The organism is Lentimicrobiaceae bacterium (assembly GCA_028697555.1).
Classification (GTDB): domain Bacteria; phylum Bacteroidota; class Bacteroidia; order Bacteroidales; family UBA4417; genus UBA4417.
This window is the reverse complement of record JAQVEX010000018.1, coordinates 1-43363: the sequence shown is the minus strand read 5'-3', so window position 1 is coordinate 43363 and position 43363 is coordinate 1. Positions and strand designations below refer to the sequence as shown.

36 protein-coding genes and 1 other RNA gene are annotated in these 43363 nt (G+C 36.5%); 16 read left to right on the top strand and 21 right to left on the bottom strand.

Annotated elements, in window-relative coordinates:
• From PHP31_04215 to PHP31_04205, 3 genes are all read right to left on the bottom strand, one after another.
• Nucleotides 1–309: secretion protein (locus tag PHP31_04215; protein MDD3738478.1), on the bottom strand; the 309-nt coding region annotated here is incomplete at its 3' end.
• A 333-nt stretch (nucleotides 310–642) separates the two neighbouring features.
• Nucleotides 643–1284 carry a response regulator transcription factor gene (locus PHP31_04210; protein ID MDD3738477.1) on the bottom strand — a complete coding sequence of 214 codons (642 nt, stop codon included), beginning with the start codon at nucleotides 1282–1284 and terminating at the stop codon, nucleotides 643–645.
• 129 nt (nucleotides 1285–1413) lie between these two features.
• A complete protein-coding gene (locus PHP31_04205) occupies nucleotides 1414–4578 on the bottom strand; it encodes a triple tyrosine motif-containing protein (GenBank protein ID MDD3738476.1) in 3165 nt (1054 codons plus the stop codon).
• Between the two features lie 218 nt (nucleotides 4579–4796).
• Here PHP31_04205 and PHP31_04200 point away from each other — a divergent pair, with 218 nt between their 5' ends.
• Nucleotides 4797–5972: a hypothetical protein gene (locus tag PHP31_04200; protein MDD3738475.1), complete on the top strand. Its 1176-nt coding sequence runs from the start codon at nucleotides 4797–4799 to the stop codon at nucleotides 5970–5972.
• A gap of 149 nt (nucleotides 5973–6121) precedes the next feature.
• On the opposite strand, the gene PHP31_04195 is transcribed toward PHP31_04200, so the two are convergent.
• Genes PHP31_04195 through PHP31_04185 form a run of 3 tightly spaced genes read right to left on the bottom strand, consistent with a single transcriptional unit; the run spans nucleotide 6122 to nucleotide 9101 of the window.
• Nucleotides 6122–7129 carry an electron transfer flavoprotein subunit alpha/FixB family protein gene (locus PHP31_04195; protein ID MDD3738474.1) on the bottom strand — a complete coding sequence of 336 codons (1008 nt, stop codon included), beginning with the start codon at nucleotides 7127–7129 and terminating at the stop codon, nucleotides 6122–6124.
• A 29-nt stretch (nucleotides 7130–7158) separates the two neighbouring features.
• Entirely contained in the window at nucleotides 7159–7941 is a 783-nt protein-coding gene (locus PHP31_04190) for an electron transfer flavoprotein subunit beta/FixA family protein (GenBank protein ID MDD3738473.1), read from the bottom strand.
• 20 nt (nucleotides 7942–7961) lie between these two features.
• A complete protein-coding gene (locus tag PHP31_04185) occupies nucleotides 7962–9101 on the bottom strand; it encodes an acyl-CoA dehydrogenase (GenBank protein ID MDD3738472.1) in 1140 nt (379 codons plus the stop codon).
• 579 nt (nucleotides 9102–9680) lie between these two features.
• Between PHP31_04185 and amrS the strand changes: the two genes are divergently transcribed.
• Together amrS and rnpB are read left to right on the top strand one after the other, a co-directional pair.
• On the top strand, nucleotides 9681–12083 hold the full coding sequence (gene amrS, locus PHP31_04180; GenBank protein ID MDD3738471.1) for an AmmeMemoRadiSam system radical SAM enzyme: 2403 nt from the start codon (nucleotides 9681–9683) through the stop codon (nucleotides 12081–12083).
• 78 nt (nucleotides 12084–12161) lie between these two features.
• An RNA gene (gene rnpB / locus PHP31_04175) (RNase P RNA component class A) lies at nucleotides 12162–12541 on the top strand.
• A 1-nt stretch (nucleotide 12542) separates the two neighbouring features.
• Here rnpB and PHP31_04170 read toward each other — a convergent pair.
• Genes PHP31_04170 through PHP31_04160 form a run of 3 tightly spaced genes read right to left on the bottom strand, consistent with a single transcriptional unit; the run spans nucleotide 12543 to nucleotide 16457 of the window.
• Entirely contained in the window at nucleotides 12543–13589 is a 1047-nt protein-coding gene (locus tag PHP31_04170; protein ID MDD3738470.1) for an RluA family pseudouridine synthase, read from the bottom strand.
• Nucleotides 13590–13615: 26 nt separating this feature from the next.
• Entirely contained in the window at nucleotides 13616–15595 is a 1980-nt protein-coding gene (locus PHP31_04165) for a T9SS type A sorting domain-containing protein (protein ID MDD3738469.1), read from the bottom strand.
• 1 nt (nucleotide 15596) lies between these two features.
• A complete protein-coding gene (locus PHP31_04160) occupies nucleotides 15597–16457 on the bottom strand; it encodes a PASTA domain-containing protein (protein MDD3738468.1) in 861 nt (286 codons plus the stop codon).
• A 515-nt stretch (nucleotides 16458–16972) separates the two neighbouring features.
• Between PHP31_04160 and PHP31_04155 the strand changes: the two genes are divergently transcribed.
• The 13 genes from PHP31_04155 (at nucleotide 16973) to metK (ending at nucleotide 33043) form a co-directional block, all read left to right on the top strand.
• On the top strand, nucleotides 16973–17965 hold the full coding sequence (locus PHP31_04155; protein ID MDD3738467.1) for a D-alanine--D-alanine ligase: 993 nt from the start codon (nucleotides 16973–16975) through the stop codon (nucleotides 17963–17965).
• A gap of 583 nt (nucleotides 17966–18548) precedes the next feature.
• Entirely contained in the window at nucleotides 18549–19061 is a 513-nt protein-coding gene (locus PHP31_04150) for a T9SS type A sorting domain-containing protein (protein ID MDD3738466.1), read from the top strand.
• Nucleotides 19062–19114: 53 nt separating this feature from the next.
• Entirely contained in the window at nucleotides 19115–21016 is a 1902-nt protein-coding gene (locus PHP31_04145; GenBank protein ID MDD3738465.1) for a tail fiber domain-containing protein, read from the top strand.
• Nucleotides 21017–21403: 387 nt separating this feature from the next.
• Nucleotides 21404–21916, top strand: a complete 513-nt coding sequence (locus PHP31_04140; protein MDD3738464.1) for a T9SS type A sorting domain-containing protein — start codon at nucleotides 21404–21406, stop codon at nucleotides 21914–21916.
• A 53-nt stretch (nucleotides 21917–21969) separates the two neighbouring features.
• A complete protein-coding gene (locus PHP31_04135) occupies nucleotides 21970–23829 on the top strand; it encodes a tail fiber domain-containing protein (GenBank protein MDD3738463.1) in 1860 nt (619 codons plus the stop codon).
• Nucleotides 23830–24025: 196 nt separating this feature from the next.
• Nucleotides 24026–25603 (top strand): DUF1565 domain-containing protein, encoded by a 1578-nt coding sequence (locus tag PHP31_04130; protein MDD3738462.1) that lies wholly within the window; start codon nucleotides 24026–24028, stop codon nucleotides 25601–25603.
• 195 nt (nucleotides 25604–25798) lie between these two features.
• Entirely contained in the window at nucleotides 25799–26386 is a 588-nt protein-coding gene (locus PHP31_04125; GenBank protein ID MDD3738461.1) for a LemA family protein, read from the top strand.
• Nucleotides 26387–26538: 152 nt separating this feature from the next.
• Nucleotides 26539–26799, top strand: a complete 261-nt coding sequence (locus PHP31_04120) for a hypothetical protein (GenBank protein MDD3738460.1) — start codon at nucleotides 26539–26541, stop codon at nucleotides 26797–26799.
• Entirely contained in the window at nucleotides 26796–28244 is a 1449-nt protein-coding gene (locus PHP31_04115; GenBank protein ID MDD3738459.1) for a bifunctional UDP-sugar hydrolase/5'-nucleotidase, read from the top strand. Before PHP31_04120 ends, PHP31_04115 begins: the two co-directional genes overlap by 4 nt.
• A 36-nt stretch (nucleotides 28245–28280) precedes the next feature.
• Nucleotides 28281–28598 (top strand): DUF6150 family protein, encoded by a 318-nt coding sequence (locus PHP31_04110; protein MDD3738458.1) that lies wholly within the window; start codon nucleotides 28281–28283, stop codon nucleotides 28596–28598.
• 273 nt (nucleotides 28599–28871) lie between these two features.
• Nucleotides 28872–30584 (top strand): M23 family metallopeptidase, encoded by a 1713-nt coding sequence (locus PHP31_04105; protein MDD3738457.1) that lies wholly within the window; start codon nucleotides 28872–28874, stop codon nucleotides 30582–30584.
• Between the two features lie 5 nt (nucleotides 30585–30589).
• Nucleotides 30590–31507 (top strand): glutaminase, encoded by a 918-nt coding sequence (locus tag PHP31_04100; protein ID MDD3738456.1) that lies wholly within the window; start codon nucleotides 30590–30592, stop codon nucleotides 31505–31507.
• Between the two features lie 207 nt (nucleotides 31508–31714).
• Nucleotides 31715–33043: a methionine adenosyltransferase gene (gene metK, locus PHP31_04095; protein ID MDD3738455.1), complete on the top strand. Its 1329-nt coding sequence runs from the start codon at nucleotides 31715–31717 to the stop codon at nucleotides 33041–33043.
• Nucleotides 33044–33637: 594 nt separating this feature from the next.
• Here metK and PHP31_04090 read toward each other — a convergent pair.
• The 12 genes from PHP31_04090 to PHP31_04035 all read right to left on the bottom strand — a co-directional run.
• On the bottom strand, nucleotides 33638–34123 hold the full coding sequence (locus tag PHP31_04090; protein MDD3738454.1) for an NAD(P)H-dependent oxidoreductase subunit E: 486 nt from the start codon (nucleotides 34121–34123) through the stop codon (nucleotides 33638–33640).
• A 24-nt stretch (nucleotides 34124–34147) separates the two neighbouring features.
• Nucleotides 34148–35920 carry an NADH-dependent [FeFe] hydrogenase, group A6 gene (locus tag PHP31_04085; protein MDD3738453.1) on the bottom strand — a complete coding sequence of 591 codons (1773 nt, stop codon included), beginning with the start codon at nucleotides 35918–35920 and terminating at the stop codon, nucleotides 34148–34150.
• A gap of 45 nt (nucleotides 35921–35965) precedes the next feature.
• Complete coding sequence (locus tag PHP31_04080; protein ID MDD3738452.1) at nucleotides 35966–37762, bottom strand: NADH-ubiquinone oxidoreductase-F iron-sulfur binding region domain-containing protein; 1797 nt, start codon at nucleotides 37760–37762, stop codon at nucleotides 35966–35968.
• 11 nt (nucleotides 37763–37773) lie between these two features.
• Complete coding sequence (locus tag PHP31_04075; GenBank protein MDD3738451.1) at nucleotides 37774–38175, bottom strand: (2Fe-2S) ferredoxin domain-containing protein; 402 nt, start codon at nucleotides 38173–38175, stop codon at nucleotides 37774–37776.
• 32 nt (nucleotides 38176–38207) lie between these two features.
• Nucleotides 38208–38732: an ATP-binding protein gene (locus PHP31_04070; protein ID MDD3738450.1), complete on the bottom strand. Its 525-nt coding sequence runs from the start codon at nucleotides 38730–38732 to the stop codon at nucleotides 38208–38210.
• Nucleotides 38733–39470, bottom strand: coding sequence for a PHP-associated domain-containing protein (locus PHP31_04065; protein ID MDD3738449.1), 738 nt, complete (start codon nucleotides 39468–39470; stop codon nucleotides 38733–38735).
• Between the two features lie 9 nt (nucleotides 39471–39479).
• Nucleotides 39480–39812, bottom strand: coding sequence for a DRTGG domain-containing protein (locus tag PHP31_04060; protein MDD3738448.1), 333 nt, complete (start codon nucleotides 39810–39812; stop codon nucleotides 39480–39482).
• An 11-nt stretch (nucleotides 39813–39823) separates the two neighbouring features.
• Entirely contained in the window at nucleotides 39824–41188 is a 1365-nt protein-coding gene (locus tag PHP31_04055; protein MDD3738447.1) for a [Fe-Fe] hydrogenase large subunit C-terminal domain-containing protein, read from the bottom strand.
• A 22-nt stretch (nucleotides 41189–41210) separates the two neighbouring features.
• The gene (locus PHP31_04050) at nucleotides 41211–41624 is read right to left on the bottom strand and encodes an ATP-binding protein (GenBank protein MDD3738446.1); all 414 of its coding nucleotides are present in this window, start codon (nucleotides 41622–41624) and stop codon (nucleotides 41211–41213) included.
• An 11-nt stretch (nucleotides 41625–41635) separates the two neighbouring features.
• Nucleotides 41636–41980, bottom strand: coding sequence for a hypothetical protein (locus tag PHP31_04045; protein MDD3738445.1), 345 nt, complete (start codon nucleotides 41978–41980; stop codon nucleotides 41636–41638).
• Between the two features lie 317 nt (nucleotides 41981–42297).
• A complete protein-coding gene (locus tag PHP31_04040; protein MDD3738444.1) occupies nucleotides 42298–42519 on the bottom strand; it encodes a DUF2795 domain-containing protein in 222 nt (73 codons plus the stop codon).
• A 123-nt stretch (nucleotides 42520–42642) separates the two neighbouring features.
• A partial coding sequence (locus PHP31_04035) for an endonuclease/exonuclease/phosphatase family protein (protein MDD3738443.1) occupies nucleotides 42643–43363 on the bottom strand: 721 nt, incomplete at its 5' end.

Here is a 43363-nt window from a genome sequence, read left to right as displayed (position 1 = left end):
GTTGCCCGTAACTACAAGGTCGGCATCTGTGTACTCCCAAGTGCCACCGATGTGCTGCCATTCTTTTAGCCTTTGGTAGGTTACACCATTGTCTTTTGAGCGGTGCAACTCCAATTTGCTTTCATATGCATGTTTTTTGTCCACCAAAATGTATATCCATCCGTTGTCTGCAATTGAAACTTTGGAATACGCCCAATAGTAGTAGTCCATTTCTGAAATAACGATGTCTTGTCCGCCAATATTTTGCGCTTTAACAGAAATGTTTAATGCAAATATGGCGATTAATAATAAGTAAAATTTTGTTTTCATTTTTTTGATTTTTAAGTGTTTGTTATGTTTAAATTATTTTTAGAATTGTTTCGGAAACACAATGATTGTTGTAAAAAACATATTACTGGTATATAGTCCTGTACGGATTATCTACAGAAATATTTATACACCAAAAGCCGATGCAAAAAAGTTTTTTTACTGTTTTCATTGTCCAATGCCTCTTTAATTAACTTTTACACCGCAAAATTAATAGAAAACAAACAGCAAGTCAATAATATAAACATATGGTTTTTGCGAGATGTTTTTTCGTTTTGTCTCGAAGTTTTGGGATATTTCGAGTTATGAGTTTCTTTGTTCCTAACTCAAAACTATTTAAACTAATCTTTCCTTAATTGCCTTGACAACGGCTTCGGATTTGGAATTAACTGCTAATTTGCGATAAATGCTATTTATATGACTATAAACTGTGCCAATGGAGATACAGCAATGGTCGGCAATCATTTTGTAGCTGTCGCCGGCAACCAAGCGTTTCAGTACATCAAGTTCACGAGTCGAAATGGTATAATCGTTTTCTATTTTATTATTAGGCGATGTAAAAAATTGCAGAACCTTGCGTGCTATTTCGCTCGACATAGGTGATCCTCCATTAGCTAATTCGGCAACAGATTCAATTATCTGTACAGCCGAAGCCTTTTTCAGCAGGTAGCCTGTGGCTCCCGCACGCAACGCATCAAAAATTTTGTCGCGGTCTTCAATTACTGTCAACATCATTACGTTGATGTCCGGATATTTGTCCTTTACCAATCGGGTAGCATCAATGCCGGAAAGGTAGGGCATATCTATGTCCATAAGAATAACGTCAGGCATTTCTTGTTTGCAATTTTCAAGAATATTTCGACAATCGGGGTAGGCTCCCACAAATCGCAGCAACCCCGAACCTTTTACTAAAAAAGAAAGGCTTTCACGCAGAGCGTCATTGTCTTCGTAAATGGAAACTTTGATTTCTAAATTCATTTTTTTTGATCTGCAAGTTTAGGAATGCTAATTATTTATCAATTTGCAATTTTACACTTAATAACAACATCTGTCAATAATATAAATATATGGTTTTGTAAATAATCTATAAATCATTAGTTACGTTTATTACTCTACTTTTGCTGTAAAAGTTACAATGGTACCTTTACCAATGTTTGAGCTAACGGAAACTTTTCCTCCTACTTTTTCACCACGATATTTCATGTTACGCAATCCATTTCGTGCGTAATCTTTCGACACGTCAAAGCCTTTTCCATTGTCAAATATTGTCATTTTTAAAACTGAATAATAGTATGTAAATTCGATTTCTACCTCTGTACATTTCGAATATTTAGCTGTATTATTTAATGCTTCTTTTGCAATTAAAAATATGTTTCGACGCATATCCATAGGAATTTTTAAAGAGGCAATATTATCGGGAACAATGATGGAAAATCTGACGTCTAAGGGCTCAAAAAGCGGTAAGGCATATTCTCTTATACGAACTATAATGTTGTGAAAGCTATCGTTTTGCGGATTTACCGACCATATAATATCGTCCATCGATTCTAACATGTCTCGCGCATTTTTTCCGATTTTGCGTAGCATCTCTTCAGAATTAGGACTATCGTCTAACCTCGATTGCAACAAATCGCTCATAATAGATATACTGCTCAGCGTTGAGCCAACGTCGTCGTGCAAATCAGATGCTATTCGTGAGCGAATTTGCATTTGTTTTTCTTTGTGTCGTTTACGGTTTGAATATAGTGAATAAATAATTGCTATTACTACAATTGTAAAAATTAATATAAACCACCAAGTTTTCCAAAAAGCTTGTTTTATCTTAAACTCTACACTTTGATTATATCCTAACCAAACACCTTTGTATGACACATCTAACACGAAACGATATTTCCCGGGTTTTAAATTGGTGTAACGAGCTTCCAAAATATTGGTGGGTGTGTTCCAATCATTTTCCAGTCCTTCTAATCTATAACGATATCGCACTTGGCTGTAGTCTTCGAAACAAATTGCCGTGTAACCGAAGGTGAAATTGTTTTTATTGTAATTAACAATGAGCGGAGAGCCTTTTTGGCTATGAGGATTCCAATCAAGAATTGGTTGGCTATTAATACTTATGTTTTCAATTATTAAATTAGATACGCTTGATTGTGAATATTTTTCAGCTTCGTTAAGCCATCTTATGCCAACTTGTGCACCACAGAAAACGTTTCCATGACGGTCAACTATAATTTTGCTATCTCCGCTTAAATTTTTCTGCAATCCGTTCCGCACATCCGTGAGCATAAATGAATTGTTGTACGGATTTAGGTAAAGTAAACCGTTGTTGACAATCCACAAACCTCCTTGCTTGTCGGCTGTCATGTAATACACGGTAAGGTCTTTAAGTCCGTCGTTTGTTTGGTATATTTTAAAGTTGAATTTATTTTTAGTTTTTTCTTCAATTTTTATCAATCCCTGACTTTCTACAGTAAGCCACATAGTATTCGTAGTGTCTTTTACAATTGAATATGTGTAGCCGTCCCTGATGCCTTTTTTTTGTAGTTTTAAAGGAATTTCGCGAGAAAAAGTTTCTGTTTCAGGATCGAATGTGCAAAAACCTGTTCGACTTCCTATCCAAATACGTCCGTACTGGTCTTCTTCTATAGCTCTGAAATGAGTACTTCCACTTAACGAGGAGGTATCATTGGCATCATTTATAAAATAATCAGCTTTTGTTCGTTCCGGATTTAAACGAGCTACGCCATTTTTGCCTGATCCAAGCCACAGGTTATTTTGGCTGTCTTCAAAAACTTTATAAACAGTGTTGTTCCAAAAATGTTTATAGTTTGTGTCTGGTAAAGAAAATTGTTTCAATGTCTTACTTTGTTTATCAATGTACCAAAGCCCACGTTGTGCGGTTGCCACCCAAATAATTCCGTAACTGTCCTTGAAAATATCGTAGGTGTTGAACATCTCATTTTTGTTTGTCTCGGGTCGGTAATAAGTCCATTTTTGTGTCGAGCTATTCCAACAAGGCAGTCCATAGCTTTCCCATGATAATCCAAAATAGTATTCATTAGTTTCTTCATCGTGTAGAGTTGCCGAAACCCAAGTATGAGGGAAAGGAACATCAAGGGCTTCAAATTGTTTTGCTCTCAGGTTTTGTCGCCAAAGTCCATCTTTGTTACTTAACCAAAGTGCACCATCTTTAAGTTTAAACATTTTAAGAGCAAAGTTATTTAGAACATTGTACGTCTGTTCTTGTTCGAGGGGGGATAATATTTGTTTATCTTTATTAAAAATACGAAGACCCCTATCCACGTCGCATACCCATATTTCATTTTCATTTTTCAACATTAAATCACTAATAGCCCAAACGCCTTCAGTGGTTTCTAGGCAATCGTCTTTTTTTGGATAACCAAAGTTTTTCCAAGTATCAGTTTTCATATCAAAACGCGGTATTCCCGAAATCCAACGCATACACCACAAATAATTTCCTTCTTGTACGAATTTATGAATACTGGATTGAGAACGCCAAAACTTAATTTCCGAATTTGGATATACTTTATGTATTGAGTTTAGTTTTTTATCGAAACTCAATAAACCACTTCCGATTCCCAGCATTAGTCTATTTTTATCAATGCTATGTTGAGCTATGCAGTACACTCTTTTGGCAAAAGCAGGGTCTCCATCGGTTACTATTGGTGGTATATCAAGATAATGATTGATGATACCCGATAAATCCGGTTTCAAGCTATAAAGTCCGTTAAGAGCCCCTATCCAAATTATTCCATCTTCATCGGGATAAAAATCATTAACCCATTCAACAGTATTTCCGTCTTGGTCGTGTGCCAAATTGGTAATCTTTTCGGTGCGAATATCCATCAATGAAATTCCGTGTTTACCGCCTATACATAATATCGTGTCGCCTAGCAGATAAAGCGATAGCAAATCGGTATCAATAATAGAATTATTGTCGCCGGGTATATTGTAGAAGATTTTAAAATCGTGTCCGTCGTATCGCATTAGTCCGTGGTTGCCTGCCATCCACACAAACCCGCGCTTGTCTTGCAAAAGAGCTAAAATATCGCGAATAGGTTCGTCGCCGGGTAGTTTTATTTCGTTAAAAACGTATTCTTCAGCATGTGGTTTTAGAGGTAGGGTGGGAATTTGTGCAAAAATGCCTAAATTAATTAAAAGAAGAAACGAAGTCAATATCGTTATTAGGCGGAAAAGATGTCGTCTTATCTCGTTTAGCTTAAATTTCTTAATATTGTGCTTGCAACACATAATTTGTTTTATTTGCTTGTCAGGATGTTAGAATAAGCATATCTTCATAAACAAACACGTTGTTTACCAAAAACTTATGCAAATATAATAACTTTTACAGATATTATTAATTTCCAATAAAAAAACTATACAAGTGTTTTAAATTTAAAAATTTAGTATTTTTGAAAGAGATTTAAGCTAATTATACTTTTTAAAGTAATATAATAACACATAAGCATATGAAAAAAATAGGATTATTCACTGTAGTGATTTTTTTATCGGGTTTATTGTTCGGACAGGATTTTGGTAATATACTAATACAACAAAGGTCGGTAACTTGTTCCGATATCTCGTACAATAGCGGATTGTATTTTGTAAAGTACATGAAAGAAAACAAACTCGATTCTGCAAATTATTTGTTGCAATATTGGGAAAGCAAATGTGGCATGAGAGAGCCTATATATAGAGCAAAAATTTTGTTGGCTTTAAAACAAAACCAATACCACGATTCGCTATTAAATATAGGAACGCTCAGTAACATATTAAATTATCAGAAACGTATGGATATGATTAAATATTCAAACAGTTATTATTACGATTATTCCGAACCTTATTACGGTTATACGCCACCCGGACAAGAATTTGATAAATACACCCAAGAATTATCAAAAAGTTTAATGAAAAACTATCAAACTGAGCAAATTGAATATTTATTGACTGAATTTTATGGTGAAAATTATGATACTATATTTCCAAAAATTCAAAGTGGCATTTATGGCGAAAATCGTCTGACAACTGAGTATGAAAACATCGTGAATAAATATGTCAACATGGCTGAATTTCACCTGTCGTGGATTACGGGCGTATGGATTCCAACCGGAAAATTGAAAAAGTTGGGTTTGCATCCTGAAATAGGTTTTCAGATGGGAGCAAAACATAAAAAAATGAATTATGATTTTACTTTGACTATTAGACCTGTAAAATCGCCAAATTACTATGAAGCAAGAATAAAACAATTTGGTGATTCGATAATAAGCACAAATTATTTTTTTGGAGCATATGTAGGATTTGATGTAGGAAGAGACCTTTTCTCAAGAAATGGACATGAAATGCAGCTAACAGGAGGAATAGCACTTGATGGTTTTGATGTACTGGATGTAGATAAAGATGAAGATATTAAAGGAGTTTCTGTATTAACATATAACCTTAACATGGGAATAGGATACAGATATTACATAACTAATTCATTTTATTTAGGATTAAGAACTAAATACAATATTGTTGACTACTCCATGAATAAAGTTATTGATTTTACCGGAAATCCTATAACAATTCAGTTTATAATAGGTGGTGTAGGTGGCACATTAAGAAACGATTACTTACGAGAATTGAAATATAATAAAATGAGGAGGTAAGTAGCACACGCTTATTGAAAGCATTTGAGTATTAGTTTCCCATACAATAGTCAATCATATTTATATTTTATAAAAACAAAAAACTTACCGCAAACGAAATTGCTCCGCTCACGGTAAGTTTGCAAAAGAATTTTGATTAAATTTTCAATCTACTTATCAGAAAGTTCGTCGGCTAGGCGTTGTGTTAATAGTGGAATTATTTCACACAAATCGCCAACTATGCCTAAATCGGCAACGTTAAAAATAGGAGCTGATTTATCTTTATTTACAGCTATAATAAAATCCGATTCTTCCATTCCCGCAAGGTGCTGAATTGCTCCCGATATTCCGAAAGCAAAGTACAAATCGGGTCTAACTGTCTTACCAGTCTGACCAACCTGTCTGTCTTGAGTTGCAATACCTGCATCAACAAGGGCACGCGAAGCAGATACTTCGGCTTTCAATAGTTTTGCAAGTTCGGCAAGTTTGTCGTAGCCTTCGTAGCAACCAATACCACGTCCGCCCGAAACAAGGACTTTTGCATCTGCAATATCTATCTTGTTTTTTGTTTCGGTAACGCTTTCAATAATCTCAACTTTAAATTTGGAGCTATCAAAATCGACGTTGAAATCGATTATTTCGCCTTTTCTTGATTTATCGGCAGCATTTTTAACCATAACGCCAGGTCGTACTGTCGACATTTGCGGTCGATGGTTAGGGCAAACTATTGTTGCCATTAGGTTTCCGCCAAAAGCCGGACGAGTCATAAGAAAATCGTTATTGTCGCCAATTTCAAGTTTTGTACAATCGGCTGTAAGACCTGTTTCAAGGCGTGCCGAAAGGCGCGGAGCAAGGTCTCTTCCTATTGTTGTTGCTCCAAATAGAACAATGTTAGGTTTGTGTTTAATAATCATTTGTCCTATTGCTTGTGTATATTGTTCGGTCAGATATTGTTCCAAGTATGGATGGTCGGCAACTAAAACCACATCTGCACCGTGCTCAATCAGGTTTTGTGCATTCTCTTTTACATTGTGTCCTGCAAGCATAGCAACAACTTTTTGTTCTAATGCGGTGGCAAGTTGAGTAGCTTTACCAAGCAACTCAAGTCCAACTTTCGAAACTTTTCCTTCTCGCTGTTCTACGAAAACAAAAACATTTTTATAATCTTGATTATTCATTTTTAATTACTTTTTGAGTGCTTTGTTGATTAAATAATAAACTTTTCTTTAAGTCGGCTAATGATAATAGCCACAGCTTGTTCAGAGTCAACTTCAAACTGTTCGCCGGCTTGTTTAACGCTTTTAGCGAATGATTTAGCAACTTTGGTAGGCGAACCTTTTAGTCCGAGTTTTTCAACGCTAACGTCAATTTGATCGGCTGTCCATAGTTCAACTTCTCTATCATAGGCTTCCATTATTCCGCTTACTCTCATATATCTGGGTTTAAATCCTGTAGAGAGTACTGTAAGAAGACAAGGCAATTGTGCTTTCAGGATTTGATAGCCTGTTTCATTCATTTTTTTGATATTAACTGAACGGTCGCTATTGAGTTTACAATCGGCAACATACGATACTTGTGGTAAATCAAGTAGTTCGGCAATTTGCGGACCAACTTGTGCTGTGTCGCCGTCAATAGCTTGACGACCGGCTATTACAAGGTCGAAGCCAATTTTTCTCAGTGCAGCAGCCAATGCATTTGAAGTAGCTAAAGTATCTGCTCCGGCAAATTTTCTGTCCGATAATAAAATTGCACGGTCGGCTCCCATTGCTAATGCTTCGCGCAGCATAAAGTCGGCTTGAGTCGGTCCCATTGATAGAACTGTAACATGAGCACCGTGCTTGTCTTTCAGTTGCAATGCGAGCTCCAAGCCGCTCTTATCGTCGGGGTTCATAATACTTGGAACACCTTCTCTAATTAGTGTTCCTGTTTCGGGATTTATCTTTATTTCGTTGGTGTCGGGCACCTGTTTTATGCAAACAACTATATTCATGGTCAAAAAAATTAAAATAATTATTTAAAAAGGTTTGCAGAAATAACCATACGTTGAACTTCTGAAGTTCCCTCGTAAATTTCGGTAATTTTTGCATCACGCAACATTCTTTCAACGGGATATTCACGTGTATATCCGTATCCGCCGTGAAATTGTATAGCTTTGTTAGCAACTTCCATTGCAGTTTCGGAAGCAAAAAGTTTTGCCATAGCGGCGTCAACTGAATAAGGAACTCCACTATCCTTTTTGAAAGCAGCCGAACGAACAAGCAACCTCGAAGCCTGAACTTTTGTGTAAAGGTCAGCCATCTGAAACCTGGTATTTTGGAAAGCGGAAATAGGATTTCCAAACTGTTTTCTCTCGTTAGTGTATTTAACTGTCTCATCTATTGCACCTTGAGCAATGCCAAGAGCTTGAGCAGCAATACCAATGCGTCCACCATCAAGAGTTCTCATAGCAAGACCAAAACCTCTGTTCAATCTGCCAAGCAAATTGCTTTTCGGAATTCTGCAATTGTCGAATATAAGCTCACAAGTTGACGAGCCCCTAATACCTAATTTGTGTTCCTCACGACCAATCGTAAACCCTTCGGTACCAGCTTCAACTATAAATGCCGAAATGCCTCTAGTTCCTTGTGATTTATCGGTCATTGCAAAAACGATAAACACATGAGCATATCCGGCATTGGTAATAAAAATCTTGTTGCCGTTTAGCACGTAATCATCACCGTCTTCAACAGCCGTTGTTTGTTGTGCCGATGCGTCGGTGCCTGCATTCGGTTCTGTCAAACCAAAAGCGCCAATCCATTCGCCACTGCATAGCTTAGGCAAATATTTTTGTTTTTGTTCGTCGGTGCCGTTCTCAAGAATTGGAGCAACACACAACGATGTGTGAGCCGAAAGAATTACACCTGTTGTTGCACAAACGCGCGAAAGTTCCTCAACAGCCATTGAGTATACTAAATTTGTACCACCAGCACCGCCGTATTCTTTTGGCACGGGAATGCCCATCAAACCTATTTCTGCCATTTTTTTTACCGTCTCAATAGGAAATCGTTCCTGCTCATCAATTTCGGCAGCCAACGGCTTAACCTCTTTTTCGGCAAACTCGTGTATCATTTGCAGAAATAACTTTTCAGTTTTTGTTAAATTAAAGTCCATAGCATGAATTGTAATTTTAAAATTTTTAAAAACTTATCTTTTCTTTTTTCTTATACATTAAAATAAAAAAATACGACCCCACAGTTCAAAATCTGAAAAGTGACTCGCACTATCTTTTGAATATTGACAAATTGGACATTTTAGCCAACTATCGCATCAAAATCGGGTGCAAAACTACACCTTAAAATCTCTAAAACAAACAAAAATCAAAAATAAATTTCTGTGCTGAATATTGTATAGCTGTGGTTTTTTGATAAGTGTTTTCTAAGTAAAACTGATTCAATTAATTACAATTTTGAGGAGGAATTTAATATGCTTTTTATCAAAAAGAATGTTTAGAAAAATGTGTATTTGTAGAGTAGTAGTAGAAATATTTTCTTAGTTCTGAACAAACTATTATTTAATTTCTTTTAAAAACAGATTTTATATTTCAACCAACATCAGTTTTTTTTACTACATTTGTAAAAAAACCAAGTTAAAATGAATAAGCAAAAATTAATTACTTATTGTTTTCTTTGTTTGTCTTTGTTTTTCCTTACGACAAACTGTTTTTCGCAAAACACAAAAAACTCAACAATTATGAATCGTAAAGCAGCCGTTGCCGGTCAATTTTATGCCGGTACCAAAGAACAATTAACCAAAGATTTGCAAACTCTTTTTGCAAGTGCAAAAAATCGACAACAAGATGCAAGAGCAGTAATATCGCCACATGCTGGCTATGTTTTTAGTGGCGAAGTCGCAGCTTCGGCTATTAATCAAATAAATCCGAACCAGCAGTATAAAAACGTTTTCATAATCGCGTCGAGCCACACAACGTACTTTAAAGGTGCGTCGGTATATAATATTGGCAATTACGAAACATCAATAGGCGAAGTGAAGGTTAATACTGAAATCTGCAATGAACTGATTAAGAACAACAGGATTTTCTCGTACGTCGCCGAAGCTCATAAAACTGAACATAGCATTGAGGTACAATTGCCGTTTTTGCAATATCATTTGAAAAACGATTTTCAAATTGTGCCTATTGTCATGGGTTTTGACGGTGCTGAAAACGCCAAAACGATTGCAGATGTACTAAAACCTTATTGGAATGAAGAAAACATTTTTGTAGTCTCTACCGATTTTTCTCATTACCCCGATTATGACGATGCCGTTGATATAGACTTGCAGACAGCAAACGCCATAGTTACCGGTAATCCAGACGAGTTAATAAAAATTACAAATACAAAAACCAATATTAAAAACCTTTCAACAGGTTGCTGTGCTGTAAATTCCGTTTTGGCATTGATGTATTTGACAGACGGAAAATATTCATACAACAAAATTCAGTACCAAAACTCCGGCGATTCGCCTTATGGCAGCAACGATAGGGTAGTTGGCTATTGGGCAATTTCAGTTACCGAAAATAACGAGTCGGGTTTTTCTTTAAGCGATGAAGATAAAATTGAACTATTACGAATAGCTAGAGCGAGTGCCGAAGCAAGGATTAAAGAAAACAGAAGATTAGATTTATCAGGCACTAAGTTTTCTGCAAACTTGAACGAAAAATGCGGTGCTTTTGTAACTTTCAATAAAAATTCAAATTTGCGAGGTTGTATTGGTAGGTTTGAACCCAATATACCGCTTTACGAAGTTGTTGCAGAAATGGCTGTCGCTGCCGCAACCGAGGACTATCGTTTTTCTCCTATTTCTGCAAAAGAATTAGATGAGGTTGAAATAGAAATCTCTGTTTTAACGCCGTTTAAAAAAATCAAATCTGTTGATGAAATTGAGCTTGGTAAACATGGTATTTATATTGTGAAAAACGGTCGTTCAGGCACGTTTTTACCGCAGGTTGCAACTTCTACAGGTTGGAGTTTGGAAGAATTTTTGGGACATTGTGCCCGCGATAAAGCCGGAATAGGCTACACAGGCTGGAAAGATGCCGATATTTACACTTACGAGGCTATAGTTTTTTCGGAAAAAGATTTTGCAAAAAAGAGTAAAAATCAGGCTATGTACTACCAAAAATTAGATGATGGATTAGTTCAATGCACTTTGTGTCCGCACGGATGTGTACTTAGTGAAGGCAAAATGGGACGTTGTAAAGCAAGGCAAAACGTCAACGGCGAATTAGTCAGCTTAAGTTACGGGAACATGGTAGCCGTACACATCGACCCAATTGAGAAAAAGCCTTTGTATCACTTCTTGCCAGGTTCTACTAGTTTCTCAATAGGAACAGCAGGTTGCAATTTGAATTGTAAAAACTGTCAGAACTCGGAAATATCGCAAAGCAGTCCTACGCAGGTAAGATATATCCGCGCTACACCTGAGCAAATCGTTGCCTCTGCAATAAATAACAAATCCGAATCAATTGCATATACTTACACCGAGCCTACGATTTTTTATGAATTTGTGTTAGAAACAGCCAAACTTGCTAAAAAAGCAGGAATAAAAAACATTATAATTTCAAACGGATTCATAAATCCCGAACCCTTAAAAGAACTTATTCCATATTTAGATGCAGCCAATATCGACCTAAAAGCTTTTAATGACTCAATCTATAGAGAAATTACAAGTGCAAGATTAGAACCCATTTTAAACAATTTGAAGATTTTACGAGATAATGGTATTTGGTTGGAAATAACAAATTTAATAATTCCAAATCACACCGACGATATGAAAATGATAAGTGAAATGTGTGAGTGGTTGGTCGATAATGGGTTTTCTGAAACGCCATTACATTTCAGTCGCTTTTTCCCAGCTTACAAAATGCAAAATGTACCGGCTACGCCTGTAAAAACAGTTGAACAAGCTGCACAAATTGCTAAATCAAAGGGAATGAAATACGTTTACCTTGGAAATGTCCACAACGAAGAAGGAAACACACTTTGTCCGAACTGCGGAAAAACTTTAATAAAAAGAAACAACTACCACACTGAAACCAATGGCTTTACAGGCAAATGCCCAAAATGTAATGAGGAAATAAATGGGGTTTGGTGAGATGTCGGCTTATAATATGTTTTAACATCTTTATTCTCAAAACAATAATAAATTACAGCAAATTATTACCTTTGCAGCACGGCAATTCGTTCTATCGCGGTTCATTTTTTGAAACGAGGAAAGTCGGGGCAACGCAGAGCATCATACTTCCTAACGGGAAGGTTGCGTACCGAGTGCGCAAACAGCAAGTGCCACAGAAAATATACCGCCAAGAAATTGGTAAGGGTGCAATCGCGGTGTAAGAGACCACGTCGGCAGGTAGTGATACAGGTCGAGGGTAAACCTTATGAGTTGAAAGACCAAATAAACCAACGTCTCAATTTTTTGAGTAAAGGCTGCTCGTCTGATGTTGGAGGGTAGGTCGATTGAGGCTAACGGCGACGTTAGTCCTAGATAAATGATAGAACTTTTTGTAAACACAAAAATGACAGAACCCCGCTTATAGAATTGCCGTTTTTTTTAATTATTGTTGAGGTTGTACTTTGTATAATTATCCCATTTATCTACAAGTTCGGTCATATCTTGCGGTAAATCGGAGGTAAAGTGCATTTGCTTTTTTGTCTTCGGATGTGTAAACGCTAAAGTCGTGGCATGTAGGGCTTGTCTCGGACAAATATTAAAACTGTTTTGGACAAATTGTCGATATTTACTGAAGGTAGTGCCTTTCAAAATTTTGTCGCCACCATAACGCTCGTCGTTAAACAAAGGATGACCCAAGTATTTCATGTGAGCCCTTATTTGGTGAGTTCTGCCCGTTTCTAAAACACATTCTACCAAAGTAACGTAATAAAAGCGTTTCAGCACGCGGTAGTGTGTTATTGCTTCCTTGCCGTACTCGCCATCAGGAAATACATCCATTATTAAACGGTTTTTCAGATTTCTGCCGATATTTCCTTCAATCGTGCCTTCGTCATTTTCAACATTTCCCCAAACTAATGCAGTATATTTTCTGTCAACCTTATGATTGAAGAAATTTCCGGCTAATATTGTTTGAGCTTCTTCGTTTTTGGCAACTAAAAGCAAACCCGAAGTATCTTTATCTATACGATGTACAAGGAAAATCCTATCGTCGTCGGAGTTTTTTACGTCTAAATAATAAGCCAAAGCATTTACCAAAGTGCCCGTAAAATTTCCGTAGGCGGGGTGCACAACCATTCCGGCTTCTTTATTTACAACAATCAGGTCGTCATCTTCGTAAACTATATTTAAAGGTATATTTTCGGGAATAATTTCCTTATCGCGAGGCGGAAATGACAATACAATTGAGATTTCGTCTTTCGGATGAACGCGATAGTTAGACTTAACACTTTTACCGTTTACAAGTATATTGCCGGCTTGTGCAGCTTGCTGTATCTTGTTGCGGGAAGTGTTTTGCAACCTTCCCGTTAAATATTTATCAATTCGGATGAGCGTTTGACCCTTATCGACTATAATATTATGATGCTCGTACAATTCGGCTTCCGATTGCGAATCTTCGTATAATTCATCTAAATTATTGTCTTCCATATCAAACTTAAGATACTGAACAAAAACTATCTAACAATAACAATTTTTCCAAACGCCTTTTGATTATTTTTCAGGTTAGTTACATTGATGAAATAAATACCACTTTTTAGGAACGAAAAGTCGAATTTATTTTGATAATAACCTTGCCATAATTTTTTTCCTTCCGAAGAAAACAACTGACATATAATATCCGATGCTTCTAATGTTTTCCATACTTCGGGAATTTGTATTTGTACATTTCCATCAGATGGATTGGGAGATACCGTTAAATTATTGACTTTATCTGCATTTACAGGCTTTGACAAAGGATTTCTGTATCCAACAACAGGTCGCATCATCAGCGAGCCATATAGCGAAGGATTAGCTTCTTCCCAAATTCCGGATATATTGTAATATCTGTGTTGGTGAGAATCGTTGTATCTGTCGAAGCCAACATTTAGGTTGTCGTTGGAATATTGTCGCCAGCCTATGTAAAATATAAGTCCGGGAAACTGTTCGGCTGAAATAATTATAGGCTTGTCGAACCAGTACGTTACAAACTGATTAATGTTGCTGCTATATATAGGCTTTACATGTGGCATGGTTTTAATAATATTTCCGGGTCTGCCGTTGACATCGTTCAAAACTATAAGGTCAATGTTTTTTTGGTTGGTTTGTCCCACCACCTGATTAAAGTATATTTGAATACCATGAAGCGTATCTTTTACATTTAAGTTAAACCTAACGGCATAAGCTCCGGCTACGTTATTAAGACCGAAACCGGCTTCTGCTGTGCCATCGTCGTAAGCGTAATAATTACTAAATATTTGGTCAAAAATTATTGTATCGTTGTGATTAAACAAAGGATTTGGATCGTTGGAGATTACATGACACACTTTAAACACCGTAGTTTGATTTGTTCCCAACGGGAAAAATCTAGCAACGGGCGGACGTGCAAAAGGTCTATACTGACTATAACCGTTTGAATTATAGGGCATAATGTAATAGCTTCCTCCACCATACACCGAATCGTAAGGTCTGCTATCTTTTCTCATAAGATAGTGGTAGGTAAGGTTTCGGGGCTGATTATCCAAATTGGCAATGCGGATAGTCAATGTGTCTTTCATTTCGTTCAAGAAATTAGCATTGTACTGGGCGTAAGGCATTGCATTATAGTTTTTGAGCATAGAAGGAGCCTTATCGGCAAAGGCAACATCCTTGACTAATGTATCATTTATATTTCTGCCCACGTTGAGCCAAACCACATCAATATTCCAGTGGTCGCAGTTGCTACGCCAATCAGGTAAAAAGTTGTCGGCGAGACTTGCAATATTTCTGAAACGAAATTGAAATCCTTTTTTGAAGTATTTTGCACTATCAACAATGGGTATCATAACTTGTCGGAAATATCTATACTCCGAAATAGCAAAATTATCGGCAGTAACTCCGCCTGCAGACGACCAAACGTAATCCCACGCTTTACTTATAATAGTGTCGTTTTGTTCAAAAATTGTATCGTATGTACCCGGAGAATGAAATTCAAGTATTAGCGAATCTTTAAGTGCCGGCATTAAACCATTTCCTTGAGGCTGATAGTAAAAACTTAAGTAAACCGAATCGGCGATTGTAATAGGTTTGTTTGTTCCTAGGAATACAGAATCTAAACGTATAGGATTTGAAGTTAATTCGTCGGCACGAAACGGAAATGTGCCTGCACCCGGATGTAAAGCGCCGCTTGCATCGACAGCGTCTAAGGTTGCAACTCCAATAGTAGGCGGAAATTTTGCATAATCAGTGTTGATGTATGCATCGTCATCTTCCCATAGGTCTTTATTTGGGGCTCCGGTTATTCTTGAAAAATCGTCGTAAAAAGGTAGCTTGACGTAGTTTGAATTTTTTGACCTACGATTATCATCGGATTGCTCCTTTGTTTTAACCAAATTCCCCGGAAAGCTTATTATTTCCTGCGAATATAAGGTTCCAACGAATAATGTAAGTATTATGATTATTAATATTTTGCGATTCATTTTAATAAGGTTCGTTATTAATGCCTGTATTTTCAGGTGTTTCGGTATCAAAATAATTGTATTTGACTTTCATTTCTTCAATATATTCTTCAAAGTTTAAATCTTTGCTCGATTTGTATGTAAGAATAATATTAACATCGCTTGTAATTTTCATATTTGGTGCAAATTCCGGCATTTGACTATAAACCACAGCATTGGTAGAATCGGAAGTGCCATCAAAAATTTCGCTTACATTATAATATCCGTTTTGTTTTAGATATTCTATGGCATCATGTCTCGACATTCCTATCATAAAAGGTAAATATTCGTTAATGCCTGTCATTGACTTACCGACAACCAAATCAATTACAGATTTTTTGAGGATAATTTCATTGCCTTTTATCCTAACACCGTCTATGAAATAATCTAAAACGGCGTTTTCGGCAATATCGGGAACGTATTTAATGTTGCCCACTTGCAAACCGTAAGTTTCTAGTAGCGAAAGACTGTGTCTGAGAGATAAATCGCGAAGCTCGGGCAGTAAAACTTTTTCGGGCTGATGTGAAACCAAAATAACATAAACGTTGCGGTTTGGTTTTACTTTTGTTAAAGGCAAAGGGTCTTGCGAAATAACACTTCCGGGTCTGTTGTCATCGTCGAACACGGAGTCGATTACACAAATGTTAAAATCGTCGATATTGCTTATCAAATTAATTTCGTCCATAGTTAAGCCTGTTAAATCAGGTGTAATTACCGATGCATTATGCCTTGTGTATAAGCCCGACAAAAACATAAATATTATTGCCAGAACAATTATTATTATTACAGAAAATAACAATTCTCTATAAAATGACTTTTTAAGTATAAACTCTCTAAACTTCATACAAATAAGTTATTACAGCGTGTTATAAATGATAACAAAAAATAGATGTTTTGTTACATTTAAATAACTGTAGCATAGTTAATTTATTGTTGCAAACTTTTAATTTACTGCAAAAGTATAATATTTTTCGGATTTTTCATTTTTGCTTTAAGCTTTTGGCTAAAGGCTATTTATGTCTTTGAATTAAAGCAAAACAGATTAAAACCTTTAAAGCTAATTTTTGATACACAGACTCTACAAAAGCATACGAATTGGGAGGCGTAGCCAATAGCAATAAGTTTTTTTAATAACACTTAGTAATATCCTAATTCTTTTTTACTTTTGTAGTCGGAAATTGGTGAATGGTGTATGGTGTATGGTGTATGGTGTATGGTGAATAGCTTGTTCAGAGAATTCGGGAGTGTATGGTGAATAGTGAATGGTGTATGGTGTATGGAGAATAACACCAACCACCAGTCACTGACCACTGACCACCGACACCCATCACCCACCACCAATGATAAAAATTAAATCATATGAAAAAACACAACGTAGCATTATTTTTTGGAGGAAATTCGGGCGAGAGAAGCGTTTCTATAGAAAGTGCCAAAATGGTAAATAAATGTTTGGATAAAAACTTATTCAACGTTTATCCTATTGATATTTATAATAACGAATGGATATATAAGGACTCAGAAGCTTCGGAATACTATTTCGACAGAAACCTTAATTGTCTGAATGTAAAAGGTAACAATATTAAGTTCGACGTGGCTTTCATAGCTATACACGGCACGCCAGGCGAAGACGGAAAGCTACAAGGTTACTTGGATATGGCAAATATTCCTTATACGTCTTGTAATGTAACAACTGCGGCACTTACTTTTAATAAGTATTTGTGCAATCAAATTGCTGCATTTCATGGGATAAATGTGCCCAAAACATTTTATTACACCAAACGCGATGCTATTGATATAGATTTTTTGGTTAGAGAATTGAGTTTGCCATTTTTTGTAAAGCCTAATAAATCGGGAAGCAGTTGTGGAATAAGTAAAGTTTATAAAGCTGAGGAAGTTCCAGCTGCATTTGATAAGGCTTTTGCTGAAGATGACGAAGTTTTGGCTCAAAAAATGATAAAAGGTCGCGAATTAGCTTGCGGAGTTTATTTCGACGGGGAAAAAATTGTTGCACTCCCAATTACCGAAATTATTTCGCATAACGACTTTTTCGATTACGAAGCCAAATACACCAAAGGAAAAGCTGATGAAATAACACCTGCAAATATTTCGGCAGAATTGGCTAAGCAATGTCAAAAACTATCAGTAGATATTTATAGGCATTACGCATGTAAAGGCGTTGTTAGAGCAGATTTCTTCCTTACCGAAGACGAACAATGGTGGTTTATAGAAATTAACACCGTTCCCGGTTTTTCCGAAGCCAGTATAATTCCCCAACAAGTACGAGCCGCCGGCATCGACTTACAAGATTTCTTCAAAACTATAGTTTTGAATGCAATTAACAACAGCTTTTAGCCTCCGAAGTCTCGGGGCTGTTAGCTTTTAGCTTTTGGCTGTTCCGTGTTAGTATTGTCCCGAAATATCGGGAGAGTTCTGAGTATTTAGTATATAGTATTGAGTTTGTAGAATCGTAACTCCTAATTTCTAACTCATCACTCCAGACTCATCACTCCAGACTCAGAACTGAAAACACACCCATCACCGACCACTCATCACCCATCACCGACCACTCATCACCCATCACCGACCACCCATCACCCATCACCGACCACTCATCACCCATCACCGACCACTCATCACCCATCACCGACCATCGACCACCACCCACCACCACCCACCACTGACCACTACCCACCAATCATTACAAAATTTTTTAACAAAAACAGGTAGAAATACCTGTTTTTTGTATTATCTTTTTATATTTTTTTGCAACATGAAGAGAAGGTAGAGTACCTAAAAAACTTAAAAACCCACATTAAAACTAATATTAACACTAAAAACAAGAAAGGAGTAGAATCAAAAAACAACCAAAACCAAAATGCCGCAGGTGCGGGATAAAAACCAGCTAAAATTATATTAATCAATTAAAAACAACATTATGTTAAAAAAAATCACATTAATTGCATTGTCTCTGTTTATAGTATCCTTACTATATTCTCAGAGTATTCCACGTCAGGTGTTGAGTTCATGCGGAACTAACAGCACCGGAGGTAATTTGCAGTTGTCGTGGACTTTGGGTCAGCCTACACCGGTTGAAAACATTAACCCCGCCAATTTTTACATAACACCTGGCTTTCAACAAGGCGACGAAGGTTATGTAAACGTACCCAAGCCCGAAATCATCGACAACACAATTTCATGCTATCCAAATCCGGCAATAGATGTTGTAAACCTTCAAGGTACATTACCGTCAGATGGAGCTTGTACCTACAGTTTGTTAGACAACAGTGGTAAGCTACTATCAGCCGGTAAACTCTCCATAGAGCCGGGTAATCGTCTTAATGCTCAAATACAGGTAGAACACCTAAGTGCAGGAATTTATTACATACACCTGCAAGGAGGCGAACAAAAACCTTATAGAGCATTAAAAAAGATAACAATTGTAAAATAAATTAAACAAAACAAAAAGTTAACCTAAACATTAATTAAAAAAAATACACAAATATGAAAAAAATCACACTTTTTGGTTTAGTAATCTTATTAAGCCTTTTAAGCATAAGCCTGATGGGTCAAGTGCCCCAAAAGATTAATTATCAGGCAGTAGCCCGCGATGCAGCAGGCAACCCCATAGCAAACAAACAAATTGCAGTAAAATTCACAATTCGCACAGGTTCAAGTAGCGGAAGTGAGGTGTTTTCGGAACGTCATACCCCATGGACAAATTCCTTAGGAACTTTTAATGCCATAATAGGTTATGGCAACCCCATATATGGTTCGTTTGGAGCAATAAACTGGGGAACCGGCACCAAATGGTTACAAATAGGCGTAGATGAACATGGTGGTACTAACTACGTGGATATGGGTACCTTTGAAATGTTATCGGTACCATATGCACGCTTGGCACAAGACGTTGTAAATATAAACGACGCCGACGCCGACCCAACCAACGAGTTGCAAACTTTGAGCATAAGCGGCACACAGTTAACCATAAGCCAAGGTAATACTGTAACTTTGCCTGACGGTGGCGACAACTGGGGTACACAAGTTGTAGAAACCGATGCAACACTAGCCGGAAACGGAACCACTGCCAACAAGCTAAAAATAGCCCAACAAGGAGCTTTAAACGGACAAGTATTAAAATGGAACGGTAGCACATGGGCACCCGCTGATGATAACACCGGTAGCAGTGGCGGTACACCAGGCGGTAGCTCAAGTGCTGTACAGTACAATAGTGGCGGTTCTTTTGGAGGAAATGAATACTTTACATACAGTGGTTCAGGCGACTTATATGTTGAATATCCAAGTGTACATGCTTCAATAAATATTAATGGTGGAGGTGATCCAAATTACAATGTACCAGCCAGATTAGATTTAAACAAACGCTGGTCTATATATGATGTTGGAGCTGACAAGCACTTAAAAATAGGACCAGACCCTGGTAATTCTAGTAATAACAACGCAACACCTATTGTTATTAAGTACAACACAGGTAGTGTAGATATTGGTGAAATAACTAGTATAAGCATGATACATACTGCTTCAAAATTAAGAGTTGAAGCTGCTGAACTCAGAGCAATTACGGCAGCTAATAATTCAGCTATGTATCCTACAGCTCTTCTAAAGAATGCATCTACAAATGGTGTAGCTTTAGAGCTTGAAAGTAGTTCAAGCAGTAAGCCGGCACTTCGTATAAATAAAGCCAATAACAGTGGAGGTGGATTTATAGATGCTTATAAATCTAACGATAACCTAGCTCTTAGATTGGGTACTTATGGAAACTCGGACAATAATGGGGGGTATATTGAAGGTTATGGAACTGATAGATATTTTCATTTGAGGACAGATATTGTTAATGCCAACAGAGGTCTTTATATTTATGCTGGTGAAAGCAGTTCTGTCGGAGAAAGCTTATTTTTTGGGTATTACCCGACAGGTAATAAGGCTTACCTTGACCCTGTAACTAACGATAAGGTTCAACTTGGAGAAGCCGGGTATAGATTTATAGCATTATATGCAACAAACGGTACAATAAATACCAGTGACGAACGCGATAAATCGGCTATACAAGACCTAAATTACGGCTTGCAATCTGTATTAAAATTGCGTCCTATTAGCTATCAATGGAAAAATGAAGATATCAGAATGGGCACAGGCACAAACTTAGGTTTCTCGGCTCAAGAATTACAAAAAGTTATACCTGACGCTGTTGTTGCCGAAAAAGGCAAAACCCCCGAAGATGCCGACCATACCTACTACGGCGTAAAATATGCCGAAATAATACCCGTTTTGGTTAAAGCTATACAAGAGTTAGAGCAAATGTTGGAAAAAACTACAAACGAACAACAAGAGTTGAAACAAATTGTAAACGACCAACAGAAACTAATTGACAAATTGAGTAATAAGTAGTTGCGGGTTACGTGTTTCGTGTTGCTGGTTTTTTATCAATTAGCAATTATCAATGAGTAATTATCAATTACTAATTACTAATTACTAATTACTAATTGTTAATTGCTAATTGCTAATTGTACATTGCCACCCACCACCCATCACCCACCAACCCAAATTTTTAAGAAAAACAGGTAGAAATACCTGTTTTTTGTATTATCTTTTTATGTTTTTTTGCAACGTAAAAAGATGGTTGAGTACCTAAAAAAAATTAAAAACCCACATGAAAACTAATATTAATACTAAAAACAAGAAAGGAGGTGAAGCAAAAAACAAAAAACACAAAAATGCCGCAGGTGCGGGATAAAAAACCAGCTAAAATTATATTAATCAATTAAAAACAACATTATGTTAAGAAAATTCACATTAATTGCGTTGTCTCTGTTTATAGTATCTTTACTATATTCTCAGAGTATTCCACGTCAGGTGTTGAGTTCATGCGGAACTAACAGCACCGGAGGTAATTTGCAGTTGTCGTGGACAATGGGTCAGCCTACACCGGTTGAAAACATTAACCCTGCTAATTTTTACATAACTCAGGGTTATCAACAAGGTGATGAGGGTTACGTAAACGTACCCAAGCCCGAAATCATCGACAACTCAATTTCATGCTATCCAAATCCGGCAATAGATGTTGTAAACCTTCAAGGCACATTACCGGCAGACGGAGCTTGCACTTACAGTTTGTTAGACAACAGTGGTAAGCTACTATCAGCCGGCAAACTCACCTTAGAGCCGGGTAATCGTCTTAATGCTCAAATACAGGTTGAACACCTAAGTGCAGGAGTTTATTACATACACTTGCAAGGAGGCGAACAAAAACCTTATAGAGCATTAAAAAAGATAACAATTGTAAAATAAATTAAACAAAACAAAAAGTTAACCTAAACATTAATTAAAAAAAATACACAAATATGAAAAAAATAACACTTTTTGGTTTAGTAATCTTATTAAGCCTTTTAAGCATAAGCCTGATGGGTCAAGTACCCCAAAAGATTAATTATCAGGCAGTAGCCCGCAATGCAGCAGGCACACCAATAGCAAACAAACAAATAGCCGTTAAATTCACAATTCGTACAGGCTCAAGTAGCGGAAGTGAGGTGTTTTCGGAACGTCATACCCCATGGACAAATTCCTTAGGAACTTTTAATGCCATAATAGGTTATGGCAACCCCATATATGGTTCGTTTGGAGCAATAAACTGGGGAACCGGCACCAAATGGTTACAAATAGGCGTAGATGAGCATGGTGGTACTAACTACGTGGATATGGGTACCTTTGAGATGTTATCGGTACCATATGCACGCTTGGCACAAGACGTTGTAAATATAAACGACGCCGACGCCGACCCAACCAACGAGTTGCAAACTTTGAGCATAAGCGGCACACAGCTAACCATAAGCCAAGGTAACACAGTAACCCTACCCAGCAGTGGCGGTGGCGACAACTGGGGTACACAAGTAGTACAAACCGATGCTACGCTGGCAGGAGAGGGCACAACGGCTAACAAGCTAAAAATAGCCCAACAAGGAGCTTTAAACGGACAAGTATTAAAATGGAACGGTAGCACATGGGCGCCGGCTAATGATAACACCGGTAGCGGTGGCGGAACACCAGGCGGTAACTATGGTTCTGTACAGTACAATAATAGCGGGGCCTTTGGCGGTAGTGATAACTTTACATATGATGCAGGTGATATTTATTTAGGCTATCCTAATTCTTGGACTTCTATGAATATTGATGGAGGTAGTAGTCCGGATTATGCTATTCCAGCCAGAATAGATTTAAACAAGCGTTGGTCTATATATGATGTTGGAACTGACAAGCACTTAAAAATAGGACCAGACCCTGGTAATTCTAGTAATAACAGCGCAACACCATTTGTTATTAACCACAATTCAGGTAGAGTTGATATTGGTGAAATAAGCACCTCAACTGACTGGTACACTGGTTCAAAGCTCAGAGTTGATGGTGGTACACAAAGAGGTATAATGGCAGGAACTAACAGTAGCACACACGCTGCAGCTGTTTTCAGAAATACAAATTCAGGCGGTGTTGCTTTAGAGCTTGAAAATAATTCAAACAGTAAGGCGGCACTTGTTATACAAAATAAATATGATGGAAACAGTCCTGCTATCCGAATTAATAAAGCTAATGGAAACAAATTTTTTGAAGTTGAAGCTCGAAGTAATTCAAGTGTTGTAGCAGGCACGCTCAGGATGATAGGTACAAATCAATATTTTGCTTTAAGAACAGATATGGTTAATAGTAATCAAGGACTTTACATTTATGCCGGAAAAGATAGCGGAACCGGTGCAGGTCTATTTTTTGGCAATTTTAGTGGTACTTTCGGATACTTAGAGCCCGCCAGTGACGAAGGTGCTATATTAGGAGAATCGGCTAGAAGATTTACTGCAGTATGGGCGACAAACGGTACCATACAAACCAGTGACGAACGCGACAAATCGGCTATACAAGACCTAAACTACGGCTTGCAATCGGTATTAAAATTGCGTCCTATAAGCTATCAATGGAAAAATGAGGGCGTTAGATTGGGAACAGGCAGAAACTTAGGTTTCTCAGCTCAAGAATTGCAACAAATTATACCCGACGCAGTTGTTGCCGAAAAAGGCAAAACTCCCGAAGATGCCGACCATACCTATTACGGCGTAAAATATGCCGAAATAATACCCGTATTGGTTAAAGCTATACAAGAGTTGGAACAAATTGTAAGAGACCAACAAGAGCAAATTAACAGATTGAGTAATAGGTAGTTGCGTGTTGCGCGGTACGGGTTATCCCGAAGTTTCGGGAGAGTATTGAGTTCTGAGTTCTGAGTATTTAGTATTGAGTTTGTAGAATCGTAACTCATAACTCATAACTCATAACTCATAACTCGTAACTCGTAACTCGTAACTCGAGACCCATCACTCATCATAAAATTATTAACACAAATAAATATTAAATAAAATGAAAAAATTAATTGGCGTACTAGTGGTGGCATTTATATGCTTAATAGCAACTCCAACAAATGCTCAAATTGACGTAAAAAGACTTGGTAAGCAAATTAAGCGCTCTACCGAAGAAAGAGTAGAGCAAAAGGTTAAGCAAAAGTCGTATCAAACAACCGAAAAAGGTTTCGATAAGATTGAACAATCGGCTAAAAAGGGCGCCGGCAGAAAAGGCAACAAACCTACAACTACTACCACGAGTTCAAGTTCAAGTTCAAGTTCAAGTTCAAGTTCAAGTACAGGTACTGTATCTGTAGTAAAAGCAAAAGGTAACGATATTTACGTTTCTTTTTCAACAGGCAGCAACCGCAACGACGGTAGTAAAGATGCTCCTTATAAAAATATTCAAAAAGCCATTAATGAAGCCAGAGATGGAGACGTTATCCGCATAGCCGAAGGTAATTATTTGGGGCTAATGAATATTGGTTTTGTTGAACTAAATAAAGCTGTTAGTTTAATAGGAGGCTACAATAGCGACTTTTCGCAACGCGACCCAATAAAATATCAAACAACTATACAGCCTCGTCCGGAACAATCAGGTACTTCGTCTAATAAAAGCCTTCTTACAGTCAACTTGAAAAATGCAAATGTTGTATTCGACGGTTTAATTTTAGATAGAGGTTGGCAAACCGGATATAGTATTAGTCCAAGCGACAGCGAGCGTGGTCAGCCCGATGGAGTTGAAACCGGAAGATTTTTGCCGCCTCCAACAAAAGGTGGAAATCATGGAGTAAGAGACGTAATATCTAATGTTCAACCGCTTTTGGGTGGTTCAGCCGAAAATTGCGACATAACAATACAAAACTGCTTATTCCTTAATGCCAGCAACTATGGTATTCAGATGGGAATACGCACTACAACCGTCAGAGTTATCAACAACTTGTTTTTAAACTCGCGTATGGCTGCTGTCGAAATTCGTGGCACCTCGGCTACTCACGCTGCTATACAGGAAGAAGTTGAGTTTGCATATAATACAATACTTTTTGCTTGGAGCCGTACAAAAGAATTTGAAGATATGGGATACGGTTTCCGCTTCATGACAGGAGTACATTATAACGTGCACGATAATATTATAGGAGGCTCATGTTTCTCAGGTTTAGACAAAACACGTATTGATTCACGCGAGGAAAGCAGAAAAATTCATGTTAACAACAATTTATTCTTCTTAAATAAGCAAGCTGACCTGACTCTACCAAGCCAAGGAGGAAAGTTTATGCGTATTCGTACCGATATGTTCGAAGATGTTGAAGACCTTACTTCTGCACAAGGAAATATTACAGCTACTCCTGAAGACTATCCGGAACTTACCGAAGCTATTGATCATCCGTACTTAAACGGATTTATCAATGTTGCTTATAGTGAAGAAGCAAGCCATGACCCAAATTCGCCTGCTAATGTATTCCGTCAGGCTATGGGTATGAATATGGTTGGCACCATCAGAAGTTCTGTAACTATGTTTCACAACTATTATTCCTTGGAAAAAGCTATTAAACTAATTGGAGCTATTGAGGATGTTGGAATGCAAGCAATAGAGTAAAAAGTTTTTTCTGTACAAACAGTATTTGTTGAACAAAGCACAAATTAACATTCGTCTCACTTGTTTTAAAAACAAGTGAGACGTAAGTGGTGGCTGCAAATAGCTTTTGACGAAAAATATGTGTCTATTTTACACTATTCATATTTAACTCCCGTATATATAGGTTTTTATGTAATAACTAAAATTAATAAATAAATGAAAACTAAGACATTAATTATATCGGTAATTATTATAGTTGTAATTCTACTGCTAAGTACAATTAGAATATATAATAGATTTGTTAAGTTCGAAGAAGATGTAAAAACAGCTTGGAGTCAGGTGGAAACTCAATACCAGCGTCGTGCCGACCTTATTCCGAATTTGGTAAATACCGTTAAAGGCTATGCACAGCACGAGCAAGAAACATTAGAAGAGGTTGTTAAAGCTCGTGCTAGTGCCACCAATACTAAAGTTAACTACGATGATATTAATGAAAACATTTTGGCACAATATCAAAGCACGCAAGATATATTGAGCGAAGCTTTATCACGGCTTTTGCTTGTTATTGAGCGCTATCCCGACTTAAAAGCCAACGAAAACTTTATTACGCTTCAATCGCAGTTAGAAAGTACAGAAAACAGAATAGCATACGAAAGAAGACGTTTTAACGAGGTGTCTAAAGAATATAATACTTACGTCAGACGATTCCCAACTAATTTATTTGCTAGATTGTTTTCATTTACAGAAAAACCATATTTCAAATCTGTTGAAGGTGCCAAAGATGCAGTTGAGGTTAGTTTTTAATATTAAAAGTTGTTGGTGATATTTCATTACAGATAATTTTTCTATCTTTGCAATGATGCTGATAATGAGTTTTTTGTTAATAAATACTTAATTAAGATGTAAGCTTATTGTGGCATTGCTTATGCTCGATATAAAAATAAAATTATAAACATATGAACGTAAAAGTTAACGATACGGTAATTCAACTGCATGAAGGAGCCAAAGTAAAAGATGCAGTCAGGAAGTATTACGTACTTAAAAATCAGCAATTACCTAATCCATTGCCACAGGTAAAAGATGGATATGGAAATGTAGTGGATAAGGACGGAAGCCTTTCCGAAAATTCGACACTAAAAATAATGGTCGACGAAAAGAAAGAAACATTTTTTAATAAATTAATATCAAAATTTTGTAACAAAAAAAACAGAACATGAAAAATTTCAAAACATTACTTATAGCACTCTGCGGATTGTTAATAATTCCGCTTTTGCTTACCAACTGTAAAAAACAAAATGTAAACGAAGTTGTAATATTGTCGGTAAACGATTTGCATGCCAATGTAGACAACTTCCCTAAATTTGCAGCACTTGTCGATAGTTTACGTGGAGTATATCCCGATTTGTTGTTGGTTTCAGCCGGCGATAATCAAACAGGTAATCCCGTTAACGACCAATATTCGGAAAAAGGCTTACCAATGATAGAGCTGATGAATGCCGTTAAATTTAATCTTACTTGTTTGGGAAATCACGAATTTGACGTTGGTTTGAACGAACTTGATGCACTAATGCGTAAATCAAATTTTGATTACTTATGTGCAAACATGCAAGCACCAACAATCCCCGATTTTAAAGTCAAACCTTACGTAATTTACAAACTTAACAATGGACTTAAGGTTGCTTTCTTAGGTTTGTTGCAAGTCAACAATACAGGCATTCCCGATACTCATCCGGTTAGAGTGCAAGATTTAGTTTTCACAAATCCTTTTGAAGTAGCTCCAAACTATGCATTTCTTAAAGATTCTGCCGATGTTTTTGTAGCCCTAACGCATATTGGTTTTGAAGAAGATGTAATACTATCGGAAATAATGGCAGATAAAGGTTTGCACCTTATCATAGGTGGACATTCGCACACAATTGTGGAAGATCAACAAGTTCATAACGGAATTGTTATTACGCAGGCTGGAAATAAACTTCGTAATGCAACTTTGCAACGTATAAATGTCGATAACAAAAAAGTTTCAATAACCACGCAACTAATTAGTATAGAGAATTTCACAAAAGAAGATTCTAGTATCAGAGCAATGGTTGACAAGTATAACGATTCTCCGACATTATCTGTCGTGGTAGGTAAGGCAAGTACCGATTTTACAACTTACGATGCGTTAGGCTATTTAATGGCAGATGCTAATAGAATTATAGCTAATGCTGATGTAGCTCTTCAAAACCCTGGCGGAGTCAGAATTAATGAGCTTAAAAAAGGAGATATCACACTATTAGATGTCTATAAATTAGATCCTTTTGGCAACGAATTGCTTACAATTAATCTTACAGGACAAGAAATTCTTAATTACTTGTATGCTTCTTATCCGGTAGATCACAACGAGACTATACCATCAGGTTTTGATGTAAAATACACTTTTGATGCCGAAAAAAATGTGGAAAAAATTGAAGCATTTATAAAAGGCAAACCCATAGATTTGAATAAAACCTATAAGGTAGCTATAAGTTCGTACGCAGCTACAGCATACAATTTTGAACATAAGGATGTTGGCACTTCTATGTATATAACTACAGCTCAAGCTTTAATTAATCATATTCAAAATGTAAAGACTGTTAAAGATTACAGCAAGGAAAACAGAATCACACAAATTTTTAAATAAAACAAATAAACCTTTAACCTTTAAAATTTTATAATGATGAAACAATTAATTTTAATCACAAGTATATTAATTTGCTCACTATCAATTAAAGCGCAAGTTGTATATGTAACTCAGTACAAAAGCGATGCCGACAAAATTGTTTATGTAACTCAGTACAAAAGCGACGCCGATATGTTGGTATACACTACCCAATATAAAAGCGACGCCAAAGAAGACAGCGGTATATGGTATTATACAGAATACAAAAGCGACGCCGACTGGGTAATCTATTTTACAAAATATAAAAGCGATGCTAACCTGATTATTTATCACACCGAATATAGGAGTGATGCAGGCTGGAGAAATCGGAAATAGGTTAATGTAAGGGTTAATTAATTTTAAGGGGCTACTCATAATAAAACGTGGGTAGCCTTTTTGTTTTAGCCTTTAGCTCTTGGCTTTTAGCCATTAGCTGAGTTCAGCCCGAAAATACGAGGTTTATTACTAATTTTTAAATGACCAATCACCCACCACCCATCACCATTCACCAAACTCAGCCAACGGCTAACGGCTACAACAAGTATCAATTATTATAACTTTTTCAATTAACAACCCACCACATTATCACAACTTTTATACATTTGTAGTATGAAAAAAACATTATCGGTAGTATTATTATTTTTTGTCTCAAATTTACTATTGGGGCAGTTTGTTATAAAACAGGATCAGATTTCACATCCAATAACAATTCCAATTTCGTTTAGCGGTTCGTTCGGAGAATTAAGAAGCGATCACTTCCATTCGGGCGTTGACCTTAGAGTCCAGCAAAGAGAAGGTCTGCCAATACTCGCAGCCGACGACGGTATTGTAAGTCGTATAAAAGTTTCTCCTGTTGGCTATGGGAACGCTTTATATATCAGCCATGCCAACGGTATTACTACCGTTTACGGACACCTACGAAATTACAACGATGTTATAACCGAGTATGTTACTAAGCAACAGTATCGAAGACAAAGTTTTGCAGTCGATTTGTTTCCATCTCCTTTTGCCGATAAAATTTCGGTTAAAAAAGGTGAAATCATTGGTTATGCCGGAAATACAGGCTCTTCGGGTGGACCTCACTTGCATTTTGAAGTCAGAAACACTATAACCGAACGTCCGTTAAATCCTTTATTGTTTGGTGTAAAAATAAATGATATTCATTATCCTGAAATTCAGAGTTTTAAGTTGTATTCCGAAAATAAATCGGAAGTAGCTAATTTCCCGCAATCCGATGAAATCTTTAAAGTAATCGCAGTTTCCGACAAAAAGTACAAACTACCTGCCGATACCATTACTTTAAGTGGTGAGTATAGCTTTGGTGTAAAAGCCATAGACCGCATGACTTCCAAAAACGACAGGAATGGTTGGTACAAGATGGAAGTGATTATTGACGATGAACCTTTGTTTGAAATGAAAATGGATAGTTTCAGTTTTGACGAATCAAGGTATATAAACGCTTCTATCGATTATTACGAATACGAAAAAGGTAACGGCAGATATATTATAACTAAAAAGTTGCCTGGAAATGTGCTTTCTATTTTCAACACTTTTAATGGAAACGGGATATTTAACTTTCAACCAAATAATATTTACAAGGTAGAAATAAAAATATCTGATTATAGCGATAAAACTTCGGTATTGGAATTTTGGGTAAAAGGTGCCGACGAAAGTGTTTTTGTCTCCACTCCTAATATTGAAAGCACTTTCACAAATCTATTTTCGTACAACCAAGAAAACAAATTTAGCAATGATGAAATAGAAGTAACAATCCCGAAAGGAGCATTATATCAGGACATATATTTTGATCATAGTAGCACAAAACAAAATGCTAATAGCTTTTCCGATGTTTTTCAAATTCACAGACCATACGTACCCTTACACAAAAACATAACGATTGATATAAAACAAAATAATATTCCCGACAAATTAAAATCAAAAGCTGTAGCAGTACGTATTGATAAAAAGAATAAAAAATCTTCGGTAGGCGGCGAATTTACCAAAAATGGATATTTTACATTTACAACACGCAGCTTTGGTAATTTTGCATTAGAAATAGATACGGTAAAACCTTCAATTAGCAACGTTACCGGCAAAAATGCAGGTGTATTAATTTTTAAGGTTTACGACGAATTGTCAGGAATAGCCGATTATAAAGGTGTTTTGAATGGAAGCTGGGCTTTGGTTTCGTGGGATCCGAAAACAAAAACAATGAAGTACACCTACGATCATTTGGTTAAAAAAGGTCAAAACGAATTTGTACTCCACGTAACCGACAAAGTGGGTAATAAAAATAAATTACGAGTAGTTTTTAATAATTAGAAAACATGCCAAATTATAAATCAATTATTACAGATATATATAACCAGGTAAGGGGAATTAATTTGGGAGGCAAAGTTGCAACCTATATACCCGAGTTAGCCAAGGTAAACCCTAATTATTTTGGTGTTCATATATCAACTGTTAGTGGCGATGATTACGGCATAGGCGATTATCAAATTCCGTTTTCAATTCAAAGTATTTCCAAAATATTTATTTTGAGTTATGCTTATGTACTGTTTGGCGAAAAATTGTGGCAAAGAGTAGGCGTTGAGCCTTCCGGTACGCCTTTCAATTCGCTTATACAGTTGGAAAGCGATAAAGGAATACCCCGAAATCCTTTCATAAATTCCGGAGCTCTTGTTGTTTGCGATATGCTTGTTAGCGAGCTTAAAAACCCACTGTCGGATTTGTTTGATTATATGAAAAAAGTAACGCAAATAGATGATATTTATTACAATAAAACGGTGGCTGAATCTGAAAAGAAAGCCGGCTATCGTAATGTTGCGTTATGTAACTTTATTAAATCTTTCGGCAATATTGATAATGAGCCCGAAGAGGTTTTAGACTTCTATTTTAAAATATGTTCGATTGAATTAAGCTGCCAAGAGTTATCGAAAGCTTTTTTGTATCTAGCCAGCGACAAATTTAGGATAAACAACCCCGAAATTCAGTTAAACGATAGCCAAGCCAAAAGAATAAAAGCATTAATGCAAACCTGTGGTTTTTACGACGAATCGGGTGAATTTGCTTTTAAAGTCGGATTGCCGGGCAAGAGTGGAGTAGGTGGTGGAATAATTGCAATTTGCCCCGAAAGATACTCAATAGCAACTTGGAGTCCACTTTTAAATCAAAAAGGAAACTCTCAAAAAGGATTTTTGTTTCTCGAACAATTTACAACCGAAACCGAAGTCTCTATATTTTAAATAAAATGTACTTCCTTCAATTATTTTGCGAATGAATGTGTAAAAAAACTGCTGTTTTATTTCGTAATTTAAAAAAATATATACCTTTGCAAAAGTTTATTACAAGTGGAAAGATTTGATTGCTTGCAACCACATGAAAAAATGCTAAAAACATTTCCGCAGCCAAATCTTCCATTTTATTTATTTAACCAATTAAAATCATATAAGATGAAGTATTTATATACATCGGAAAGTGTTTCGGAAGGACACCCCGACAAAGTTGCAGACCAAATTTCAGATGCACTATTAGACGAATTTTTGCGCTATGATGAAAATAGCAAAGTAGCTTTAGAAACTCTTGTTACAACAGGTTTGGTAGTTTGTAGCGGAGAAGTCAGAACCAAGGGTTATGTCGATATTCAGACTGTGGTACGTAAAACCATAGAGAAAATCGGATATAACAAAGCCGAGTATCGTTTCGATAACAATTCGTGCGGTATTATTACTACAATTCAAGGACAATCGGACGATATATATATGGGTGTTGGCAAAAAAAATGCGGAAGAGCAAGGAGCCGGCGACCAAGGCATGATGTACGGCTATGCTACCAACGAAATGGATAATTTAATGCCTATGCCTATTGAAATTGCGCATATTATTTTGCAGGAATTGGCAAAAATACGTCGCGAAGGTAAATATATGAAGTATCTGCGACCTGATAGCAAATCACAAGTTACTATCGAATACGACAATCACAAACCTATTAGAATAGATACTATTGTAATCTCAACTCAGCACGACGAATTTGTTAAGGCTAGTAGTAACTCTCCAAAAGCTGTAACAAAAGCTGACAAAGAGATGCAAAATCAAATAAGGGCTGACATTATTAAATATTTGATTCCGAGAGTAGCCGAGCAAGTACCATCTAACGTTAAAAAAATGCTCAGCGACCCTAAAATTAAATACTTTGTAAACCCGACGGGCAAGTTTGTAATAGGAGGACCTCACGGCGATACAGGACTTACAGGTCGTAAAATTATTGTCGATACTTACGGCGGAAAAGGTGCTCACGGAGGTGGTGCATTTTCGGGAAAAGACTCCTCAAAGGTCGACCGTTCGGGAGCTTATGCAGCCAGATACATTGCTAAAAACATGGTAGCAGCAGGAGTTGCCGATGAAATGCTTGTGCAAATAGCCTATGCTATTGGTGTGGCTAAGCCTGTCAGTATTTTTGTTGACACGTTTAATACCACAAAAATTAAAGATGATAAAGGCAAAACTGTTACAAATGCTGATATAGCAAAAAAAATCACTCAATTATTTGATTTAAGACCATACAATATAATTAAAACTTTGGGCTTGAAAAATCCTATATTTGAGCCTACTGCATCGTATGGGCATTTCGGAAGAACTCCTTACGAAAAGGAAGTAGAAGTGTATTATTCGGATGATAAAACTAAATCTAAGAAAGAAAAAAATTACAAGAAAGTAACATTTTTTGCTTGGGAAAAATTAGACGCTGTCGATAAAATAAAAAAGGAATTTAAAATTAAGTAATTCGAGTTATTACGGGATGTTGCGAGTTGCTGGTTACGTGGTGCGTGTTGCGTGGTACGTGGTAGTTTTTAGTTTTGTCCCGAAGTTTCGGGATAGTTTCAGCGACTTTGTTAAACTGTTTTGTAATACATAAAGTTCCTTATTATGCACTCAATAAACTATTTTGCTGAGAACAAGCAATAAGCAACAATTTAGCTTAAAAAAGAACGGCATACATTTCTTCTGAATGTAGTTCGAAATGAATCCTTAGTGAGAACGGGAAGCTCCGAGCTTGTGAGGAGATCACCCGCACGAACTTAGGATTTATGAGAACGCAATTCAGAAAAGAAATGTCAGCCTTGACTTTTTGGTTCTTTTGTGTCAAGACAAAAGAACATAAAAGAAAAAGAGAATAAATAAGTTTATTCTAAACAGTTTTCAGTTAAATTATTCCTTTATGTTAATAAAAGATATGTTAATAAAAAACATTAAACTTGTTGTAATAATTTAAATAAGTTAGAATAATGGGAAATAAAAATTTGAAGCATCTTAATAAAAAAGCCTTACATCGATTTTGTAAGGCTTTTTTTGTAGTAATTATGATGGTATATCCGACTATTCTTTGCTTCTATACTCATCAATAATGTCTCTAACTCCGTCGGGCGAGATACGTCCGTAAACTTTTTCGCCAACCATAACAACAGGAGCTAAACCGCATGCACCTACGCATCTCAAGCAACTTAGCGAAAACTTTCCGTCGGGAGTAGTTTCACCAACTTGAAGATTTAAAATGCGTTTGAATTCGTCTAACACTTTTTCTGCACCACGGACGTAGCAAGCTGTTCCCATGCAAATGCTAATAGGATGTTCGCCTTTTGGAACCATAGTGAAAAATGAATAAAAGGATACTACACCGTAAACGTGAGCTACCGAAATATTTAATTCTTCGGCAATTAGTTCCTGAACTTCAGCCGGTAAGTAACCGAATAATCCTTGTGTTTTGTGCAACACGTTTATGAGTTCACCTTTATCGTTGTTGTGTTCTTTACAAATTGCTTTAATTTGTTCAACTTTTGTATTATTTAATTTTATTTTTGCCATAATGTTAAAATTTATTGAGTTAAATTATTCATCAATTTCGATTGTTTTCTTTTTATCGAAATAATGAGTATGTAATAATTGATGAGCTTTTTCTCCCAAAGGTTTACCCAAAAATTCTTTATATAGTTTTTGTATATAAGGATTTTCGTGCGATTTTCTAATAGCTTTACTCTTATCTTCGTCGTATAGAGCTTTCTGACGAGCAAGTAAGATAGAAGAATCGCCGTGGTGAAGCGGTTGACCACCTCCACCAACACAACCTCCAGGACAAGCCATAATTTCTATAGCATGGAAACTGGTATCTCCGGCTCTAACTCTTTCTAACAATTTTCTGGCGTTACCTAATCCGTGTGCAATACCAATTTTAATTGGGGTGCCGTCAAAATCAACGGTAGCCTCACGAATACTTTCCATACCTCTTAGCTCGGTAAAGTCGACTTTTTCTAAGGTTTTACCCGTAAACACTTCGTATGCTGTACGAGTAGCAGCTTCAATAACACCACCGGTAGCACCGAAAATAACGGCAGCTCCTGTAGATTCGCCTAATGGAGCATCGTAATCGCTTTCTGGCAATGCGTTGAAGTCGATGTTAGCTTGCTTTATTAGTTGAGCTAATTCGCGAGTTGAGATTGAAAAATCTACATCAGGATTTCCGTCTACTGAAAATTCCTCACGACTACATTCAAATTTCTTAGCTAAACAAGGCATAATAGAAACAACTATTAGGTCTTGGCGTTTAACCTTAAGCATATCGGCAAAATATGTTTTTGCAATAGCACCGAACATTTGTTGTGGAGAACGTGCTGTTGATGGAACATCTAACATGTCGGGGAATTGATGCTCAAAGAAATTAACCCAACCTGGGCAGCAGGAAGTAAGAATAGGCAATTTAACAGTAGTGTCGCCTTTAAGGTGACGGCTAATTCTGTCTAATAATTCCGAGCCTTCTTCCATAATAGTTAAGTCAGCAGCAAAGTCGGTATCGAAAACGTAGTCGAAACCAAGTTCTCTGAGTGCTGAAACCATTTTTCCTGTAACACTTGTTCCTGGCTCTAAGCCAAATGCTTCGCCTAGTGCAGCTCTAACTGCAGGTGCTGTTTGAACAACAACTTTTTTTGTTGGATCGGCAAGCATTCTGATAAGCACATTTGTATGGTCAACTTCGGTTAACGCACCTGTTGGACATACTGCAACGCATTGTCCGCAGTAGGTACATGAGCTACTTGACAAATCCATTTCAAATGCGGGAGCAACTACCGAAGTAAAACCTCTGTTAATAGCAGACAAAGCCCCAACTGTTTGGATTTCATTACACATCATTTCGCAACGTCTGCACATTATACATTTATCGATATCGCGAATAATTGATGGAGACCTGTCTTCTTTGTATGTAGATTGTTCGCCTTGGTATGCGATTTCTCTGATGCCAAATTCGTGAGCCAATGTTTGCAAATCGCAGTTACCACTCTTAGCACATACTAAGCAGTCGGTAGGGTGATTACTTAAAATTAGCTCTAATACGGTTTTTCTGGCATTTAAAACTCTAATATTGTGAGTATTAACAACCATTCCTTCTGTGCATTCGGTAGCACAAGCAGGTGCAAGATTGCGTCTTCCTTCTACTTCAACAACGCATATACGGCAACCTGCCGGACGGTTTGTAATGTTAAAATCTTCGAGGTGTAAATAACAAAGAGTGGGTATAGTAATACCAACACTTTTAGCGGCGTCTAGTATAGTTGTGCCACGTGCTACCTCAACTTCTTTTTTATCAATTGTTAATTTTATTTTATCCATATTCTTTAATTATTTTTCTTGAGTGATAAATTATTTATGTGTTGGTTATTTTATATGTATTGCATTAAATTTACATCTTTCTATACAAGCACCACATTTAATACACTTTTCTTGGTCTATAACGTGAGGTTGTTTTCTCTCTCCCGAAATTGCATTAACCGGGCAATTTCTGGCACAAGCGGTACATCCAACACAATTTTCCGGTTCAATAACATATTTCATCAAAGCTTTACAGTGTCCGCTAGGGCATCTGTGTTCTTCAATGTGAGCTACATATTCATCGTAGAAACCGTCTAATGTCGATAAAACCGGATTTGGTGAAGTTTGTCCTAAACCGCAAAGAGCTGTATCTTTAATAACAGTGCTTAAGTTACGTAATAGGTCGATGTCTTCCATTTTACCTTTTCCTTGGCAAATTCTGTCAAGTATTTCGTTAAGACGTTTGTTTCCAATTCTACATGGAGCACATTTTCCGCACGATTCTTCAACGGTAAAATCTAAGTAAAACTTAGCAATAGAAACCATACAGTCGTCTTCGTCCATAACAACCATACCTCCTGAACCCATCATAGAACCAGCTTTCACAAGGTTATCAAAGTCGATAGGTAGGTCAAGGTGTTTTTCAGTTAAGCAACCGCCCGAAGGACCACCTGTTTGAACAGCTTTAAATTTTTTGCCGTCTTTAATTCCACCACCTATTTCAAAAATAACTTCTCTAAGAGTTGTTCCCATAGGAACTTCAATTAGTCCTACGTTATTAATTTTACCTGCTAAAGCAAATACTTTGGTTCCTTTAGATTTTTCGGTTCCAATTGACGAGAACCATTCAGCTCCTTTATTAATAATAGCCGGAACGTTAGCAAATGTTTCAACGTTATTAACGTTTGTAGGTTTTTCTAAATATCCCGAAACACTTGGGAATGGAGGTTTAAGTGTAGGTTCGCCTCTTTTACCTTCCATTGAGCGTATAAGAGCCATTTCTTCACCACAAACAAAGGCTCCTGCTCCGTAACGCAATTCAAGATTGAATTTGAAATCCGTGCCAAGAATTCCATCTCCAAGAAGTCCTAATTCTTGTGCTTGATTGATTGCTATTTTTAGTCTTTGGATAGCAAGTGGATATTCGGCTCTAATGTAGATAAGACCTTTAGTTGCTCCTATACAATAACCGCAAATAGCCATAGCTTCTATAATTGAGTGCGGGTCGCCTTCAAGTATAGACCTGTCCATAAAAGCACCTGGGTCGCCTTCGTCGGCATTACAAACAACATATTTTTGGTCGCTTACGCTTTTTGATGTGATTTCCCATTTTAAACCTGTGGGGAAACCTGCACCACCTCTACCACGTAGTCCGCTATTTTTTATCTCATCAATTACTTGTTGAGGAGTCATTTCGGTAATACATTTTGCAAGTGCAGCGTAGCCATCTCTCGAAATATATTCGTCGATGTTTTCGGGGTCGATAAAACCACAGTTACGTAAGGCTATACGTAATTGTTTACGATAAAAACCCATGTGTTTCGAGTCTTCAATAGTCTCTTTTTTTGTTGGGTCTTTGTACAGAAGTCTTTCAACTTTACGTCCTTTTATTACGTGCTCGGCAATGATTTCTGTAGCATCGCTCGGTCTAACTTCTACATAAAAAGTGTTGTCGGGTTGAACTTTAACAATAGGTCCTTTTTCGCAAAAACCAAAACAACCGGTTTTAATAACTTGCACGTCATTTTCAAGACCTTTATTTATTAGCTCCGTTTTTAAGCTTTCGATTATTAATGCGCTCTCCGAAGCTTTACAGCCTGTGCCTCCACAGACTAGTAAGTGCATTTTATATTTCTTATTCATATTGGTTTTATTTAGTTGTTATCATCAATTTTTTCGTAATTTACAGGAATAATTCCATCAACAAGTTCTTTTTCAAGAATATACTTGCTAATAATTTCATCCACTTTTTTAGTATCAACGTATCCAAAAACAACGGGGTCGTCGCCGGGTAGTTTAACTTCTAGTGTGGGTTCTGCATAGCAATATCCCATACAGCCTGTTTGAGTTACTACGGCGTTAATGTTTCTTTTGTCTAATTCGTTGATTAGATACTCCATTACTTCTTTAGCTCCTGCAGCTATACCACAGGTAGCCATAGCTACTTTTATTTGTGGAATGCTTTCAGGGTTTTCGCTGTTTTCGCGAGATTTCATTTTTTCCTGAACCTCAGATTTTATTCTCTTGAGGTCGGCTAGCGATTTGATTTTGTTCATATTAATAAGGTTTTATTGTTAATATAATTTTTTTATTTTATGTTTTCGTTTATGATGTTTTTTATATAAGATATGACTTGAGGGTCGCTTATAGGAACATCTTCAAGTACTTCTTTAATTTCGTTTGTGCTTATTTCAAATATGTCGTCGTTTGTTTTAAATTTAAAAATAAAGTTAATATCGGGGTTCGAACTCATGCAAAGAGAAATAACTCCGCCAATATCTCCAAGTGGCAACATATCGATATTGGTATGCATAAACTTAGCGCTTATTGTTGTGCCTTCATTTATTACCGAGTGTATGTTGAATGTTCCATTTGTTCTTTCGGCATTTTGTTTTAGTAAAGGAATACCTAAACCGACTTTTCGCGTTGTGCGCGAGGTGTAATAGGGGTCGGTAACTCGTTTTACTGTTTCTTCGCTCATTCCTTTGCCATTGTCTATTATTTGTAACAAAAATTCTTCGCTATTCTTATCTATAGATACTATTATAGTATCAGAGCCCGCAGTTATTGAGTTCTGTACTATATCCATAATATGTAGCGATAAGTCTTTCATTTAATTTAGCATTGGTTTTACCGATTTTGATTCTAAAGCTTCTTTAATTCCTTTATACGATAGTTCGTTTAAAGAAAATATTGTGTACTGTTTGCCTATTTGTTCAATAAAATGTGCATCAGAATTTGTAATCAATGGCAGATTTGTCATTTTAGCCATTGCAACAACTTCGGGCGATTTTTCCCAATTACTGGAAATTTCGAGAGCATCTGCTTTAAGGTCGGGAGGAATAAAACCCAACTGACTTATAAGGCTTGTTGATTTTTTATCGATATGAGCCGGAATAAATAGTCCGTCTAATTCGTGTACTTTTCTTTCAACTTGGTCTATTGATTGGTTTATACCAGATATTAGCAAATATTCAACTTGGTCGATTATGTCTTCGTTTTCATCAACAACTACCTGATAGCCAAACCTATCAACATCATTAACTATAGGAGGTAGGTGTTCTTCTAAGTATTTTTGAAATGCTTTTAGTGAAATTGTATCTTCAAAAAATGCTAAACAATGCACCTCTTCTTTGGTAGTAACTTCGGCTCCCATAAGTACGAACAGTTTGTGTTTTTCGCCTATTTTTTTTATCAGTTCGCAATGAAGTGTTGAGTTATGGTCGGTTATGCCAATTATATCCAAATTGAGCGAAACAGCTTTATTAATAATATTAATAGGGCTCATGTCTATATCTCCGCAAGGTGATAAGACTGTGTGTATATGTATATCTGCCCTATAATTGTTCATATCCTAAATTTATTTTATAAGATTGTATATCAAGCCCGATACTTCAAATGCAGTAAGTTCAGTTCCTAATACCGGAATGTTTTCTTCATTAGCTTGTTCCAACATGTCATCTTCAGGCTTTGCATTGTTTATTAATATAATACATGCAAGGTCTTTCAGAGACGCTACAGCCACAACGTTTTTGTGCGATTGAATTGTAATCCACACGTCGCCACTTTGGGCTTTTCCCATAACATCGCTCAGCAAGTCAGAAGTATACCCTCCGGTGATGTCGATATCTTCACCTTTGCAGGTACCCCAAACTTTAAGGTTTAATTTATTTACTAATTCTGAAACTTTCATATTTAATAATATTAATTGATTTTATTAAATTTATTTTTTCCCCATATGTCAATCATAATTTGATATGATTTGTCGGGAGTGAGTTTGTCTTTTTGTTCCATACTACGTTGTATGAATATGCACTGCTCTAGTTTTGCCTCGTGATTAGCAATATCACTTGCGAAGGCATTGCAATTTGGTGAGCCACATACCGAGCAGTCTATTTGCGGTAAAATCTTCATTATTTTGGAGATTCTATCTAATTTTTGCATAGCAACTTCGATTTTTTCATCAAGTTTCATCATGTTTCTTGGTAAAACCGCATCAACTTGTATTTGCGATTGTAAAAACTCATCGTATTTTTGTATAACATCGGCAACTTCGGCGGGTTCATTTTGGGCTGAAGACGACAACTGACTTTTTTTAATTTTTTCGGATATTAAAAACTTATTGCTTGTCAGAAGTACTCCACCTGCACAGCTTTCTATACACGAACGAAGTTCAATATAATCTATGCCTTCAATTTCTTCGTTTTCAACTTTTTCTAAAAATTCAATAACGTTATGAATACCGTCAACAGCAATATTGTTTCCTTTAATAATTGAAGCTTCTCCGTACGTAAGGGGCCAGTTTGTAGCGTATGGGTGTATGTTGTGCGAAAAGTTAATGCTGTCGGTATCATCGGTGCTAACAGCATTGTTTTTCAAATATGTATACACTTTGTTGAATAGCGTATCCATATTTATAACTCCGTTGATAGCGCTAATATCCTCACCAACCGGACTTTTTACTGCTGCTATTTTTGCGGCGCAAGGAGTAATATAAAAGAGTCCTATTTCTTCTTCAGGGATGTTATTCGATGTTAGCTCTTGCTTAACAGCAATGGCTGTTACGTCTAACGGAGTTTTGAGTAACAAAATATTCGGAGTAAGCGAAGGAAATTTAACTTGGACAAGACGAACAACTGCAGGACAAAATGATGATATTATAGGACTTATGTCTTTGTTTTTATCACAATACTCGTTGATTTTATTGATTAAATACGGGACACTTATCTCTGCAACTGCCACGTTGGTAAAACCTATCGCCATAATGGCATTGCATATTTGAGTTTTTGAATACCTATCGGGAAATTGACCGAAAAACACCTCAGGAACGAGCGCAATTCTGTGTTTGTAGTTATTTATTTCGTCAAAATCGTCTTGTTTGATGTATATAGCGTTTACCGGACACACTTCAAAGCATTTGCCGCAATCAATACATCTGTTGTCGGATATAAAAGCCTTGCCATTTTTTACTCTTATTGCCTCTGTAGGACAAGAGTTCATACACTTAGAACAACCATAACATAACTGATGGTCGACTTTAAGTGCATGATAAAAAAAGGCTTTTTCCATTGTTTAGTATTGTTTTATCAGGTTAAGTTAAGTTAATTTTAAGTGTAACTGTTGTTCCGTCTTCTTTAGAGCTAGTAATGTGCATGCTATCTGTGTTTCTCTTCATATTGCTAAGTCCCATACCGGCTCCAAATCCCATTTCTCTAACTGCTGCACTTGCGGTTGAATAACCTTCTTGCATAGCTTTTTCTATATCAGGGATACCGGGTCCAACGTCTATTAGATTTATTACTACGTGATCAGGTGTTATTTCGCATTCAATTTTTCCACCCAACGAATGTGCGACAATATTAACTTCACCTTCATACAAAGCAATAACAGTACGTTTAATTATTTGCGGCGGTACGTTAAGTTGTTTTAATACTTTTTTAAAATCGCTGGAAGCATTCCCAGCTTTTGTAAAATTCCCTGCTTCTACTTCGTAAACAAATTGCATCTGTAAAAGTTTTAAAAAACGGGTTTTAATCCGGTTTGATATAATTCTCCAACTGCTTTAAACATAGAATGTGGGCACTCAATAATAACTATGTCGTTTTCTTCGGCAAGTTCAACCATATCTTGCGTAGCTTTTTTGTTTCTAACAAGTACTATGTGTTGTATGTCCGACATTTCGGCAGTTCGTATTGTTTGAAGATTGCACAATCCGGTTATCAGCAATAGCTTTTCGCAATGAAGCGTAAGTACATCGCTCATAAGGTCGGAAGCAAAAGCAAATTCTATATCAGCATCTTCCCAATTTTCACCGCAAACTACTTTTGCATCGATTTTACTAACTATATCCTTTAATTTCATTTTTATATTTTGTTATTGCTTCTTGAAGTAAATATTTGTCCTATCTTTCAATCTGCAAAAATAACAGAACGCCGTCAATAAAAAAAATATTTGTTAAGGTTTTAAAAGGATTGCAAAACGCAATTTTTAATTATAAGTTGTTGCTAATTAGCCAAATGTAAATATACTTTTTATTTAGATTAAGTATAAAAATCAAATTTAGCAGGTTTAAGGTTAATTTTATATTAATAACGAGGAAGTATAAAAACAAAAAAGTGCCGAAAGGCACTTTTGATTTTATTAATAAATTAAACTTTGATTAAAAGATTGAATACAACTTAATATTCATCTTCGTGAAAGAAGAAATCTTCTTTAGATGGGTAATCAGGCCACAAATCTTCTATATTATCGTAAACTTCGCCCTCATCTTCTATTTCTTGTAGGTTTTCTACAATTTCCATTGGAGCTCCACTTCGAATGCAATAGTCGATTAGTTCGTCTTTAGTTGCGGGCCATGGTGCATCTTCAAGTTTCGATGCTAATTCAAGTGTCCAATACATAGTTCTAAAGTTTTATTTAATATTCACTTATAATAAATATTTTTCCATCAAATTCAATACCAACTTTATGTATTATCAAGTTATTTATCAACACAAGTGATTAATAATTGTTAATCACTTTTCTTATTCAACATATTTGCCAATTACTACATAAACAGGTAAATGGTCGCTATAGCCGTTTATAAAGATGCCGTAAGAGTAAGTTCTTAGCGGATAGCCTTTATACTGTCCGTCTTTAGCTATTAAGTAAGGTTTATTAAAAACGTGTGCTTTATGAAAAAACCACGATTTACTTTTTTTATCCAACAAGGGTTTTGAGATTATTATTTGGTCGAAAATATTCCACGAATCTCTGTATGCCAACGAGCCTATACCCCTTTTAAACAATTTCCACATGGGATTAAAGAGTCCTTTATCTTCAACCTTATGGTCTCTTCCGGTTGCTCCAAGCACTTTCAAAATAGTTCTATCAACAGGGTCGTCGTTAAAATCGCCTATAACAAATATTCTGGCATTGCTGCTGACCGTATATAGCGAGTCTACTATTTTGCGTGTCAATTGTGCAGCCGATACTCTGTATTTCTCGTCGTTGCCCCTTGATGGCCAATGGTTAACTATAATACTTATGGTATCGTTGTCTAACAAACCGGTAGCGCACAATTGCAAACGGGTACGATAGTCGGGGTCGTAATCCAAATATAAATTATGGTAGGTTACATTTATAACTCTAAAACTGTTTACCTTATAAAGCAAGGCAACATCAATGCCCCTAAAGTCGGGCGAATCTTTATGAATAATTCCATAACCCGAATTTTTTAAGGCATCGGTTGAAATTAAATCTTCT

What these genes read in the sequence shown, in the direction of transcription:
- PHP31_04045 (MDD3738445.1), bottom strand. Translation starts at nt 41,980, where the DNA reads ATGAAATTAAAGGATATAGTTAGTAAAATCGATGCAAAAGTAGTTTGC.
- PHP31_04210 (MDD3738477.1), bottom strand. Translation starts at nt 1,284, where the DNA reads ATGAATTTAGAAATCAAAGTTTCCATTTACGAAGACAATGACGCTCTG.
- PHP31_04050 (MDD3738446.1), bottom strand. Translation starts at nt 41,624, where the DNA reads ATGCAATTTGTTTACGAAGTAGAAGCAGGGAATTTTACAAAAGCTGGG.
- PHP31_04125 (MDD3738461.1), top strand. Translation starts at nt 25,799, where the DNA reads ATGAAAACTAAGACATTAATTATATCGGTAATTATTATAGTTGTAATT.
- metK (MDD3738455.1), top strand. Translation starts at nt 31,715, where the DNA reads ATGAAGTATTTATATACATCGGAAAGTGTTTCGGAAGGACACCCCGAC.
- PHP31_04205 (MDD3738476.1), bottom strand. Translation starts at nt 4,578, where the DNA reads ATGTGTTGCAAGCACAATATTAAGAAATTTAAGCTAAACGAGATAAGA.
- PHP31_04055 (MDD3738447.1), bottom strand. Translation starts at nt 41,188, where the DNA reads ATGGAAAAAGCCTTTTTTTATCATGCACTTAAAGTCGACCATCAGTTA.
- amrS (MDD3738471.1), top strand. Translation starts at nt 9,681, where the DNA reads ATGAATCGTAAAGCAGCCGTTGCCGGTCAATTTTATGCCGGTACCAAA.
- PHP31_04085 (MDD3738453.1), bottom strand. Translation starts at nt 35,920, where the DNA reads ATGGATAAAATAAAATTAACAATTGATAAAAAAGAAGTTGAGGTAGCA.
- PHP31_04150 (MDD3738466.1), top strand. Translation starts at nt 18,549, where the DNA reads ATGTTAAAAAAAATCACATTAATTGCATTGTCTCTGTTTATAGTATCC.
- PHP31_04120 (MDD3738460.1), top strand. Translation starts at nt 26,539, where the DNA reads ATGAACGTAAAAGTTAACGATACGGTAATTCAACTGCATGAAGGAGCC.
- PHP31_04115 (MDD3738459.1), top strand. Translation starts at nt 26,796, where the DNA reads ATGAAAAATTTCAAAACATTACTTATAGCACTCTGCGGATTGTTAATA.
- PHP31_04160 (MDD3738468.1), bottom strand. Translation starts at nt 16,457, where the DNA reads ATGAAGTTTAGAGAGTTTATACTTAAAAAGTCATTTTATAGAGAATTG.
- PHP31_04100 (MDD3738456.1), top strand. Translation starts at nt 30,590, where the DNA reads ATGCCAAATTATAAATCAATTATTACAGATATATATAACCAGGTAAGG.
- PHP31_04195 (MDD3738474.1), bottom strand. Translation starts at nt 7,129, where the DNA reads ATGAATAATCAAGATTATAAAAATGTTTTTGTTTTCGTAGAACAGCGA.
- PHP31_04040 (MDD3738444.1), bottom strand. Translation starts at nt 42,519, where the DNA reads ATGTATTGGACACTTGAATTAGCATCGAAACTTGAAGATGCACCATGG.
- PHP31_04145 (MDD3738465.1), top strand. Translation starts at nt 19,115, where the DNA reads ATGAAAAAAATCACACTTTTTGGTTTAGTAATCTTATTAAGCCTTTTA.
- PHP31_04190 (MDD3738473.1), bottom strand. Translation starts at nt 7,941, where the DNA reads ATGAATATAGTTGTTTGCATAAAACAGGTGCCCGACACCAACGAAATA.
- PHP31_04080 (MDD3738452.1), bottom strand. Translation starts at nt 37,762, where the DNA reads ATGAATAAGAAATATAAAATGCACTTACTAGTCTGTGGAGGCACAGGC.
- PHP31_04075 (MDD3738451.1), bottom strand. Translation starts at nt 38,175, where the DNA reads ATGAACAAAATCAAATCGCTAGCCGACCTCAAGAGAATAAAATCTGAG.
- PHP31_04200 (MDD3738475.1), top strand. Translation starts at nt 4,797, where the DNA reads ATGAAAAAAATAGGATTATTCACTGTAGTGATTTTTTTATCGGGTTTA.
- PHP31_04090 (MDD3738454.1), bottom strand. Translation starts at nt 34,123, where the DNA reads ATGGCAAAAATAAAATTAAATAATACAAAAGTTGAACAAATTAAAGCA.
- PHP31_04170 (MDD3738470.1), bottom strand. Translation starts at nt 13,589, where the DNA reads ATGGAAGACAATAATTTAGATGAATTATACGAAGATTCGCAATCGGAA.
- PHP31_04185 (MDD3738472.1), bottom strand. Translation starts at nt 9,101, where the DNA reads ATGGACTTTAATTTAACAAAAACTGAAAAGTTATTTCTGCAAATGATA.
- PHP31_04155 (MDD3738467.1), top strand. Translation starts at nt 16,973, where the DNA reads ATGAAAAAACACAACGTAGCATTATTTTTTGGAGGAAATTCGGGCGAG.
- PHP31_04060 (MDD3738448.1), bottom strand. Translation starts at nt 39,812, where the DNA reads ATGAAAGTTTCAGAATTAGTAAATAAATTAAACCTTAAAGTTTGGGGT.
- PHP31_04105 (MDD3738457.1), top strand. Translation starts at nt 28,872, where the DNA reads ATGAAAAAAACATTATCGGTAGTATTATTATTTTTTGTCTCAAATTTA.
- PHP31_04065 (MDD3738449.1), bottom strand. Translation starts at nt 39,470, where the DNA reads ATGAACAATTATAGGGCAGATATACATATACACACAGTCTTATCACCT.
- PHP31_04140 (MDD3738464.1), top strand. Translation starts at nt 21,404, where the DNA reads ATGTTAAGAAAATTCACATTAATTGCGTTGTCTCTGTTTATAGTATCT.
- PHP31_04070 (MDD3738450.1), bottom strand. Translation starts at nt 38,732, where the DNA reads ATGAAAGACTTATCGCTACATATTATGGATATAGTACAGAACTCAATA.
- PHP31_04130 (MDD3738462.1), top strand. Translation starts at nt 24,026, where the DNA reads ATGAAAAAATTAATTGGCGTACTAGTGGTGGCATTTATATGCTTAATA.
- PHP31_04135 (MDD3738463.1), top strand. Translation starts at nt 21,970, where the DNA reads ATGAAAAAAATAACACTTTTTGGTTTAGTAATCTTATTAAGCCTTTTA.
- PHP31_04110 (MDD3738458.1), top strand. Translation starts at nt 28,281, where the DNA reads ATGAAACAATTAATTTTAATCACAAGTATATTAATTTGCTCACTATCA.
- PHP31_04165 (MDD3738469.1), bottom strand. Translation starts at nt 15,595, where the DNA reads ATGAATCGCAAAATATTAATAATCATAATACTTACATTATTCGTTGGA.